Source organism: Magnetospirillum gryphiswaldense MSR-1 v2, from assembly GCF_000513295.1.
In the GTDB taxonomy this organism is placed as follows: domain Bacteria; phylum Pseudomonadota; class Alphaproteobacteria; order Rhodospirillales; family Magnetospirillaceae; genus Magnetospirillum; species Magnetospirillum gryphiswaldense.
The window spans coordinates 4,127,679-4,184,672 of sequence record NC_023065.1 but is presented as its reverse complement, the minus strand read 5'-3'; the positions used below and the strand labels follow the sequence as shown (position 1 = coordinate 4,184,672).

General features: G+C 63.4%; 52 protein-coding genes (2 of these 52 running past the window's edge). 31 read left to right on the top strand and 21 right to left on the bottom strand.

Annotated features, from left to right (window positions below; translation table 11 throughout):
• The 3 genes from MGMSRV2_RS20040 to fliI form a co-directional block, all read right to left on the bottom strand.
• Positions 1-268 carry the 5' portion of a substrate-binding periplasmic protein gene (locus MGMSRV2_RS20040; protein ID WP_158497794.1) on the bottom strand. The gene continues 437 nt to the left of window position 1, outside the view, so 268 of the gene's 705 nt are visible here — the first part of the coding sequence; its start codon is at positions 266-268; its stop codon lies off the left edge, out of view.
• Between the two features lie 130 nt (positions 269-398).
• A complete protein-coding gene (locus MGMSRV2_RS20035; RefSeq protein WP_024082210.1) occupies positions 399-842 on the bottom strand; it encodes a flagellar export protein FliJ in 444 nt (147 codons plus the stop codon).
• A 3-nt stretch (positions 843-845) separates the two neighbouring features.
• Positions 846-2,198 (bottom strand): flagellar protein export ATPase FliI, encoded by a 1,353-nt coding sequence (fliI, locus tag MGMSRV2_RS20030; protein ID WP_024082209.1) that lies wholly within the window; start codon positions 2,196-2,198, stop codon positions 846-848.
• 100 nt (positions 2,199-2,298) lie between these two features.
• On the opposite strand from fliI, the gene ctrA reads away from it, so the two are divergent.
• From ctrA to MGMSRV2_RS20010, 4 genes are all read left to right on the top strand, one after another.
• The gene (gene ctrA, locus MGMSRV2_RS20025) at positions 2,299-3,000 is read left to right on the top strand and encodes a response regulator transcription factor CtrA (RefSeq protein ID WP_024082208.1); all 702 of its coding nucleotides are present in this window, start codon (positions 2,299-2,301) and stop codon (positions 2,998-3,000) included.
• Positions 3,001-3,137: 137 nt separating this feature from the next.
• On the top strand, positions 3,138-4,505 hold the full coding sequence (locus MGMSRV2_RS20020; protein ID WP_024082207.1) for a glutamate--cysteine ligase: 1,368 nt from the start codon (positions 3,138-3,140) through the stop codon (positions 4,503-4,505).
• A 13-nt stretch (positions 4,506-4,518) separates the two neighbouring features.
• Positions 4,519-4,821, top strand: coding sequence for a chorismate mutase (locus tag MGMSRV2_RS20015; RefSeq protein WP_024082206.1), 303 nt, complete (start codon positions 4,519-4,521; stop codon positions 4,819-4,821).
• Positions 4,822-4,904: 83 nt separating this feature from the next.
• Complete coding sequence (locus MGMSRV2_RS20010; RefSeq protein ID WP_024082205.1) at positions 4,905-6,563, top strand: methyl-accepting chemotaxis protein; 1,659 nt, start codon at positions 4,905-4,907, stop codon at positions 6,561-6,563.
• Positions 6,564-6,566: 3 nt separating this feature from the next.
• Here MGMSRV2_RS20010 and MGMSRV2_RS20005 read toward each other — a convergent pair whose 3' ends face one another.
• A complete protein-coding gene (locus tag MGMSRV2_RS20005; RefSeq protein ID WP_024082204.1) occupies positions 6,567-7,661 on the bottom strand; it encodes an alkene reductase in 1,095 nt (364 codons plus the stop codon).
• 96 nt (positions 7,662-7,757) lie between these two features.
• Between MGMSRV2_RS20005 and MGMSRV2_RS20000 the strand changes: the two genes are divergently transcribed.
• The gene (locus tag MGMSRV2_RS20000) at positions 7,758-8,324 is read left to right on the top strand and encodes a hemerythrin domain-containing protein (RefSeq protein ID WP_024082203.1); all 567 of its coding nucleotides are present in this window, start codon (positions 7,758-7,760) and stop codon (positions 8,322-8,324) included.
• A 45-nt stretch (positions 8,325-8,369) separates the two neighbouring features.
• On the opposite strand, the gene MGMSRV2_RS19995 is transcribed toward MGMSRV2_RS20000, so the two are convergent.
• Complete coding sequence (locus MGMSRV2_RS19995; RefSeq protein WP_024082202.1) at positions 8,370-8,660, bottom strand: BolA family protein; 291 nt, start codon at positions 8,658-8,660, stop codon at positions 8,370-8,372.
• 83 nt (positions 8,661-8,743) lie between these two features.
• Positions 8,744-10,372: a methyl-accepting chemotaxis protein gene (locus MGMSRV2_RS19990; RefSeq protein WP_158497793.1), complete on the bottom strand. Its 1,629-nt coding sequence runs from the start codon at positions 10,370-10,372 to the stop codon at positions 8,744-8,746.
• Between the two features lie 304 nt (positions 10,373-10,676).
• On the opposite strand from MGMSRV2_RS19990, the gene MGMSRV2_RS19985 reads away from it, so the two are divergent.
• The 4 genes from MGMSRV2_RS19985 (at position 10,677) to MGMSRV2_RS19970 (ending at position 14,688) form a co-directional block, all read left to right on the top strand.
• A complete protein-coding gene (locus MGMSRV2_RS19985; protein WP_024082200.1) occupies positions 10,677-11,255 on the top strand; it encodes a J domain-containing protein in 579 nt (192 codons plus the stop codon).
• A 38-nt stretch (positions 11,256-11,293) separates the two neighbouring features.
• Entirely contained in the window at positions 11,294-12,295 is a 1,002-nt protein-coding gene (cobS, locus tag MGMSRV2_RS19980; protein WP_041634897.1) for a cobaltochelatase subunit CobS, read from the top strand.
• A 13-nt stretch (positions 12,296-12,308) separates the two neighbouring features.
• On the top strand, positions 12,309-14,219 hold the full coding sequence (cobT, locus tag MGMSRV2_RS19975) for a cobaltochelatase subunit CobT (RefSeq protein WP_024082198.1): 1,911 nt from the start codon (positions 12,309-12,311) through the stop codon (positions 14,217-14,219).
• 169 nt (positions 14,220-14,388) lie between these two features.
• On the top strand, positions 14,389-14,688 hold the full coding sequence (locus MGMSRV2_RS19970; protein ID WP_024082197.1) for a hypothetical protein: 300 nt from the start codon (positions 14,389-14,391) through the stop codon (positions 14,686-14,688).
• A 63-nt stretch (positions 14,689-14,751) separates the two neighbouring features.
• Here MGMSRV2_RS19970 and galU read toward each other — a convergent pair whose 3' ends face one another.
• Positions 14,752-15,627, bottom strand: a complete 876-nt coding sequence (gene galU / locus MGMSRV2_RS19965) for a UTP--glucose-1-phosphate uridylyltransferase GalU (protein WP_024082196.1) — start codon at positions 15,625-15,627, stop codon at positions 14,752-14,754.
• Positions 15,628-15,822: 195 nt separating this feature from the next.
• Between galU and MGMSRV2_RS19960 the strand changes: the two genes are divergently transcribed.
• Positions 15,823-16,784, top strand: a protein-coding gene (locus MGMSRV2_RS19960; protein ID WP_144084247.1) for an IS630 family transposase whose coding sequence is annotated in 2 segments (ribosomal slippage) — positions 15,823-16,171 and positions 16,171-16,784 — 963 coding nt in all. Because the reading frame shifts where the segments join, the coding sequence is not laid out codon by codon here.
• A 75-nt stretch (positions 16,785-16,859) separates the two neighbouring features.
• Here the strand turns inward: MGMSRV2_RS19960 and MGMSRV2_RS19955 are convergent.
• The 4 genes from MGMSRV2_RS19955 to ubiT form a co-directional block, all read right to left on the bottom strand.
• Positions 16,860-17,885 (bottom strand): hypothetical protein, encoded by a 1,026-nt coding sequence (locus MGMSRV2_RS19955; RefSeq protein WP_024082195.1) that lies wholly within the window; start codon positions 17,883-17,885, stop codon positions 16,860-16,862.
• Between the two features lie 106 nt (positions 17,886-17,991).
• Positions 17,992-18,918: a ubiquinone anaerobic biosynthesis protein UbiV gene (ubiV, locus tag MGMSRV2_RS19950; RefSeq protein ID WP_024082194.1), complete on the bottom strand. Its 927-nt coding sequence runs from the start codon at positions 18,916-18,918 to the stop codon at positions 17,992-17,994.
• Positions 18,909-19,898 carry a ubiquinone anaerobic biosynthesis protein UbiU gene (gene ubiU / locus MGMSRV2_RS19945; protein ID WP_024082193.1) on the bottom strand — a complete coding sequence of 330 codons (990 nt, stop codon included), beginning with the start codon at positions 19,896-19,898 and terminating at the stop codon, positions 18,909-18,911. Before ubiU ends, ubiV begins: the two co-directional genes overlap by 10 nt.
• Positions 19,895-20,539 carry a ubiquinone anaerobic biosynthesis accessory factor UbiT gene (gene ubiT / locus MGMSRV2_RS19940; RefSeq protein ID WP_041633834.1) on the bottom strand — a complete coding sequence of 215 codons (645 nt, stop codon included), beginning with the start codon at positions 20,537-20,539 and terminating at the stop codon, positions 19,895-19,897. Before ubiT ends, ubiU begins: the two co-directional genes overlap by 4 nt.
• Before the next feature lie 214 nt (positions 20,540-20,753).
• Here ubiT and MGMSRV2_RS19935 point away from each other — a divergent pair, with 214 nt between their 5' ends.
• Positions 20,754-21,731, top strand: a complete 978-nt coding sequence (locus MGMSRV2_RS19935) for a response regulator (protein WP_024082191.1) — start codon at positions 20,754-20,756, stop codon at positions 21,729-21,731.
• Here MGMSRV2_RS19935 and MGMSRV2_RS19930 read toward each other — a convergent pair.
• The gene (locus MGMSRV2_RS19930; protein ID WP_041633833.1) at positions 21,728-23,671 is read right to left on the bottom strand and encodes a protein-disulfide reductase DsbD family protein; all 1,944 of its coding nucleotides are present in this window, start codon (positions 23,669-23,671) and stop codon (positions 21,728-21,730) included. The two genes, MGMSRV2_RS19935 and MGMSRV2_RS19930, sit on opposite strands and share 4 nt — an antisense overlap.
• A gap of 126 nt (positions 23,672-23,797) precedes the next feature.
• Between MGMSRV2_RS19930 and MGMSRV2_RS19925 the strand changes: the two genes are divergently transcribed.
• Positions 23,798-24,370: a YqgE/AlgH family protein gene (locus MGMSRV2_RS19925; protein ID WP_041633831.1), complete on the top strand. Its 573-nt coding sequence runs from the start codon at positions 23,798-23,800 to the stop codon at positions 24,368-24,370.
• Between the two features lie 21 nt (positions 24,371-24,391).
• On the opposite strand, the gene MGMSRV2_RS19920 is transcribed toward MGMSRV2_RS19925, so the two are convergent.
• Together MGMSRV2_RS19920 and MGMSRV2_RS19915 are read right to left on the bottom strand one after the other, a co-directional pair.
• A complete protein-coding gene (locus MGMSRV2_RS19920) occupies positions 24,392-24,982 on the bottom strand; it encodes a YajG family lipoprotein (RefSeq protein WP_024082188.1) in 591 nt (196 codons plus the stop codon).
• 55 nt (positions 24,983-25,037) lie between these two features.
• Positions 25,038-26,105 (bottom strand): PA0069 family radical SAM protein, encoded by a 1,068-nt coding sequence (locus MGMSRV2_RS19915; RefSeq protein ID WP_024082187.1) that lies wholly within the window; start codon positions 26,103-26,105, stop codon positions 25,038-25,040.
• 111 nt (positions 26,106-26,216) lie between these two features.
• Here MGMSRV2_RS19915 and MGMSRV2_RS19910 point away from each other — a divergent pair, with 111 nt between their 5' ends.
• Positions 26,217-27,236, top strand: coding sequence for a glycosyl transferase family protein (locus MGMSRV2_RS19910; protein ID WP_024082186.1), 1,020 nt, complete (start codon positions 26,217-26,219; stop codon positions 27,234-27,236).
• Positions 27,233-28,624, top strand: a complete 1,392-nt coding sequence (locus tag MGMSRV2_RS19905) for a cobyrinic acid a,c-diamide synthase CobB (RefSeq protein WP_024082185.1) — start codon at positions 27,233-27,235, stop codon at positions 28,622-28,624. The genes MGMSRV2_RS19910 and MGMSRV2_RS19905 overlap by 4 nt, the downstream gene beginning before the upstream one ends.
• A gap of 13 nt (positions 28,625-28,637) precedes the next feature.
• Here MGMSRV2_RS19905 and MGMSRV2_RS19900 read toward each other — a convergent pair whose 3' ends face one another.
• Complete coding sequence (locus MGMSRV2_RS19900; RefSeq protein ID WP_242410791.1) at positions 28,638-29,573, bottom strand: DnaJ C-terminal domain-containing protein; 936 nt, start codon at positions 29,571-29,573, stop codon at positions 28,638-28,640.
• Between the two features lie 62 nt (positions 29,574-29,635).
• Entirely contained in the window at positions 29,636-30,112 is a 477-nt protein-coding gene (locus MGMSRV2_RS19895) for an RT0821/Lpp0805 family surface protein (RefSeq protein ID WP_024082183.1), read from the bottom strand.
• A gap of 124 nt (positions 30,113-30,236) precedes the next feature.
• Between MGMSRV2_RS19895 and pdxH the strand changes: the two genes are divergently transcribed.
• Together pdxH and MGMSRV2_RS19885 are read left to right on the top strand one after the other, a co-directional pair.
• Positions 30,237-30,824 carry a pyridoxamine 5'-phosphate oxidase gene (pdxH, locus tag MGMSRV2_RS19890; protein WP_024082182.1) on the top strand — a complete coding sequence of 196 codons (588 nt, stop codon included), beginning with the start codon at positions 30,237-30,239 and terminating at the stop codon, positions 30,822-30,824.
• On the top strand, positions 30,821-31,744 hold the full coding sequence (locus tag MGMSRV2_RS19885; protein WP_024082181.1) for a cation diffusion facilitator family transporter: 924 nt from the start codon (positions 30,821-30,823) through the stop codon (positions 31,742-31,744). The genes pdxH and MGMSRV2_RS19885 overlap by 4 nt, the downstream gene beginning before the upstream one ends.
• 33 nt (positions 31,745-31,777) lie before the next feature.
• On the opposite strand, the gene MGMSRV2_RS19880 is transcribed toward MGMSRV2_RS19885, so the two are convergent.
• Positions 31,778-32,260: a helix-turn-helix domain-containing protein gene (locus tag MGMSRV2_RS19880; RefSeq protein WP_024082180.1), complete on the bottom strand. Its 483-nt coding sequence runs from the start codon at positions 32,258-32,260 to the stop codon at positions 31,778-31,780.
• Positions 32,261-32,532: 272 nt separating this feature from the next.
• A complete protein-coding gene (gene ndk, locus MGMSRV2_RS19875; RefSeq protein ID WP_024082178.1) occupies positions 32,533-32,955 on the bottom strand; it encodes a nucleoside-diphosphate kinase in 423 nt (140 codons plus the stop codon).
• A gap of 150 nt (positions 32,956-33,105) precedes the next feature.
• On the opposite strand from ndk, the gene MGMSRV2_RS19870 reads away from it, so the two are divergent.
• The 6 genes from MGMSRV2_RS19870 (at position 33,106) to MGMSRV2_RS19845 (ending at position 41,848) form a co-directional block, all read left to right on the top strand.
• Positions 33,106-34,995: an ABC-F family ATP-binding cassette domain-containing protein gene (locus tag MGMSRV2_RS19870; protein ID WP_024082177.1), complete on the top strand. Its 1,890-nt coding sequence runs from the start codon at positions 33,106-33,108 to the stop codon at positions 34,993-34,995.
• 33 nt (positions 34,996-35,028) lie between these two features.
• Complete coding sequence (locus MGMSRV2_RS19865) at positions 35,029-36,759, top strand: sensor histidine kinase (protein ID WP_024082176.1); 1,731 nt, start codon at positions 35,029-35,031, stop codon at positions 36,757-36,759.
• Positions 36,760-36,901: 142 nt separating this feature from the next.
• A complete protein-coding gene (locus MGMSRV2_RS19860; RefSeq protein ID WP_024082175.1) occupies positions 36,902-38,170 on the top strand; it encodes an HD domain-containing phosphohydrolase in 1,269 nt (422 codons plus the stop codon).
• Between the two features lie 196 nt (positions 38,171-38,366).
• Complete coding sequence (locus tag MGMSRV2_RS19855; protein ID WP_024082174.1) at positions 38,367-38,576, top strand: hypothetical protein; 210 nt, start codon at positions 38,367-38,369, stop codon at positions 38,574-38,576.
• Between the two features lie 312 nt (positions 38,577-38,888).
• Positions 38,889-40,310: a C1 family peptidase gene (locus MGMSRV2_RS19850; RefSeq protein WP_024082173.1), complete on the top strand. Its 1,422-nt coding sequence runs from the start codon at positions 38,889-38,891 to the stop codon at positions 40,308-40,310.
• Between the two features lie 53 nt (positions 40,311-40,363).
• Entirely contained in the window at positions 40,364-41,848 is a 1,485-nt protein-coding gene (locus tag MGMSRV2_RS19845) for a helicase HerA-like domain-containing protein (RefSeq protein ID WP_024082172.1), read from the top strand.
• Between the two features lie 3 nt (positions 41,849-41,851).
• Here the strand turns inward: MGMSRV2_RS19845 and MGMSRV2_RS19840 are convergent, their stop codons facing one another.
• Positions 41,852-42,181: a hypothetical protein gene (locus MGMSRV2_RS19840; protein ID WP_024082171.1), complete on the bottom strand. Its 330-nt coding sequence runs from the start codon at positions 42,179-42,181 to the stop codon at positions 41,852-41,854.
• A 204-nt stretch (positions 42,182-42,385) separates the two neighbouring features.
• Between MGMSRV2_RS19840 and MGMSRV2_RS19835 the strand changes: the two genes are divergently transcribed.
• Positions 42,386-44,089: a hypothetical protein gene (locus MGMSRV2_RS19835; protein WP_024082170.1), complete on the top strand. Its 1,704-nt coding sequence runs from the start codon at positions 42,386-42,388 to the stop codon at positions 44,087-44,089.
• A 35-nt stretch (positions 44,090-44,124) separates the two neighbouring features.
• Here MGMSRV2_RS19835 and MGMSRV2_RS19830 read toward each other — a convergent pair whose 3' ends face one another.
• Entirely contained in the window at positions 44,125-46,158 is a 2,034-nt protein-coding gene (locus MGMSRV2_RS19830; protein ID WP_024082169.1) for an elongation factor G, read from the bottom strand.
• A 207-nt stretch (positions 46,159-46,365) separates the two neighbouring features.
• Here MGMSRV2_RS19830 and ettA point away from each other — a divergent pair, with 207 nt between their 5' ends.
• Positions 46,366-48,048, top strand: a complete 1,683-nt coding sequence (gene ettA / locus MGMSRV2_RS19825) for an energy-dependent translational throttle protein EttA (protein ID WP_024082168.1) — start codon at positions 46,366-46,368, stop codon at positions 48,046-48,048.
• A gap of 101 nt (positions 48,049-48,149) precedes the next feature.
• Here ettA and MGMSRV2_RS19820 read toward each other — a convergent pair whose 3' ends face one another.
• Positions 48,150-49,943, bottom strand: a complete 1,794-nt coding sequence (locus MGMSRV2_RS19820) for a PHA/PHB synthase family protein (RefSeq protein WP_024082167.1) — start codon at positions 49,941-49,943, stop codon at positions 48,150-48,152.
• Positions 49,944-50,207: 264 nt separating this feature from the next.
• Between MGMSRV2_RS19820 and MGMSRV2_RS19815 the strand changes: the two genes are divergently transcribed.
• From MGMSRV2_RS19815 to recJ, 7 genes are all read left to right on the top strand, one after another.
• A complete protein-coding gene (locus MGMSRV2_RS19815; protein WP_041633829.1) occupies positions 50,208-51,227 on the top strand; it encodes an OmpA family protein in 1,020 nt (339 codons plus the stop codon).
• A 1-nt stretch (position 51,228) separates the two neighbouring features.
• The gene (locus MGMSRV2_RS19810) at positions 51,229-51,543 is read left to right on the top strand and encodes a DUF2293 domain-containing protein (RefSeq protein WP_024082165.1); all 315 of its coding nucleotides are present in this window, start codon (positions 51,229-51,231) and stop codon (positions 51,541-51,543) included.
• Positions 51,544-51,639: 96 nt separating this feature from the next.
• Positions 51,640-53,328, top strand: a complete 1,689-nt coding sequence (locus MGMSRV2_RS19805; RefSeq protein ID WP_024082164.1) for a methyl-accepting chemotaxis protein — start codon at positions 51,640-51,642, stop codon at positions 53,326-53,328.
• A gap of 134 nt (positions 53,329-53,462) precedes the next feature.
• Entirely contained in the window at positions 53,463-54,692 is a 1,230-nt protein-coding gene (locus MGMSRV2_RS19800; protein WP_041633828.1) for an LL-diaminopimelate aminotransferase, read from the top strand.
• 1 nt (position 54,693) lies between these two features.
• Entirely contained in the window at positions 54,694-55,986 is a 1,293-nt protein-coding gene (locus MGMSRV2_RS19795) for a homoserine dehydrogenase (protein WP_024082162.1), read from the top strand.
• 5 nt (positions 55,987-55,991) lie between these two features.
• Positions 55,992-56,984, top strand: coding sequence for a class II fructose-bisphosphatase (glpX, locus tag MGMSRV2_RS19790; protein WP_052589046.1), 993 nt, complete (start codon positions 55,992-55,994; stop codon positions 56,982-56,984).
• A 4-nt stretch (positions 56,985-56,988) separates the two neighbouring features.
• Positions 56,989-56,994, top strand: partial view of a single-stranded-DNA-specific exonuclease RecJ gene (recJ, locus tag MGMSRV2_RS19785; protein WP_024082160.1) — the 5' end (the start) only. 1,770 nt of this gene lie beyond the right edge of the window; 6 of the gene's 1,776 nt are visible here — the first part of the coding sequence; the start codon lies at positions 56,989-56,991; its stop codon lies beyond the right edge, outside the window.

Here is a 56,994-nt window from a genome sequence, read left to right as displayed (position 1 = left end):
GACTGACGGCATAATTGCGATAGGTGACGTGGCTGTTGCTGTAACACGCGACCACCCCGGTTTCGGGCCGCATGGTCATGGCGGCGTCGATTTCCTTGGCCTGCATTTCCTTGGGCAGTCGCGCCAGCACGGTCAGTCTGGGGATCATGGTGTGACCGGCCAGGGCCAGGGCCCGCTTGACCACCTCGTATTCGATGCCGCTCCAGTTCTCGGGGATGACATAGGGTGGGACCGAACGGGGCACCGCCACCGTCACCTCGCGCGCCACAGCGCTTCCAAACCCCATCCCCGTTATGACCGTCATCACGACGACAGCCAACCAAGCCGCATGTTTCATTCGTCCGCCCCCCATTCCCCGTATGGGAAGCAGCTTAACCCGGATGGCCTGTGCGGAAAAACTAGTCGTTTGCCGCTTCGGTCTTTCGTCTATGTTGGGTCATGCCGACCTCGTCCAGGAAGTTCTGTTCCTTGCGGTCGGCTTCTTCCTGTTCGCGCTTTTCGCGATTGGCCTGGGTGACCTCATAGGTTTTCTGGGTGCGGAAGGCCTCGGCCAATTCGTCGCGGGCCAATTCGATCTGCTGGCGGATGGTGCCCAGACGGGCGAACAGTTTTTGCCGCTCGTCCATCCAGGCGCGGTGATAGGCGCCATACATGAAGCCGATGCCGACGGCGTCGCTCGCCGCCAGTTCCTGTTCCTTGCGCAGTTGCACTTCCGATTGCAGGATGTCGTGCAGGGTTCTTTCTTCTTCAGTCTGCAAGGCGGTCAGCACCCGGCGCTTTTCATCCACCTCGAACTTGGCCAGCCGGATCAGGGTTTTCAGCCCCTTGGCTTGCTTGGCCATGGTCTAGCGCTTGCCCATGCCGTCGCCGTCGAACGGCATGCCCAGCACCTGGGCCAGTTGGGCATAGCAATCGCGCAACGAGGTGGCGTCTTTCTTGCCCTGGGTCAGCAGCTTTTCGATCATCGGGTAGTAATGAATGGCCTCGTCCACCGCCGGATCGGTACCCTTGCGATAGGCGCCCAGGCGGATCAGCTCGGCCATGTCCTCGTAGGTCGCCAAGAGCTTGCGGGCGCGGCTGACCAGGGCGTTTTCCTGCTCGTTGTTGCAGCCGGGCATGGTACGCGACACGCTGCGCAGGATGTTGACCGCCGGATAGCGGCCACGGTCGGCGATGGCCCGATCCAAGACGATGTGGCCGTCAAGGATGCCGCGCACGGCGTCCGAGATGGGTTCGTTGTGGTCGTCGCCGTCCACCAGCACAGTGAACAGACCGGTGATCGAGCCCTTGCCGGTGCCGGGGCCGGCGCGTTCCAGCAGGCGCGGCAATTCGGCGAAGACGGTGGGGGTATAGCCTTTCGACGCCGGCGGCTCGCCCGCCGACAGCGAGATTTCGCGCTGGGCCATGGCGAAACGGGTGACCGAATCCATCATGCACAGCACATCCTTACCCTGGTCGCGGAAATATTCCGCCACCGACAGGGTCAGATAGGCGGCCTGACGGCGCATCAGCGGACTTTCGTCCGAGGTGGAGACCACCACCACCGAGCGCTTCATCCCCTCTTCGCCCAGATCGTCCTCGATGAACTCGCGCGCTTCGCGCCCGCGTTCGCCGATCAGACCGATGATGGAGACATCGCACGAGGTGTTCTTGGCCATCATCGACAAGATGGACGACTTGCCGACGCCGGAGCCGGCGAAGATGCCCATGCGCTGGCCCCGGCACATGGTCAGGAAGGAGTTGACGGCGCGCACCCCCAGATCGACCTTGCCGGCGACACGTTGGCGCGAATGGGCGGAAGGCGGAGTGGCGCGGATGGGATAGGGATTGTCGCCCAAGGGCAGCGGCCCCAGCCCGTCGACCGGCTGGGCGAAGGCGTTGATGACCCGGCCCAGCCAGGCATCCGAGGGGTGGACCACCGGTTCGGATTCATGCACTTCGGTGCGGCAGCCCAGGCCGATGCCGTCGATGGCGGTGAACGGCATCAGCAGCGCCCGGCCATTCCTGAACCCCACCGCCTCGCACGGGACCCGGCGACCATCGCGGGCGACCACGTGGCAGCGATCGCCGACGGAAATCTGCCTTTGTACGCCGCCGGCCTCGATCAGCATGCCCTGGACGCCAGCCACCCGGCCATAAACCTGGATGCCGGCCAGACGTTCGATGTCGGTGGTGACGTTGCGGACGTGAAATTTCAAGGCGATATCCAGACTGGGAACGTGCTTGGCGACTTGCAGTCGCCAGCTTACCCCCGTATGGTTACTTAATCCTCAAGAAGTGGGTACGGGGACAACAGGTATGCGTGTGCTGGTGGTCGAGGACGACCGGATGATGGCTCAGGTCATCGAGACCATGCTGAAGGCCGAGGGGATGGTGGTGGACACCACGGCCTTGGGCGAAGATGGGCTCGAGATCGGCAAGCTCTATGATTACGATATCATATTGCTGGACCTGATGCTGCCGGACATGGACGGTTATGAAGTGCTGCGGCGGCTGCGTGCCTCGCGCATCGAGACCCCTGTGCTGATCCTGTCGGGACTGACCGAGCCGGATAAGAAGATCAAGGGCCTGGGCTTCGGCGCCGACGATTACCTGACCAAGCCGTTCGACAAGGGCGAGTTGGTGGCCCGTATCCAGGCCATCGTCCGGCGTTCCAAGGGCCATGCCCAATCGGTGATCAAGACCGGCAAGCTGTCGGTCAACCTGGACCAGCGCACCGTCGATGTGGGCGGCGAGCCCCTGCACCTGACCGCCAAGGAATACGGCATCCTGGAATTGCTGAGCTTGCGCAAGGGCCAGACCCTGACCAAGGAACAATTCCTCAATCACCTGTATGGCGGCATCGACGAGCCGGAATTGAAGATCATCGACGTCTTCATCTGCAAGCTCAGGAAGAAACTGTCCACCGCCACCGGTGGTGACAATTACATCGAAACGGTGTGGGGGCGCGGCTATGTGCTGCGCGATCCCGATGGGCTGGGTCAGGCGCACGCCGTCTGATTTTTTCAAGGCGAACCCGTGCGCATTGGCGTTCCCGCCCCATATCATGGGGAAATGCGGGCTTGACGCTGCAAACGTGAAAGCGTTTGCTGGGCGCCGGTTCGTCCCCGAACATCCCCAGACGCCAAAGGCTCTTCATGTCAGCACCCGCCAAACCCAGCCTCGAGCCCATCACCTCGCGGGCGCAACTGGCCGACTGGCTGGCATCGGGCAGCAAGCCCAAGGAAAACTGGCGCATCGGCACCGAGCACGAAAAATTCGCCTTCACCACCGATGATCTGCGCCCCCTGCCCTATGACGGCCCGCGCGGTATCAAGGCGCTGCTCGACGGGCTGGTACGCTTCGGCTGGCACCCGGTGGCCGAAAACGGCAACGTTATCGCCCTGTTGGATGACACCGGCGCCTCGGTAACGCTGGAGCCCGGCGGCCAGGTGGAATTATCGGGCGCGCCGCTGGAGGACCTCCACCAGACCAATTGCGAAACCTATACCCATCTGAAACAGGTGAAAGAGGTGGCCCAGGATCTGGGCATCGGTTTCCTCGGCATGGGCTTTCAGCCCAAATGGTCGCGTGCCGACACCCCGTGGATGCCCAAGGGCCGCTACAAGATCATGCGCGAGTACATGCCCAAGCGCGGCTCGAAGGGCCTGGACATGATGCTGCGCACCTGCACCGTGCAGGTGAACCTGGATTTCGCCTCCGAAGCCGACATGGTCAAGAAGTTCCGGGTGTCGCTGGCCTTGCAGCCTTTGGCCACGGCGCTGTTCGCCTCCAGCCCGTTCATCGACGGCAAGCCGTCGGGGTTGCTGTCATCGCGCTCCGACGTGTGGACCGACACCGATCCCGACCGTTGCGGCATGCTGCCCTTCGTCTTTGAAGACGGCTTCGGCTTCGAGCGCTATGTGGATTACATGCTCGACGTGCCCATGTACTTCGTCTATCGCGACGGCCAGTACATCGACGCCTCGGGCCAGTCGTTCCGCGCCTTCCTCGATGGCCGGCTGCCGGCCTTGCCCGGACAGGTGCCGAACATCGGCGATTGGGCCGATCACATGACTACCGCCTTCCCCGAGGTGCGGCTGAAGAAATTCCTGGAAATGCGCGGTGCCGATGGCGGTCCGTGGCGACGATTGTCGGCGTTGCCGGCTTTCTGGGTCGGGCTGCTGTATGATGACGCCGTGCTTGATGCCGCCTGGGATGTGGTCAAGGACTGGTCCATGGCCGAGCGCGAGCAATTGCGCGCCGACGCCCCGCGCCTGGGGCTGCGGGCGCAGGTGGGCGGACGATCCTTGCGCGACATCGCCGTCGAGGTTCTGGGGCTGGCGGCCCAGGGCTTGCGCAACCGCCAACGCTTCAACGATTCGGGCCGCGACGAAAGCATCTATCTGGACACGCTTCAGGCCATCGCCGCCTCGGGCCGGACCCCGGCGGAAGACATGCTGGAAGCCTATGCGGGCCGCTGGGGCGGCAGCGTCGATCCGATCTTTTCCGAATACGCCTATTAAAGGGAGTGGGAGCATGGTGGTGAAGTGCCTGAATCTGGGCGAAGTGCGGGACAATATCGACCGCCTGGATCGCCAGATCGTGCCGCTGCTGGCGGAACGGGCCGGCTATGTGCGTCAAGCCGCCGGCTTCAAGCAAACCAAGGCGGCGGTGGTCGATCAGGCCCGCATCGAAGCCATCGTCCTCAAGGTTCGCCACATGGCCATGGAAGAAAGCTGCGACCCCGACGTCATCGAGCGTATCTACCGCTCGATGATCGACGCTTTCATCATCTTTGAAAGCAAGGAGTGGATGCACATCCACGACGCCAAAGAGTAACTTAAGAGTCCGTTAACCTTCACTTTTGCGTTGCAGCATTCGCGCCTAAGGTTACCCCCTGATCAGGAATGGTAGGGGGCGTCATGCGGATCAATTCCTTGTCCATCGGCCAGCGCATGCTGTGCGGCTTTTCCGTCGTCCTGTTGATTTTGGCGGTTGTCGCCGGCTTTGCCTTTGACGGCATGAGCCGGGTTGACGTGCAATTGGATCGCTTGCGTCATACCCAGCAGGTGACCTTGGCGGCCAAGCAGGTGGAACGCGAGTTCCTGGTGCTGCGCCGGGCCTTGCGCGAATATTCGTTGACCGCCAACGCCGATAACCGGGCCAGCGTCGATGCCGCCGATCAGGCTTTGAACGCGGCCATCGCCGCCCTGGTGCGCATGGACGAGCAAGATGCCCGGCTGGCGGAACTGAACACGGTCTTCCACGAATACCATGCCGGAATGGCGGCGCTGGTGGCTGAAATCGAAGCCACCGGCGGCATTTCCGCCGCCACCACCCAATCCATGTTGGCCCAGGGTGCCCGTACCACCGAGTTGGTGGGACGGATCGCCGCCGATTATCTGGGACAAAACGCCGACGCCGCCGAGGCCGCCGAAGCCATTTCCCATCATGGCCGTGATCGGGTTCTGGTCGGCGCGGTGCTGGCCCTGATCGCCGGATTGGTGCTGTCGGCGCTGCTGACCCGCTCTATCGCCGGGCCGCTCAAGCAGATGACCAACGCCATGAACGCTTTGGCCCAAGGCAATCTGTTCGTCGATATCCCCGCGTGGCGCCGCTCGGATGAGGTCGGTGCCATGGCCCGGGCCATGGACGTGTTCAAGACCAATTCCCTGGGCTTGGAGAAAATGCGCCAAGAGCAGGAAGAGGCCAAGCGGCGCGCCGATGCCGAGCGCACCCAAGCCATCCACGACATGGCCCGGGTGTTCGAGGAACGGGTGGCCGGGGTGGTCACCCAGGTGTTCGTCTCGGCCAATACCCTGCGCCATGCCGCCGACAGCATGAATACCGGGGCCAGCCATGCCGGCCATCATGCCGCCAGCGTGGCGCAATCGTCGGAACAGGCGTCGGCGGGCGTGCAAAACGTCGCCACCGCCACCGAGGAACTGGCCGCGTCCATCCGCGAGATCGCCCGTCAGGTGACCCTGTCCGCCGACACCAGCCGGGTGGCGGTGGGCGAGGTCGACAAGGCCATGGCCAGCGCCGACCAATTGGCCGAAGTGGCCAAGCATATCGGTCAGGTGGTGACCCTGATCAACGAGATCGCCGGACAAACCAATCTGTTGGCCCTTAACGCCACCATCGAAGCGGCAAGAGCGGGCGAAGCCGGCAAGGGTTTCGCCGTGGTCGCCAATGAAGTGAAATCCCTGGCCAACCAGACCACCCGGGCCACCGCCGACATCGCCGCCCAGATCGACCAGATCCGCGCCGCTGCCCACGACGTGGTCGGCGCGATCGGCGGCGTCGGTCAGACCATTCGCGCCCTGGACGGCATTTCCCAGGGCATCGCGGCGGCGGTGGAGGAACAGGAAGCGGCGACGGCGGAAATCGCCACGTCGCTGGAACGGGTGGCCGGCAGCGCCCAGGCGGTCAGCGACAGCATCGTCGAGGTCAGCCAGGCCAGCGATACCAATGCCCAGGCGGCGGAAACCGTTCTGGTCGCCGCCAACGACCTGAACGGCCACTCGCAAATCCTGGGCGAGGCGGTCGAGGGCTTTCTGTCCACCGTCCGCGCCGCTTGAAGATCATTCCGCCAGCGCCGGATAATCCACATAGCCCTTGGCCCCGCCGCCATACAAGGTGGCGCGGTCAAGGGCATTGAGCGGGGCGCCCCGGCGCAGGCGCTCGACCAGATCGGGATTGGCGATGAAATCGCGCCCGAACGACACCAGATCGGCCCGTTTGCCGTCGATGGCCGCCTGGGCGCTGGTCAGGTCAAGGCAGTTATTGGCCATGTAGACGCCACTGAAACGGCGGCGTAGCGCCTGAAAATCCACCACCGGATCAGTATCGCGGGTGGCGCCGGTGATGCCCTCGATCATGTGGATATAGACCGGGCCGATGGCGTCAAGCTTGTCCACCGCCAGTTCGAACAAGGCTTGCGGGGCAGTGTCGGCACAATCGTTGATGGGGCCGGCGGGCGACAGCCGCACGCCGACGCGGTCACGTCCGATCTCGGCGCAGACGGCGGCGGCCACCTCGGCCAACAGGCGGGTACGGTTGTCGATGGAACCGCCATAGGCATCGTCGCGCTTGTTGGCGCCATCCTTCATGAACTGATCGATCAGATAGCCGTTGGCGGCGTGAATTTCGACGCCGTCGAAGCCGGCCAGGGCCGCATTGGCGGCGCCCCGGCGGAAATCGTCGACGATGCCGGGGATTTCCGCCAGATCAAGGGCGCGCGGCGCCGAGACCGGCACGAAACCTTCCCCCAGATAGGTCTTGGTATTGGCGGTGACCGCCGATGGCGCCAGGGGGGCGGCTTGGCCGGGCAACAGCGACACATGCGACACCCGGCCCACATGCCACAATTGCAGGAAGATACGACCGCCGGCAGCGTGCACCGCATCGGTGACCCGGCGCCAGCCGGTCACCTGTTCGGAGCTGTGGATACCCGGCGTCGCCAGATAGCCTTGGCCCATGGGGCTGACCTGCGAGCCTTCGGCCACGATCAGTCCGGCACCGGCGCGCTGAGCGTAGTAATCGGCGGTGATCGCCGCCGCCACGTTGCCGGCATCGGCCCGGTTACGGGTCAGGGGCGCCATGACGATGCGGTTGGCCAGGGTGATGGGGCCCAAATGCAGGGGCTGAAACAGGGGATGGAGAGCGGATGCGGTCAAGGGGGACTCCTGTCGTGATACAGTTTGTCATGTTGACTGGCGATAAAGTGTATTATAATCTTGTCTAATCACATCGTATAGCGCGGATTACCTGCCATGGGCGCCCTGCAAATCATCAAGTCTGAGCACCGGAATTTGTACCGTGTCCTTCATGTTCTGCGCACGGTGGGCTATGCCATGCGCGATGGTCAGCGTTTTGACACCGCGTTGCTGGGCGCCATCATCGATTATATCGACGCCTTCCCCGAGCGCTTCCACCATCCCAAGGAAAATGAATACCTGTTCAAGGCGCTGCGCCGGGTTTCCGCGGTGGCCGAAGCCACTTTGGCCGAGTTGGAAAAAGAACACCATGACGGGCCGGAGGAAATCGCCCGTCTGCGCGCCGCCCTGGCCGAGGTGGATAAGGGTGCCGAGGGGGCTGGTGCCCGTTTCGCCGACATGCTGGTGAGTTACGCGGAAATGAGCATGGGCCACATGCACAAGGAAGAAAGCATCATCCTGCCTTTAGCGGCCAAGGAACTGAGCGCCGAGGATTGGGCGGCCATGGACAATGCCTTCGCCGACAACCGCGACCCGTTGTTTTCGGAAGACGCGCGCGAGGAAATGCGTGGGCTTTACAGCCGCATCGTCGCCCTGGCCCCGGCCCCTTGGGGGGTTGGATGAGCCCGAGCGGCGCCTGAGCGGCCCGCCACGGGCCATTGGCAAGAGCTAAGCCTCGTCCGGGGTCTTGGTCACCAATTGCAAGGCGTGGACCGGACCGGCCAGTTCCTCGGCCAGCAGCGTATTGACCATGCGGTGACGCTCCACCCGTGACTTGCCGGCGAAGGCCGCCGACACCACCGCCACCTTGAAATGGGTTTCGCCAGCCTGACCGGCATGGCCCGGCTCGGTCATGCGATGGGCGTGGCCAGCATGGCGATGGGAATCATCAATGATCTCCAGGCTTTGCGGGGCCAGGGCCTGGGTCAATTTGCTTTCGATGGCGGTGCGGACCGACATGACGGTTCCTTTGCGAAGCGGGAAAGACAGGACTTGGGCCGCAAAGGCAGCAGCGTCAAGTCCTGTCCCGTCATAAATCACACTCAGGCCGCGCGCACCGAATGCAGGAAGCTCTGCACTTCGCTCCGCAATTTCTCGCTTTGGCTGCCCAGCAATTCGGCCGCCGACAGCAGGCCTTCCGCCGCTTGCGCGGTTTCGCCGGCGGCTTCGCGCACGGTGCCGATATTGCGCGATACGCTGTTGGTCCCCTCGGCCGCCAATTGTACGTTGCGGCTGATTTCCTGGGTGGCGGCGTTTTGTTCCTCGACGGCGGCGGCGATGGCCGAGGCGATCTGGTTGATATTGCTGATGGTGCCGCCCATGCCTTCGATGGACGCCACCGTCGCCCGTGTTTCCGACTGGATGCCGTTGATCTGCGAGCCGATTTCCTCGGTCGCCTTGGCGGTCTGATTGGCCAGCGCCTTGACCTCGTTGGCGACGACGGCGAAACCTTTGCCCGCATCGCCGGCGCGGGCCGCCTCGATGGTGGCGTTGAGCGCCAACAGGTTGGTCTGGCTGGCGATGTCGTTGATCAGCTTGACCACCTCGCCGATACGCGCCGCTGCCTGGGCCAAGCCTTGCACCATCTCGTTGGCGCGACCGGCTTCGGTCACCGCCGCCTCGCTGATGTCGGCGGAGCGAGTGACCTGCTGGCCGATCTCGCTGATCGCCGCCGACAATTCCTCGCTGGCGGCGGCCACCGTCTGCACGTTGGCCGAGGCCTCTTCCGCCGCACTGACCACATGGGTGGCGCTTTCGCTGCCGGTGGACGCGGTTTCGCGCATGGTTTGGGCAATGGTGCGCAAATGGCTGGCGGCATTGACCACGGCACCGACAATGTTGCCCACATTGGCCTCGAAGTCGTCGGCGACACGGGCCATGGCGGCGGCCCGCTCGGATTCGGCCCGCTTGGCCGCCGCTTCCTGTTCGGCCTCCAACCGGATCTTGTCGCGGGCATTGTCGCGGAAGACCAATAGGGCCTTGGCCATGGCGCCGATATCGTCGCCGCGGTCATCGCCGATCACCGGGCTGTCGGCGTCACCGGCGGCCAAGCTGTTCATGCGCGCGGTCATTTGGCGCAACGGCGAGACCACCGACCGGATGGCCATCCAGGCCATGACCAGGGTGACCAAGATCACGACAAGGGCCACCAACCCCAATTCGACCGCCAAACCCCGGATCATGGCATCGATATCGTCCACATAGACACCGGTCCCAACCATGAAGTTCCAGCCGGGAACCATTTGGGCATAAGAGATCTTGGGAACCGGCGCATCTGTTCCGGTGCGGGGCCAGACGTAATGGACATAACCACCGCCGGCTTTGGCCTGGTTGATCAGTTCGCGCACGATATAGACGCCGTTCACGTCCTTCAGTTCGATAAGACTTTTGCCGATCAGATCGGCTTTCGGATGGACATAGGTGGTCGCCTTGTCGTCGAAGGCGAAAATATACTCGCTGCCGTCATAGCGCATGCCATCCAGGGCCCTGAACGCCTGCTTGCGGGCATCCTCTTCACTCAGACGGCCGGCATCCACTTCCTTGCGGTAGCGCCCCATGATGCCGATGGCGGTTTCGACGATGCTCTTGACCTTGGCCTGATGTTCTTCCATCACCGAGGTGGACAGCAATTTCAGGCTGTAGCCGGTCAGCATGGCGAGGGCGACAATCAAAAGAAGTACAGGTGCCCACACGCGTGCGCTGATAGAGGTAGTTTTTGCGTTCATGGCAACCCCTTCTCATCGCCAATTAAGGCGAAAGGTCTGTTGTATTTTGTGGTGTGTAAGCATTGAAATTAGCAATTATTAACCATAAAGGCATATGCCGGAAAAGCTATATTTTTCAGAATCTTGCCCTTCACCATTAACCGTTTTGGCGCATTGTAATTAACACGCAATAGGCTGTTAAATATGGCTTTGGCAGACCTGATTTTATCCTCGCCTTGCCTCGTTCGCCGTCGCCCATCATATTGTCGAGATGAAAGCGAATTCGTCGAAACGGTCCTGGTCCACTTGGCATCCCGACCCGGCATCGAAGCCGGCAGTACGGGACTGCGACCATCCCGGCTGTAACGGGGCGGGGGAGTTCCGCGCGCCGCGCTCCCGCGATCAGTTGAACGAATATTACTGGTTCTGCCTCGATCACGTGCGCGCCTACAACGCCTCATGGGATTTCTACAAGGGCATGAGCCAAGACCAGATCGAGGATGAAATCCGCCGCTCCACCACCTGGCAGCGTCAGACGTGGCCGTTGGGGGCCAAGACCGGCAACAAGCACTTCACCTTTTCCATGCACGATCCCTTGGGCGTGTTCGAGGAAGAGGCGGAAGAGATGAAAAAAGCCCGTACCCGCCCGCCCTCACCGGAAGAAGCAGCCCTGCGCGTGCTGGGGTTGACGGAAATGCCATCGGTCGCCACCCTGAAAGCGTGCTACAAGAAGCTGGTCAAACAGCATCACCCCGATGCCAATGGCGGCGACAAGGACGCCGAGGAAACCTTTAAAGTGATCTCTCAGGCTTACAAGACCTTGCTTGACAGCCTGACAGCAGAAGATTGACCGCCGGACCGCCGGCCAAGAGGGAAAATCACATCATCATGACCGCGACCACTGCCAGCCCGCTTGCTTCGGATCATCCGCTCGCCATGCCCGATATCACGCTGAACGTCCGCGACGTCTTCGGCATCGACGTGGATCTGAGCGTCCCCGCCTTCAGCGTCGGCTCGGAACATGTTCCGGACATCGATCCCGCCTATCGCTTCGACCGCGACACCACGCTGGCCATCCTGGCCGGCTTCGCCTTCAACCGTCGCGTCATGGTCCAGGGCTATCACGGCACCGGCAAATCCACCCATATCGAGCAGGTGGCGGCGCGCCTCAATTGGCCGTGCATCCGTGTCAATCTCGACAGCCATGTCAGCCGCATCGACCTGATCGGCAAGGATGCCATCGTGCTGAAGGACGGCAAGCAGATCACCGAGTTCCGCGAGGGCATCCTGCCATGGGCGTTGCAGCACCCTTGCGCCCTGGTGTTCGATGAATACGACGCCGGTCGCCCCGACGTCATGTTCGTGATCCAGCGCGTGCTGGAAGTGGAGGGCAAGCTGACCCTTCTGGACCAGAACCGGGTGATCCGTCCGCACAAGGCCTTCCGGCTGTTTTCCACCGCCAACACCGTGGGCCTGGGCGACACCACCGGCCTTTATCACGGCACCCAGCAGATCAACCAGGGCCAGATGGACCGCTGGAACATCGTCGCCACCCTCAATTACCTTGAGCACGATGCCGAATGCGCCATCATCGCCGCCAAGCTGCCGAGCTATGACAACGACGATGGCCGAACCACCATCGGCCGGATGGTGTCGTTGGCCGATTTGTCGCGTCAGGGCTTCATGAACGGTGATATCTCGACGGTCATGAGCCCGCGCACGGTGATCACCTGGGCTGAAAACGTCACCATTTTCGGTGACATCGCCTTTGCCTTCCGTCTCACCTTCCTCAACAAGTGCGACGAGGTCGAGCGCCCGATCATTGCTGAATACTACCAGCGCTGCTTCGGAACCGAACTGCCCGAAACCCCGGCGCGGGTCGCCCTGTAAAGGAGTCTGGCCGGTGCCAGAGCGCAATTCGGCAAATCCGTCGTCGTCGGCACCGACGCGCGACGAAAGCCCCACCGACACCATGAAGCGGGCCACCGCCATGGCCCTGCGCGCCATTGCCGGGCGCGCCGATCTGGATGTGGGCTTCGTTGCCGGTGCCGCCACGGTGCGCGGGCTGGAAATCAAGCTGCCCAGCCCGCAAAAGAACCTGACGGCGGGCGATCTGGTGCGTCTGCGCGGCACCGCCGACGCGGTGGCTCTGCGCTTTCGCTATCACAACGATTCCGTACATGCCCGGCGCATGCCGCCCGACCCGCAGGCCCGCAAGGTCTATGAGGCGGTGGAGCAGGCCCGCATCGAGGCCCTGGGCGCCCGGCGCATGGCCGGGGTGGCGGAAAACATCGCTGGCGTGCTGGAACAGCGCTGCCGGGCCGAGGGCATCGACCGCATCACCAAGCGCGACGACATGCCGCTGTCGGAAGCCATGCGCTTCATCGCTCGCGAGCACTTCACCGGACTTGAACCGCCGGCGGCGGCCGAGCGCGCCGTCAACCTGTGGCGGCCCTATATCGAGGAAAAGATCGGGCACAGCCTCGATGGCCTGCGCGACCTGATCGCCAACGAAGATGCTTTTGCCGGCGGCCTCAAGGATCTGCTGGTCCAGTTGGACATCTTCGACGAATCCGAACTGGAATCGGAAGAAAAGCAGTCGGACGAGGAAGGCCAAGAGGCACGCGAAGGCCAGTCGGAAGGGCAGAAGGACAAGGACGGCGACAGCCAGAGCCAGGGTCAGCAGGGCGAGGGGGAACCCAAGGCGGCGCCCAGTGCCGCCGAGGGCTCGGGCGAGCAGGACGGTTTGGAAAGCGCCTCGGAAGAGGTGCTGATGACCGGCGCCGGCACCGAGGAAGCCGGCGGGCCGTCGCGCCAGCGCCAGACCTTCACCCCCCAGGCCGGCGCCAATGGCGAAAAGCCCTATCACCCCTATACCACCAAGTACGATCAGGTGATCACGGCGGAAGAATTGTGCGAGCCCGAGGAAATGACCCGGTTGCGCAATCAGCTCGACCAGCAGATGAGCCATCTGCAAGGCGTCGTCTCCAAACTGGCCAACCGCTTGCAACGCAAGCTGATGGCGCAGCAGACGCGGTCATGGAACTTCGACCTGGAAGAAGGCATCCTCGATACCGGGCGGCTGGCCCGCATCGTCGCCAACCCCACCCATTCGCTGTCGTTCAAGCACGAGAAGGAAACCGATTTCCGCGACACCGTGGTGACGCTGCTGATCGACAATTCCGGTTCCATGCGCGGGCGGCCCATCACGGTGGCGGCGCTGTCCGCCGAGATTCTGGCCCGCACGCTGGAACGCTGCGCCGTCAAGGTCGAGGTTCTGGGCTTCACCACCAAGGCGTGGAAGGGCGGCCAAGCGCGCGAGCAATGGCAGGCCGATGGTAAGCCGCAACAACCGGGCCGCCTCAACGATCTGCGCCACATCGTCTATAAGGCCGCCGACGCGCCGTGGCGCCGCGCCCGCAAAAATCTGGGGCTGATGCTGCGCGAGGGCATCTTGAAGGAAAACATCGACGGCGAAGCCCTGCTGTGGGCCCATGACCGCCTGATCGCCCGCAGCGAACAGCGGCGCATCCTGATGGTGATTTCCGACGGCGCCCCGGTGGACGATTCGACCCTGTCGGTCAATTCCGGCAACTATCTGGAAAAGCATCTGCGCGACGTCATCGACTATGTCGAGACCAAATCGCCGGTGGAATTGATCGCCATCGGCATCGGTCACGATGTCACCCGCTATTATCGCCGTGCTGTCACCATCATGGACGCCGAGGAATTGGGCGGTGCCGTCATGCGCCAATTGACCGCACTTTTCGATGAAGAAGGTGTGACGGGCGCAATCAGGCCTGGACTCAGATAGGCACAGAATGTACATGTTTTGCTAAATAATCAGTATGACCAAAAACTATGCCGCCCCGCCTGCTTTGCAGCGGGGCGTTTTGTTTTTCCGCACCGTGTTTTCTATTCGCCCAGTTATCGTGCTATAATCGACGAATGGGTCATTGATCGCGCCGACGAAGGAGGGTGACATGCCCGTCTCGGCTTCTGCCTCGCTCACCGCCTCGTCGGTCACCTATCCGGTGATGGTCAACGGCTATATGTGTTACAGCGCCGCCGAGGTAGCGGCGGCGCGGCGCGGGCAGTCGCCCGAATCGGTCAAGCCCGGCGCCCCCAACAGCCAAACCGACGACACCTCGGCCATCCAGGTGCAAGCCAAGTCTCTGGCCGAGGCACAGGCCCGCATCGCCCAACTGGCCCAGTCGGCGGATGCCCTGGCGCAAAGCCTGGAAAAGGGCGGGCGCGGCACCATCGTCGATATCTATGCGTGAAAAAAGACCCGCCGGAAGGTCGTTCCGGCGGGCCCAGTGGCAGAGCGGTCAGAGGGCAAGAGATCAGGCGACCCGGCGCCCGGTCATGGCCTGGATGTGGGCCATGGTGGCGGCGGCGGTATCGGGATGGGCCAGGGCCCGGTCGATGATGGCCTGGACATAGCCGGCCTTGGTGCCGCAATCATAGCGAGTCCCGACGAAGCGGAAGCCGGACAGGCCGACCTGGGCAATAGAGGCGGCGATGGCGTCGGTCAGCTGGATTTCACCACCCTGGCCCTTTTGCTTGCGGTCGAGATAATCGAACACCGCCGGCTCCAGGATGTAGCGACCGATCACCGACAGGGTCGAGGGGGCATCTTCGACTTTCGGCTTTTCCACCATGCCGCGTGCCCGGGCGACCTGACCGTTTTCCTCGATCACGTCCAAGATGCCGTAGCGGTTCACGTGCTCAAGCGGCACGTTTTCCACCGCCACCAGATGACCGCGGGTCATTTCCCATTGCTTGACCATTTGGGCCAGGGCGCCGGGCTTGCCGAAGATCAGGTCGTCAGGCAGCAGCACGGCGAAGGGATCGTTGCCGATCACCGGCTTGGCGCACCACACCGCATGGCCCAGACCCAGGGGCGCCGGCTGGCGCACAGCGGTGATGGTCACCCCCTTGGGGCAGGTGGAGCGGGCGATTTCCAGCAATTCCAGCTTGCCGCGCTCTTCCAACTGGCGCTCCAGTTCGGGCGAGCGGTCGAAGTGGTCGACCAGCAATTCCTTGCCCTTGGCGGTGACCAGGACGATATCGGTGATGCCGGCCTCGGCGGCTTCTTCCACCGCGTACTGGATCAGGGGCTTGTCCACCACCGGCAGCAGCTCCTTGGGCAGCACCTTGGTGGCGGGCAGAACACGGGTGCCCATACCGGCGACGGGAAGAACGGCCTTGCGGATCATGGTCAACTCACTTGGTAGAGTTATGCGATGACGGGAACAATGCCCGGACATCGTGTCGCGACCATGACGCGATTGTGGCGAAGTGGGGGCATCCGCCTAGAGCGGTTTCACGCCGAGCGGAATCGGTAGAGGATTCCCCCTGAGGTCATTTTGTGATTCAACATCTTCGGTAACAACGCTCCCGAGGATGATGCGATGACGTGGCGCTCAGGGCAGTCCTATTCTCAGGACTTGCGCGATAGAGTTTTGGCGGCTGTGGACAGCGGCATGAGCGCCTACGAGGTGGCGCCGCTGTTCCGGGTGAGCGTTTCGTACATCTACAAGGCCCAAGGCCGCCGCCGGGCCACCGGCGAGACGACGGTGAAGCCACGGCCTGGGCGGCCAGGACAGAAGCTGGCGGCTCACCTTGAGGCGTTGCAGGCGCAGATCAAGGTCGAGCCCGATGCCACGCTGGCTGAGTTGCGCGCCTGGGTTCTGGCCGAATTGGGCGTGTCGATCAGCGTCGGCGGCCTGTGGAACACGCTTGAGCGGCTCGACCTCAGTCTGAAAAAAAGAGTGCGCATGCTGCCGAGCAGGAACGTCCCGACGTAGCCGAAGGACGCATCGCCTGGCGAGCCGAGCAGCCGGCGCTGGACCCAACCCGCTTGGTCTTCCTTGATGAAACCGGGGCATCGACCAACATGACCCGGCGCTACGGACGGGCGCCGCGCGGTCAGCGGCTGCTGGCTGCGGTGCCGCACGGTCATTGGAAAATGACCACCTTCGTCGGGGCGCTCCGGCATGACGGAATCTCCGCCCCCTTCGTCATCGACAAGGCGATGAATGGCGCGATCTTCCTGGCCTATGTCGAGCAGGTCCTGGCTCCGACCTTGCGGCCCGGCGACATCGTCGTAATGGACAATCTGCCCGCCCACAAGGTGGCAGGGGTCAAGCAACTCATCGAAGCCCGAGGGGCCACCCTGCGGTATCTGCCGCCCTACTCCCCAGACCTCAATCCCATCGAGCTCGCCTTCGCCAAGCTCAAGAGCCTGCTGCGAAAGGCGCAAGCCCGCACCATCAACACCTTATGGGACGTGATCGGAAAACTCATCGACCTGTTTCCGCCCGAGGAATGCGCCAATTTCTTCGCCCACGACGGATATGGACGCTCGATGTGAAAATGCTCTAGACCGGCGCGCCAGTGAAAAATCGATGCGGCGCATCGGTGAAAAATCGATGCAGCGCATCGGTGCCTACCAGCGCATGGTCCCGCCGATGGGCTTTTTCTTGCCACCGGTCTCAAAGCCGCGCTTGGTGACCAGCACCCATTCATTCACCTGCATGAACCGGGGCGCCAGGAACTGGTAAAGGTCGCGGATGCGGTTGGTGTTTTCGTCCGAGCGCACGGCGTAAAGCGACTTCCAGATGGGGACGAAATCTTCCCACGGCAATTGCCGGCGGTGCACTTCGTCGCGGACCGAGCGGATGTAGTCGATCTGATTGTCGATGTTCTTCAACATGGACAGGATTTCGCCGGTCTGGGCATCCACCTGCTCGAAATAGTCGCGGAACACCTTCAAGGCCCGCTGCGACAGACGCGCCACCTGATCGGTGGTATCGATCATCGAGCGATCGGCGGAATAGATGCGCCGTAATGTCTGCACCTTTTCATCGATCTTGCAGATTTCAGCAAAGAAATCCCGCTCGCACTCGATATAGGCCAATTCCTTGGCCAGGGTTTCGATGTATTGCACCACCTCTTCGCGGCGCTCGCGCCCCAACCCCAGTTCCTCCGCCGCCTCGGCGAAGGCCAGGTTGATGTTCTTTTTCACCTGCGGATCATCGGCCACCTGCATCAGTTCTTCCGACGAGGTGAAGATGTGTTCGTTGCCGGTCAGCCAAGTAACCAACTGCATGGTCAGGCGCTGGCGGGCGATACGGCGATGGCGTTCGGTTGGATCCCACGACGCCTCGCGCGTGGTCACTTCCTTGGGCAGGGACTCGCCCGGACGCAAGCCGCGGACGAACTGCAAGCCTTCCGCCACCTTGTCCAGCATCTTGGCATCAGCGGAATCGGGCTTCAGCATGAATTCGCGCTTGATGCCGTCGAAGCCCAAGATGGCTTCGTTGGCGGCCAGTTTCAGCACCGCCACCGCCTCGCCGGTATCGGTCAGACGAAAATACAGATCATCGAACGAGCCAAAAAACTTGTGCTCGAAGCGGATGACACCGTCATCGCTGTCATTCGTCTTGGCGTTGCTGCTGACTGCCTCGGCCATTTCCCCTGTCCCCATAACCAACCACGCCGGCACAAGCCCCCTTGCGCCGACAATCACCCCGAGATTGGATTATGCCCAGGGTTGAGGACGCGAACAAGAGGCGCCGTCAGACTTCCGCCTGGACATAAGCATGGCCTTCGCGGCCATGGAAATAACCATTGGCGAATTCGGCCCGCGGACACAGCTCGGTCAGACGCTGGCCGGCCTCCTCGGCATCGATCAGACCATCGGCGGCGGCGCGGAACAGACCTGCCACCGCCACCATGTCCACATCGTGCGGCCACAGGCGAAAGCGATTGACGCCCAGGCGCCGCAGCGCGCTCAGCTCGGCCAGCAGTCCCAGGTAATGATAAGACATGGTCTGGGTGCCGTTGACCGCCAGGAACGGATCATCGTCCAGGGTATCCACATCCATGCCGTCGGCATCCTCGGCGCAGACATATTGGCAGCCGTCCTTGGCCAGATTGCGCGAGCGGGCATGATAGCAGCGCGCCGAAATGGCCAGGGGCAGACGACCGAAGCTTTGCACCTCGATTTCGGGTCCATCACCCGCGGCCAGGGTGGCGATGACGCTTTCGGGCAGTTCCGCCGGCAGGCAGGCGCGGGTGGCGCCCATGCGGTGCAGATAGGCCAGGGTGCCTTCGTTGTAGATGTTGAGCAGAGGCCCGGCGACGAACGGCTTCCCGCCCATCATCGCCACCACCGACACGTCATTGGCTTCCACCAACAAACCGTCGGTCATGGTCAGTTCGCGCGCCTGCTCGGCCTCGCGCGCGGTCATGATCAGGGCCAGCGACGACAGGATCACCTCCTTGCCCGCCGCCTGCAACCGCTCGATCACCTCGGGCAGATAGGGGGTGAAGAACGGCGTGCGCTTGGAGCACACCACCTCGCCCACGCAAACGCTGTCGACGCAGGATTCATCGGCCATGCGGAAATAGAAATCCCGCAGCTTCTCCGGCTTCCAGTTGAACAGAACCGGCCCCAGGGTGAGGCGAACCGGGGACAGGGAATCGCGCTTGTTCATCGCCATGCCTTTTCATAGGCGCCGGTGGTCTGGCGCCCGCCTTCGGTGATGCTGTCCAAATCCATCTCGGGCAGAGGACGCCCTTCCATCACCGCATCCAATCCGGCGCGGAAAGCCTGGACCACCGCCGCCACATAGGCGCGACCGCGCTGGCGGCCCTCAATCTTGAAGGCGGTGACCCCGGCCTTGACCAGATCGGGCAGCATGGAAAGCGTATTGAGCGAGGTCGGCTCTTCGAACAGATAGCTGGTCTTGCCATTGGCGTTGAAGCGGCCCTTGCACAGCGTCGGATAGCCCGCCGGTTCGTTGAGGCCGAACTGGTTGATGGTGAAACCGGCCAGTTGCGAGGTGACGCCGCGCCCGCTTTCCACATAGCGTACATGGCTGGCGGGCGAGCAGACGCCGTTCATGTTGGGCGATTGGCCGGTGGCATAGGACGACAGGGCACAACGGCCCTCGGCCATGACGCACAACCCGCCGAAGACGAATACTTCGGTTTCCACCGGCGCCACGGCAGCGTTGATGGCGGCGATTTCCGGCACCGTCAGCACACGCGGCAGCACCACCCGGCGGACGCCGAAATTGCCGGCGTAAAAGCCGATGGATTGCGGGTTGGACGCCGCCGCCTGCACCGACAGATGCAGGCGCAGTTCCGGGTGGGTGCGGGCGGCATAATCGATCAGGCCGATATCGGCCAAAATCACCGCATCGGCGCCGAGCCGGGCCGAATCGTCCACCGCCCGGTGCCACAATTCCGGGTGACCGGCACGAGGGAAGGTGTTGATGGCCACCAGCACCTTGGCGCCCCTGGCATGGGCATAGGCGATGCCCTCTTCCAGTTCCTTGCGGCTGAAATTGAGGCCGGGGAAGTTCCGCGCGTTGGTTTCGTCGCGAAAGCCCACATAGACGCAATCGGCTCCGGCATCGACGGCGCTTTTCAGGGCGGCGGGGGTGCCGGCGGGGCAAACCAGCTCGGGGCGGATCATCGGCCAATCCCCCGGCGGGCAGCCTTGCGCAGGGCCTTGACCTCGTCTTCCAACTCGGCCAGACGGGCGTCGCGGGCGGTGGCATTCTGCATGGCCGGGGCGATCAGCGCCTGACGCACGGTCTCGACGCTGCCGCGCAACGACGACAGCATCTCCAACATGCCGGTGGCGGCACGCTGGGCCGGATTGGCCAACGGCCCCAGGGCCGAGGCCAGATCGGCGACCAGATCGATGCCGGCGCCGTCGATGGCGTTCCTGAGCGCCACCACCACTTCGGTGTCGCCTTCCACCACCAATTGGCGGGAGAAGAACAGGGCGTCGCCGTCCACCTTGCCCTCGGCCAGGGCGATCAGGGTCTCCAGCGGACCGCGAATGGTGGCGTGGACCTCGTCGGCATCGACGAAACGACGCACGGTCAGGCGCGGCTGTTCGGGGTTGGGCTCCAGCAGCAGGGCAAAGGGCAGATCCACCGGATCGATGCACACTATCCTGTCGCCATAGGCCTCAAGGCGTTCCAGAATATCGGGGTGACGACTGCGCACCAGCCGCAGCATGGCGTCGAACAAGGGTTGCAGCACCGCCGGGCGCACCGGGCGCAAGGCCAGTCCCAGCAGCAGAACCGGAGAAAACGGCGGCGTCATGGGTTTTGTCCCCGGCCGGAATTGCCCTTCCATCATATGATACCGTCCTTTGAAGGAGGGGTCAGATATTCGGCAGAGGTCATAGACCCGCGCGTTGACCACCGTCAAGCGGCCTGCGGATGGGACAGACGCCGCTTGGAACGAAACTTGTTTGTCGCTAGAAAGAGGCATCTTACTTATAAGCCGCCAATCGGGCCGCAAGGATGCGCAAACCATGATCGTCGACATCGACCTCAGCACCATCACCGTGCTGATCATCGATGACAGCCGTTATGCCAGATCGTTCATCAAATCGGCGCTGCACTCCTTTGGCGCCCGGCAGGTGGTCGAGGCGGGCGACGGCCCCGAAGGGGTCGAAATCCTGCGCGACCGCAAGATCGATCTGGTCTTGGTGGATTACGACATGCAGCCCATGGACGGCATCGCCTTCACCAAGCTGATCCGCGCCGAGGAAGTGCCGTCGTGCACCGACATTCCCATCATCATGGTCTCGGGTGCCGCCGACATGGATACGGTGGTGCTGGCCCGCAATGCCGGCATCACCGAGTTTCTGGCCAAGCCGGTTTCGGCGGAATCCCTGTTTCGCCGCGTGCGCAGCGTACTGTTGAACCCACGCCCCTTCGTCCAGGCCGACGAATTCGTCGGCCCCTGCCGCCGCACCATGGACCGCCCGCCGCCCGATGGCGTCAACCGCCGCCACTCGGCCCCCTTGCCCAAACCCAGGCCGTTGATCGAAATCCCGCCGGGCATCGCCCAACCCATGGTGCGTCAGGCCATGGACCAGAGCACCCAGGCGGCCAGGACCGGCGGCGAGCGGTCGTCACGGCGGCGCTTCAAGGCGGGGGAGCCGATCTTTGCCGAAGGCGATGTGGGCGACGAGGCCTATGTCATCGAAAGCGGTCGGGTTTCCATCTTCAAAGTCATCGGCGCCCAAAAAGTGGTGTTGGGCGAGTTGATCGACAACGGCGTCTTCGGCGAAATGGCCCTGATCGACGACGAACCGCGCATGGCCTCGGCCGAGGCTTTGACCGACACCGTCTGTCTGGTGCTGCCCAAGGCGGCGCTGAAATCCCAGCTCAACCGCACCCCCGATCTGGTCATCCTGGTGCTGGAAACCCTGCTGCACGACATCCGCAAGATGGGGCGCGAACTGGCCGAGGCCCGCGCCCGCGTCCGCGCCCGTCGGGGTTAATTTACGCCCGCCTGCTTGATCGCCGCCAACACCTCGTCGGCGCTCAACAATTCAGGCAAGGCGATACCCCCCGGCGCCTTGGGGCCGTAGACGGCATTGAACGGAATGCCATAACGCCCGAACGACGCCAGATAACGGGCGATGCCGTCATCGGGGTTGGTCCAATCGGCACGTAAAGCCAGTACCGAGCCATCGGCCAACCGCGCCGCCACCGGGTCGCGGTCGAGCACGGCGGCCTTGTTGACCTTGCAGGTGATGCACCAATCGGCGGTGACATCGACGAACACCACCTTGCCCGCCGCCACCGCCTGATCGACCAAAGCCTGATCGAACTTGCCCCAGACCACGGCATTGGACGTCTTCGGCGCCTCCGGCAGCAAAAGTCCGGTCTGAGTGGCCAGGATGCCGGCCAGCCACAGGGCGGTGGCGGCCAGGGCCACGCCCATGGCCTGGCGCACCCGCACCATCCACCGCCCCGGCTTGGGCAGGGCTTGCGCCGCCTGCGGATAAACCGCCACCAGCAGATAAGGCAGGGCCATGCCCAGGCCGAGGGCGGCGAAGATGGCCACGATCTCCGCCGGGCCGCGGGCCAGGGCGAAGCCGATGGCGGTGCCAAGAAAGGGGGCCGAACACGGCGTCGCCAGCAAGGTGGCGAAAGCACCCGACAGAAAATGGCCCAACAGCGTGTGATGGGCACCGCCCGCCCCCACATTCATCAGCACCGACGGCAGCCGGATTTCGAACAATCCCCACAAATTGAGGGCGAAACCCAGCAACAGGACGATCATCACCGCCAGAAACCACGGCTGCTGGAACTGGATGCCCCAGCCCACCGCCGCCCCTGCCGCCTTGACGGCGATGGCGACAGCGGCCAAAGCCAGGAACGAGACGACGATGCCCAGGGCCGAGGCGATGAAGGCGGCGCGGATATGGCCGAGATGGCCGCCGCCATGACTGAGCGCCCCCAGCACCTTGATGGACAATACCGGCAGCACGCAGGGCATCAGATTGAGGATCAGCCCGCCGAGGACGGCGATGCCCAACATGGACCACAACGCCACCGGCTCGGGCGCGGCGCTTACCGCCTGGACCTGACCGAGGACGGGAGTGAGGGTGGTTTCCAATGACCGGGCACCATCGACCAGGGTGATGGTCAACGGCCCGTCAATCAGGGCGCCGGTCAGGGTGCCGGGGACCACCCGCGCTTCCAGCGTCGCCTGGCGGCCATCAGCGGAGAGCTGGACTTGCGGCGCCTCGAAGCCGGCGCGCTCGGGCGGCTCGATGAACATGTCGGGATGGTCGAAGGCGCTTTCGGCCTTGACCGTCAGCCGCAGCACCGAGGCATCGCCCGTCCCCACCGCCTCGACGGCGGTCAGGCTCAGACCGTGGCGGTCGCCGGCGCCCGGCACCTGGGCGGCGTAACGGCTGATCAGATGGGCGAAGGCGGAGGGCTGCGCTGTCCCGGCGGGCAGGTCCAAAGCCAGCGCCGCCTGCATGGGCACGCAAATCTGGGCGCAGGCCAGATAGTCCAGATTAAGCCGCAACCCCACCTTTTGCCCCGGTCGGGTCACCGGCATATCCAGGGGCAGCACCACTTCGCCGGCATAGCCGTGGTTCTGCAACCCGGCGAGGACGAAACGCTTGGGCGCCGGCCACAAAATAGTCGCGTCGCCCACATTGGCCGACCCGGCCCAATCGAGCTTGGGCGGATAGCCGGCGTCGCCGGGCGTGCGCCAATAAATCTTCCATCCCGGCGCCAGTTGAAAGTGCAGGCCCAGGCGCAACGTGGCCGCCGCACCGATGGAATCGCTTGCGGCCAGCAGGCGGACCTTGCCGGCTTCGTTGCCTGACCAGTCCGACGCAGCACTCTCCGCCGCCCGCACCTCGTGGCCAAGCAAAGCCACCATCCCCAGCACAGCCACCCACAACCGACGCATCATCCATTCCTTTGGCAAACAGCACGGGCAGCACAGCAAACCCCCACCCCTTCTGTCAACTTAACTGCCGGTCATGCGCAGTGGTTTTGCAGGGTTGCACCGAAACGCGTTCCGGCCTATCTGTGGAGCATGACCATGCAAAAGACCCTGGGCTATCTGGCCGGACAATTCCTGATCGCCATGCCGCAGCAGAAGGATCCCCGCTTCGCGCGCACGGTGGTCTATCTGTGCGCCCATTCGGCCGAAGGCGCCATGGGTCTGGTGATCAACCGCCTGTTCGACGGCCTGACCTTTTCTGAACTGCTCGAGCAATTGGGCATCGAGACCGGCCCCGATTGCGCCTCTATCCGCGTCCATCTGGGCGGGCCGGTGGAAGGCGGGCGCGGTTTCGTCCTGCATTCCGACGATTACCGGCACGATTCGACCATGCTGGTGCAAGACGGTATCGCGCTGACCGCCACCGTCGATGTGCTGCGCGCCATCGCCCAGGGTGCCGGCCCCGACCAAAGCATCCTGGCACTGGGCTATGCCGGCTGGAGCGCCGGCCAGTTGGACGCTGAGATCAAGGAAAATTCCTGGCTCAACGTCCCCGCCGATCCGCAATTGCTGTTCGGCACCGATCTGGACGGCAAGTGGGAAGCGGCCATCCACAAGCTGGGGATCGACCTCAGCCTGTTGTCGGTGGAAGCCGGGCACGCCTGACGCACCCGGCACCGCGCGCCTTTACCGCAACGCGTCGCGGATGCTGCTGTTGAGCAACTGGTCCATCAGGCGACGAAACACTGCCTTCGCCCGCTCCAGCTTACCAGGGGGCAGGACTGCCACCTCGCCTTCGTTGACCACCCGCTCCTGCACGGAATTTCGGGCCAGAACCGTGCCCGCTTGATCGCGCACTTCCGCCTCGGCATCGATATAGATCGAGGTGGTTACCATGGAATCGCTTTTCCAATTCTTGATCGTCACCAGCAAGGTCCGATCCGTCGCCATGCGGGCGGTCGCCGGCACCGCCTTGACGCCGCCCTGCTTCAGGCTGTCGATGATGGACTGGGTCAAATCGCTGGAAAGCGGTGCGCCGGAAACCGTATGCACGCCGAACGGATTACCGAAGCCGCCACGCACCATCCCCACCCATTGGGGGGTATTGTCGCCGGCCAGCACGTAGGGGCGCTGATCCACCGCCTCGACAGCCACGCTCTTAGATCCCGACACCCCCAAGGGCGGCACCACGTCGCGATAATCCACCGTATTGCCGACGGCACAGGCGGCCAACGACAGGGTTAAGCCGAAAGCGACGCACAAGGATTTGAACGACATCACATTACACTCGCAATGGTTTGTAATAAAAACGCTTATCTCACATTGCGCGTGATCATAACAGCGCCAACTGGTCGCCCGCCTTGGGCGGCGGGCGGAATTGCGTGCAGTCCAGCCGCCACCCCCGTTCATGCGTCAAACCCAGCTTGCGGCAGGCCAGGTTGAAGCGCTGTGACAGCATGGCGCCATGGGGGCCACTGGCGGTCATGCGATTGCCGAAGCGGGCATCGTTCAACCGGCCATCGCGGTTTTGCCGCAACAGCGACAGCACATGGCCAGCGCGGTCGGGGTAATGTTGGCTCAGCCATTGGCTGAACAGGTCGCCGACCTCGTAGGGCAGGCGCAGCAGGATATGGATGGCCGACCCCGCCCCAGCCCTGGTCGCCTCAGTCAGGATGGCCTCGATCTCGTGGTCATTCAGGCCGGGGATCACCGGGGCGACCATGGCGGTCACCGGCACCCCGGCCCTGGTCAGTTTGCGCATGGCCGCCAGCCGCGCGGCGGGAACGGCCGCGCGCGGCTCCAGCAGCCGGCACAGATCGCGGTCCAAACTGGTCAGCGACACCCCCACATGCAGCAACCCCTTGGCCGCCATGGGGGCCAGGATGTCGAGATCGCGCACGATCAGATGACCCTTGGTGACGATGGTCAGCGGGTGGTTGAAATCGCGCAACACCTCCAGGCATTGCCGCATCACCCGCCATTTGTTCTCGATCGGCTGGTAGGGATCGGTGTTGGTGCCAAAGGCGATGGGCGCCGGCACATAGGATTTCTTGCGCAATTCCCGTTCCAGCAGCTTGGCGGCGTCGGGCTTGGCGAACAGCCGGGTTTCGAAATCCAGCCCCGGCGACAAGCCCAGATAGGAATGCCCTGGACGGGCGAAACAATAGACGCAGCCATGCTCGCACCCACGATAGGGGTTGATGGAACGATCAAAGGGAATATCGGGCGACTGGTTGCGGGTGAGGATGGAACGGCTGGCATCCACCTGCACCGTGGTGGCCAAAGGCGGCAGCGGATCGTCGGCCAGATCCCAGCCATCATCCTCGGCCTGACGCCGATGGGTTTCGAAGCGGCCATCGGGATTGCCCGAAACGCCGCGATGGGGGATGCTGTGCGACATAGGCACAGCATAGTCACTGTTCTGCTTTTGTTCTAGATAAAATCGACCTGTTTCCCCATTCCTATATTAGCGTATCATGCTGATAAGATTTCCAGCCAGGAGGCCCGTCCCGTGAGCCATTCAGCCCCGTCGCCGCAAGAACACCCCTTTGCCCAATACGTGCGCATCCTGGGCAAGGGGCCGAACCTGTCGCGACCGCTGACTTTGGACGAGGCCCGCGCCGCCATGGGCATGATCATGCAAGGCCAGGTGGAACAGGCGCAATTGGGGGCGTTTTTGTGCCTGCTCAGGGTCAAGACCGAATTGCCGGAAGAGGCCGCCGGCCTGGCGCTGGGCATCAAGGACCACCTGAACCTGCCGGCCAACCTGCCCGCCATCGACGTCGATTGGGCGTCCTATGCCGGCAAGTCGCGGCAATTGCCCTATTACATCCTGGCGGCGCTGTGTCTGGCCCAGCACGGCATCAGCGTCTTCATGCACGGGGCCGAGGGCCATACCGCCGGGCGGGTCTATACGTCGGAAGTGCTGGCGGCGCTGGGGGTGCCGGTGGCGGAAAGTTTCGCCCAGGCGGCGGAGCACCTGAACCGGCATAAATTCGCCTATATGACGTTGGAGCATCTGTCGCCGCCCTTGCATCAGGTCATGGGCCTGCGCCAGTTGCTGGGCCTGCGTTCGCCCATCCACACGGTGGCGCGCATGGTCAATCCGCTGAACGCCGCCTTCTCCATCAACGGCGTCACCCACCCGCCCTATATGCCGGTGCACCAGCAGGGCTCGCGCCTGATGGGCGAGCGGGCCATGGCGGTGTTCAAGGGCGATGGCGGCGAGGTCGAGCGCCGCCCGGAAAAGCCCTGCGAGGTGATGTTCCTGCAAGACGGCGAAGCCGGGGCCGAGGATTGGCCGGCCCTGGTCTCGGGCGTGCGGGAAAAAGAGGAAAGCCTGGATCTGGCCCGCCTGACCGCGCTGTGGAGCGGCGAAGTGGTCGATGAAATGGCCGCCGCCGCCATCGCCGGCACCATGGCCATCGTGCTGCGTTATTCCGGTCGAGCCCAATCGGTGGCAGAGGCCGAGGGCGCCGCCCAGGTGATGTGGCGCGACCGCATCAAGACGGCGCTGCCGGGCCGGGCATGAGCTATCGCCCCGCCCCCCGGCTGCTGATCTCGGCGGCACATAAATCGTCGGGCAAGACCACGGTGAGCGTCGGCCTGACCGCCGCCCTGACGGCACGGGGATTGCGGGTGCAACCGTTCAAGAAGGGCCCCGATTATATCGACCCGCTGTGGCTGGGCGCCGCCAGCGGGCGGCAATGCCGCAACCTGGATTTCCACACCCAGCCGCCCAAGGAAATCCGCGCCCTGTTCGACAGCGCCAGCCTGGACGCCGATCTCAGCCTGATCGAGGGCAACAAGGGCCTGTTCGACGGAGTCGACCTCGAGGGCGCCAATTCCACCGCCAGTCTGGCCCATTGGCTGGATGCGCCGGTGGTGCTGGTGGTCGATACCTCGGGCATGACCCGCGGCATCGCCCCGCTTCTGCTGGGCTATCGCAATTTCGACACTGGCTTGCGCATCGCCGGGGTGATCCTCAACAAGGTCGGCGGTCCTCGGCACGAAAAGAAACTGCGCGAGGTGGTCGCCCATTATACCGGCATTCCGGTGTTGGGCGCGGTGCAGCGATCCGGGGCCATGCGCATCATGGAACGCCATCTGGGATTGGTCCCCGCCAACGAGGCGGAACAGGCCGCCCAGGCCGTCGCCGCCTTGCGCGATTGCGTCGCCGATCAGGTGGATCTGGACGCGGTCATCGCCCTGGCCCGCGACACCATCCCCATCGAAACCTCGCCCCATCACCCCCCTGCCCTGCCCACCGCCGATGTGACCATCGGCGTGGTCCGCGACGCCGCCTTCGGTTTTTACTACGCCGACGATCTGCTGGCCCTGCAACGGGCCGGGGCGCGGCTGGTGTTCATCGACGCGCTCAAGGATGCCAAGCTGCCGGAAAACCTGGACGGCTTGTTCATCGGCGGCGGCTTTCCCGAAACCCAGGCCCAGGCGCTTGAGGCCAATGTGGGCTTGCGTGCCGATCTGGCGGCCAAGGCCGGCGGCGGCCTGCCGGTCTATGCCGAATGCGGCGGACTGATGTATCTGTCGCGCGCCATCGTCTGGAACGGCGAACGCCGGCAGATGGTCGGCATCATCCCCGGCGACGCGGTGATGCATGCACGACCGCAGGGGCGCGGCTATGTGCGCCTGCGCGAAACCGCCCATTTCCCCTGGCCGCGGCTGGAACCCGGCCCCGGCATCACGCCCGCGCACGAATTCCACCATTCCCGCCTGGAGAATCTGGAGGGCGATCCGCGCTTCGCCTACGAGGTGGTGCGCGGCGCCGGTATCGGCCAACACCGCGACGGACTGGTCATCGGCAACGTGTTGGCCAATTACGCCCATATGCGCAGCGTCGGCGCCAGCCCGTGGGCGCCGCGCTTCGTCCAGTTCTGCCGCACCGTCAAAAGCGGCTAGGGGGATACGGAATCTAAACCATCCCCGCCTTGGCACGGGGGTCATAGCCGTTGCGTGCCCCCCATTTCTCCACCAGCTTGGCGAATTCGGCATCGTTTTCCGGCAGCACCACCTTCAGCGTCACCAACTGATCGCCGCCATCGATGCCTTTGCCCTTCAAACGCATGACCGTACCGGTATTGGCATTGGCCGGGATGGTCAGCATCACCTTGCCGTGCACGGTGGGCACCGGCACCTTGCCGCCCAAAACCGCTTCCTGCACCGAAATGGGCAGGTCCAGCAGCACATCCTTGTCGCGACGGACGAAATAGGGGTGGCTTTCCACCTTCAGGTCGATGAAGGCGTCGCCGTCGGCATCGCCCATGAAACTGGGATAGCCCTGACCCTTGAGACGCAACGACTGGCCATCGACGGCGCCCACCGGGATCTTCACGTCCAGCGACTTGCCCGACACCAGGGTAACCCGCTTGGTCGCCCCCAAGGCGGCGTCCATGAAAGTGATGGTCAGAGCGTGGTGGGCATCCTCGCCCTTGGTGGCGTGGCCGGCCTGGGCGCCGGAACGGTGCGATTGCTGACGTCCCTTTTCCTTGCGCCGCATCATCTCGGACAGGATGTCGTCCACATCCTCGCCAAAGGAAAAGCCGGACGAGGTGCGGGCATTGCGGAAACCCGCACCAGCCCCCGCCCCGGCACCGGCTGATCTCCAGGTGCGGCGCTTGGCCGCACCCGTGGCGTCGATCTCGCCATTATCGTATTGCCGGCGCTTTTCCGCGTCCGACAGAAAATCATAGGCCGCCGAGATATCCTTGAAGCGTTCCTCGGCCCGGGCGTCACCGGGATTGACGTCGGGGTGCAGCTCGCGCGCGAGCTTGCGATAGGCTTTTTTGATGTCATCGTCGGACGCGGACTTGGCCACACCCAACACCAGATAGGGGTCCTTCACCGGCATCATCCTTGGGCAATGCAAAAGGGCGGCAGATGCCGCCCCCCTGTTCTGCCAGAAAACGCAGATTACTTCACCACCTTCCATGATCCATCAGGCTGGCGGCAGGCGGTGCCATAGGCCTGTTCGCTCTGACCGCCGATGCTGACCGTGCTTTGGTACTCGCGGCAATAATTTCCCGACTGGTCACGACCGTCGCGCGTCGGCGTATACGTGCCGGAATTGCCGCTCTCGGGATTGTTCCAGGTAATGGTCTGCCCCACCGGCGCCACATGGGCGCGGGTTTCCGCCTGCGCCGCGTATTGCTGATCGGCGCGATCCAGGCTTTTGCCCACCTCGGAACCGACGAAAGCGCCGAGCAAGGTGCCGATGGCGGTCATAGCCAGATTGCCGGTTCCTTTGCCGAATTGCGCCCCGGCCACGGCGCCGCCGACACCGCCCAGGACGGTACCGCCGGTCTGCTTGGGACCGTAATCGCTGGAGCAAGCCGCCAACAGAACGACGACGACGGCGGCGGGAATGGTCTTTTTCAACAAGGTGATCATGGTTGTCATGCCTTACAAGAACGGGGCATTACCAAATTGACACGGAATTGGGGCTGTTTTTGGGCGGACGGGCGGGCTAAAAAGGAGGGCATCGGCTTCAGCCTTCCCTCCTCCCAGGAGCGTCATGTCCGCCATGGAAAACGATCCGTTCTCGTTGTTCGGCAAATGGATGAAAGAGGCCGAGAAAAACGAGCCCAACGACCCCAACGCTATGGCGTTGACCTCCGTTGACGGCGAAGGCCGCCCCAGCAGCCGTATGGTGCTGCTGAAGGGCTGGGATGCCGATGGCTTCGTCTTCTACACCAATCTGGAAAGCCGCAAAGGCTGCGAAATCCGGGCCAATCCCAATGTCGCTCTGCTGTTTCACTGGAAAAGCCTGAAGCGCCAGATCCGCATCGAAGGCGCAGCCCAGCCGGTGACGACGGAAGAGGCCGATGCCTATTTCGCCAGCCGCCCGCGCATCAGCCAGATCGGCGCCTGGGCGTCACTGCAATCGCGCCCGCTGGAAGGCCGCTTCGAGTTGGAACGGCGCGTCGCCGAGTTCACCGCCAAATTCGGCCTGGGCGAAATCACCCGTCCGCCCCATTGGTCCGGCTTCCGCGTGGTGCCCCGCGCCATGGAATTCTGGCATGACCGCCCCTTCCGCCTGCATGACCGCTTTTCCTATGGCCGCGACGGCGATGGCTGGTCCGCCCGGCACCTGTTCCCATGAACACGGCCCCCGCCCCCCGCGCCGACAACGAGCGGCTGATGCGGCTGGCCACCTATGCGTCGGTGGCTACCGCAACCATCCTGATCATCGCCAAGCTGGCCGCCTGGGCCATGACCGGGTCGGTGGCCATCCTGTCCACCTTGATCGATTCGGCGCTCGATGCCGCCGCGTCCCTGGTCAATCTGTGGGCGGTCCGTCATGCCCTGACCCCCGCCGACCACGACCACCGTTTCGGCCACGGCAAGGCCGAGCCCCTGGCCGGACTGGGGCAGGCCGCCTTCATCCTGGGCTCGGGCGCTTTGCTGCTGGTGGAGGCGGTCAAACGCTTCTTTCAGCCCGAGGAAGTCACCCAGGGTTTCATCGGCATCGGCGTCATGGTGTTTTCCATCGTCATGACCCTTGGGTTGGTGATGTTCCAGAAATTCGTCCTGACCCGCGCCCGCTCGGTGGCCATCGCCGCCGATTCGCTGCATTACAGCGGCGACGTGCTGATCAACGGCAGCGTCATCATTTCGCTGGGATCGGGCATGGTATTGGGCTGGACCTTCCTCGATCCACTGTTCGCCATCGCCATCGCGCTGTTTTTGCTGTGGAACGCCTGGAGCATCGCCATCGGTTCCATGGACATGCTGATGGACCGCGAATTGTCCGAGGACGAACGCGCCCGCATCATCGACATCGCCAAATCCCACGACGAGGTGTTGGGCCTGCACGATCTGCGCACCCGGCTGTCGGGACAGATCGGCTTCATCCAGATGCATTTGGAACTGGACCCGCAATTGCCGCTGGTCCGCGCCCACGCCATCGCCGATGGGGTGGAAAAGGCCATCGAGGCGGCCTTTCCCAATTTCGAGGTGATCATCCATCAAGACCCCGCCGGCATCCGGGAAAGCCATCCCGGCGCCGACGATCGGGTCTGAAGACCGCCGACCCCAGCCGGCGGGACACGGCCTTCAGCCTTCGCTATCCTCGGGCGCGGCCAGGGTATGGGCCAGTTCCTGCACCTGCCGCCGGACATTGGGATCCTTGATGCGGGTATAGGCGCGGACCAGTTCCAGGGTTTCCCGCTGGGCCAGGATCGCTTCTTCCGATTCCGGCGGATCCTCGGTGGCACGCACCATATGGCGGGGGCTGGCCGCCATGGTTTCGTCGTTCATGTCGTCGAAAAAATAACTGACCGGCACGTCCAGCACCCGCGACAGGTCATAAAGCCGCGATGCGCCGACACGATTGGCGCCGCGTTCGTATTTCTGCACCTGCTGGAAGGTCAGGCCCAAGGCCTCCCCCAGTTTTTCCTGGCTCATCCCCAACAGCGTGCGGCGCAACCGAACCCGGTTGCCCACATGCACGTCGATGGGATTTGGCTTTCCCGACGGCGTACGCCCGCGACTGGCGCGGCGCGATACTCCGGCTCGCTTACGAACTAACTCAACCATAGTGTGGTCCCCAAACATGGCGGAAAGAACCGTCCCCAATCCCTTCCCCGATGATCGTCCCGCCCCCGGCCTGTGCACACCCCCTTGGACGGGCAGACCGACGACAACCTGCTTAATAAATGCATCATATCGTCTAGGGCAAGCCACGTGTAGCGGTAATGCACAACCGAAACTTAGGAACCTCAACTATCCCAAGGGATTAGACCCTGAAACGCAAAACGCCCCCGGATTGCTCCGGGGGCGCTTCAAACGCTGTGCGTAAATCGCGGTGTTTAGCCGACGATTTCACTCTGAGCGAAGAAATAGGCGATCTCGGTCGCGGCGTTTTCAGCCGAGTCGGAACCATGCACCGAATTGGCTTCCACCGATTCGGCGAAATCGGCGCGGATGGTGCCGGCGGCGGCGTTGGCCGGGTTGGTGGCGCCCATGATCTCGCGGTTCTTGAGAACGGCGTTTTCGCCTTCCAGAACCTGCACGACCACCGGGCCGGAAATCATGAAGGACACCAGTTCACCGAAGAACGAACGCTCGCGGTGGACGCCATAGAAGGCCTCGGCCTGTTCCTTGGTCAGGCGGACGCGCTTTTGGGCGACGATGCGCAGGCCGTTTTCCTCGAAGCGGGCATTGATCTTGCCGGTCAGGTTGCGGCGGGTGGCATCCGGCTTGATGATGGACAGGGTGCGTTCGGTAGCCATGTTGGTCATATCCTTGAAGTGGCGGTCGGGCGCGCGCCAGCCATCAGGCCGGCACTGTAGGAAGCCCAGAGCGGGCGGGTTATAACCCTATTGATCGCCAAGGGCAACAACCTCGTGGCGAAGGGGCCGTAGCCGTGATAGGAAGCGGGCATGCTGCATATCAACGATCTCGTCTTTCGCATCGGCGGTCGCGCCTTGTTCGATCAGGCCACCGTGCATATTCCCGCCGGCGCCCGCGTCGGCCTGGTCGGCCGCAACGGCGCCGGCAAATCGACGCTGTTCAAGCTGATCCTGGGTGAATACGCCGCCGATGGCGGCGATATCTCCATCCGCCCGCGCGCCCGCGTCGGCCGGGTGGCACAGGAAGCCCCCGAGGGCGAGACCACTTTGCTGGATTGCGTGCTGGGCGCCGATACCGAACGCAGCCAATTGCTGGAAGAGGCGGAAACCAGCCACGACCCCCACCGTCTGGCCGAGGTGCATGAACGCCTGAACGCCATCGACGCCCATTCCGCCCCGGCCCGAGCGGCGGCCATCCTGGCCGGCCTCGGTTTCGGCGCGGAAGCCCAGGCCCGCCCGGTGTCGTCCTATTCCGGCGGCTGGCGCATGCGCGTGGCCCTGGCCGCCGTGCTGTTCATCCGCCCCGACCTGATGCTGCTGGACGAACCCACCAACCACCTGGACCTGGAAGCCACGCTGTGGCTGCAAGCCTATCTGGCCACCTATCCCGGCACCTTGGTGGTGATCAGTCATGACCGCGAATTGCTGAACGAGGTCTGTAACCGCATCGTTCATCTGGACCGCACCAAGCTGGTGCCTTATGGCGGCAATTACGACGATTTCGAGCGCACCCGGCGCGAAAAGATGGATCTGGCGGCCAAGGCCCAGGTCAAGCAATTGGAACAGCGGCGCAAGATCCAGGGTTTCATCGACCGCTTCCGCGCCAAGGCGTCGAAGGCGCGCCAGGCGCAAAGCCGGGTCAAGATGCTGGAACGCATGGGGCCGGTGGTGTCGGTGATCGAGGATCGCGGCATGAGCTTCGATTTCCCCGATCCCGAACCCATGAGCCCGCCGATCATCGCCATCGACAACGGCATCGCCGGCTATGGCGACAAGACCGTACTGTCGGGTCTCAACATCCGCGTCGACATGGATGACCGCATCGCTCTGCTGGGCGCCAACGGCAACGGCAAGTCGACCCTGTCAAAGGTGCTGTCGGGCCGCCTGAAGCTGCTGGCCGGAGACATGCATCGTCCGGCCAAGCTGCGCATCGGCTATTTCGCCCAGCATCAGACCGACGAACTGAACATGGCGGCCACCCCTTACGACCACATGGCCCAATTGATGAAGGACGCTCCCGAAGCCAAGGTGCGCGCCCAGTTGGGCCGCTTCGGCTTCGAACAGGACCGCGCCGACGTCAAGGTCGCCAACCTGTCGGGCGGCGAGAAGGCCCGGCTGTTGTTCGCGCTGATGAGCCGTGACGCCCCCCATCTGATGATCTTGGACGAACCCACCAACCACCTGGACATCGACGCGCGCGAGGCCCTGGTCGCCGCCCTCAACGCCTATGACGGCGCCGTGGTGCTGGTCAGCCACGACCCCCATCTGGTGGAACTGGTGGCCGACAGCCTGTGGCTGGTGGCCGATGGCAAGGTCGCGCCCTTCGACGGCGATCTGGCCGATTACCGCAAATTCCTGCTCGATCAGGCCCGCGACGCCCGCCGTGGCGACAATGTCGGCGGCGAGCGCGCCGCCTCTGGCAACCGCAAGGACGAACGGCGCGCCGCTGCCGAAGCCCGCGCCCAGACCGCGCCGTTACGCAAGAAAGTCCAGGACGCGGAAAAACGCTTGGAAAAGCTGGGCGGGGACAAAACCAAGATCGAAGCCAAGCTGGCCGATCCCAAATTGTATAGCGGTCCGGGCGAGGCGGTGGCCAAGCTGCAAAAGGATCTGGCCGAACTGGACCGCGCCATCGCCAATACCGAAAGTGAATGGCTGGAGCTGCATGAACAACTGGAAGCGGCGACGGCAAACGCCTAGACTGCCGCGGCGTTTGAACATCAGCGGGACAGTATGACCGAGAACGCCCAGGACCAGGGCACCATCGCCCCGCCGCCGAAGACCGTCGCACCGCGCCAGACCTTGCGCGCGTTGATCGTCAGCGTCGCCGTGCTGGTCATCATCGCCTGCGGCCTGTTCCTGGCTTATCTGCGCGGCGAAGCCCTGCGCAATGCCGAGGAGCGGGCCACTTCGGTGGCGCGGCTGCTGGAAGAACACATCACCCGCACCTTCCGCACCGCCGATTTCATCGTCGAGCAGGTGGCGGTGCTGGGACGCAGCCAGCCCATCGATCAATTGGCGGCGTCGGAAGCGGCCTGGATGCGCCTGACCGAATTGAAGCGCGGCATGCCCGAGCCGGGCACCTTGTGGATCATCGACAAGGACGGCAACACCAGTCTGGGCACCCTGACCTTCCCGGTGCGTTCGGTGTCGGTGAAGGACCGTTATTATTTCAGCGCCCATCTCGAAAAACGCCGTGATCTGGTCATCGGCCCGTTGCTCACCGCCAAGCAGCGCGACGCTCAGGCCTTTCACCTGAGCCGCCGCATCGACGATGCCGACGGCAATCTGGTCGGCGTCGCCGCCGCCGGCTTCGACGCCATCACCTTCACCGATTTCTATCGCAATCTGGGCCTGGGCCCGCATTCAGTGCTGACCGTGGCCGGGACGGACGGGCGCATCATCCTGCGCCAGCCCGACCCCGAACAATGGTCGCAAACCGCCCTGCCCGCCGGCCCCTTGCTGAATGCGGTGCAATCCGGGCGGGTGCGCGGGGTGCTGCGCATGGTCTCGCCGCTGGACGGTGTCGAGCGGGTGCTGGCCTATCGGGTCTTGAACGATTTCGGCGTCATCGTCTCCACCGGCATCGCTCTTGACGACGTGCTGTCCGATTGGTGGGACACGGCGCTTTTGACCATCGCCGCAGTGACCATGTTGATGGGATTGCTGGGCTGGCTGACCGCCATGACCTTCGATAGCCTGAAACGGGAAGAGGAACTGATCCAGGGGCTGGAGGAAACCGTCCGCGCCCGCACCCGCGAAGCCGAGCAGCGGGCCGAGGAAGCCCGGCGCGCCAATGACAGCAAGACCCGCTTCCTGGCCGCCGCCAGCCACGATCTGCGCCAGCCCTTGCAGGCGGCGGGCATGTTCGTCGAGGCACTGTCGGCCCGCCTGGGCGACAGCCCACACCAGAACATCGTCGACAAGATGCGCCAAAGCGTCGACGCCACCCAAGCCTTGCTGGCGACGCTTTTGGACGTGTCGACCCTGGAAGCCGGACATATCGAACCGTCACCGACCAGCTTCCCCCTGGCGCCCATGCTCATCGCCCTGACCGAGCAATTGGAGCCCGAGGCGACCAAGCGCGGCTTGCGGCTGCGGGTCGTCCCCACCGATACGGTGGTGATTTCCGATCCGGTCCTGCTGGAACGCATCTTGCGCAACCTGCTTTACAATGCGCTGCGCTATACCAATCAGGGCAGTATCCTGCTGGGCTGCCGCCGTCGCGGCACCCATATCGCCATCTGCGTGATCGATACCGGTATCGGCATCCCCGAAGACAAATTCATCGCCATCTTCGAGGACTTTTCCCGTCTTGGCGTCAAGGGCCATGGCGCTGATCGCGGCCTGGGCCTGGGGCTGGCGGTGGTACGCCGCATGACCGAATTGCTCGATCACGGCATCGAGGTCAAGTCGCGGGTGGACAAGGGATCGTGCTTCTCCGTCATCGTCCCGCGGGTGTGACGACCGCGACCGTTTACCATCCATTCAAATCCGCCACCAACCGTATTCAAGCGCCAAGCGTATGATTACGCACACACGGGATTGATGTTTCCCGCCTCATCGCCACCTCAATAGGTAAGCCGTGTCCTCCTTGGATATTCCCATGAACAGGCAAAGCGTCCCGCCCCAGGATTTTGACGGCCTGTCCATCGATTTGGGGCGGGTCGCCCATACGGTGACCAAGGCCTTGGATTATGTGGGCGTCGATGACAAAAGCCATGGCCGCCGCGTCGGTCTGATGTGCCATCGCATCGCCCATTTCCTCGGATGGGACCGCCAGACCCGGCATTTCATGATGATTGCCGGCATGATCCACGATTGCGGGGTGTCGTCCACCGCCACCCACCAGAAACTGATCGATGAGTTGGAATGGGAAGGCGCCGACGACCATTGCCGGCGCGGCGCCGCCTTCGCCCAGGGATTCGCCCCCTTCGCCCCCTATGCCACCGTCATCCGCCACCACCATGCCCGCTGGGCCATGCTGCCGCAAAGCCTCGATGAACGGACACGGGAATGCGCCAACCTGGTGTTTCTGGCTGACCGTTTCGACGTGGTGCGCGCCACCTACTTGCAAAATCACCGCAACCATCAGGTTCTGCGGGCCCGCGACACCCTGCTGGCCACCCTGGCTCCGCATGTGGGCACCTTGTTTTCACCGCATCTGTTTGAAGCCCTGGCCCAGGCCATGCGCCGCGACAGCTTTTGGATCGAGTTGGAAGACGAGTTTCTCGACGCCGCCATCTTCGAGACGTTGGGACATTGGGATCATTGCCTGCGGCTGGGCTTCGACGACATCATCGCCCTGGGGGAAATGATCTCGCACATCGTCGACGCCAAAAGCCCGTTCACCCATTATCACAGCCTGCGGGTGGCCGATCTGGTCCACACCCTGACCGAGCGCCTGGGCTTCGACCCCAAGCGGCGCCAGATGTTGCGCATGGCCGCCTTGCTGCACGATGTCGGCAAATTGCGCACCCCCGATGAAATATTGGAAAAACCCGGCGCCCTCAGCGACGACGAACACGACGTCATGCTGCGCCATCCGCTGGACACCAAGATCGTGCTGTCGGCGCTGTTTCCCGACACCCCCATCGCCCGCTGGGCCGCCCATCACCACGAAAAGCTGAATGGCACCGGCTATCCGTTTGGCTGGCATGGCGAACATATCGACAGCGAAACCCGTCTGCTGACCCTGTGCGACATTTTTCAGGCACTGTGTCAGATGCGCCCCTATCGCGGTCGGCTGTCGGTCGACCAGGTCATCGCCATTATGGACAAGATGTGCCTGTCCGGCGAGTTGGACCCGGAATTTTTCCAGCTGGTTCGCGTCCATCAGGATGAACTTTATCTTGTCGCCATCCGCGAGGGGTGATGACAAGAAATATACAAAGCAAAACCACATATCAACAAGGTCAACAGCAATACACAATGTGTACGTCCATTAACAATTGCACTTTAAATTGATGCCAATACCCCTGGACACGATCACTTTTTAATCGCACTCTTGTGAACAGCAGCCCCTCTATGTATAGGGCGCTGATGGGTTACAATCATTCATGGGGGTTTCTATGCTTAAGGACATGCTGGACAAGGCTTTCGAGAACAAGCCGGTGGCCGAAGTGGCCAAGGCTTCGCCCGCCGCTTTGCAGGGTATCTCGGATGCCGGCGCCGAAGCCTTGAAGAAGCACCTGGGCATCTCGTCCATCGAGGATCTGGCGACCAACAAGTACGTTCTGTGGGCTCAGGCGATCACCACGCTTGCGACCATGAATAAGTAATCGCGTCTGGCCGTTGGCGGGGTCACCCCCGGACAACGAACCCCACTTCCCACCAGGAAGTGGGGTTTTTGTTGCCTGTTTATTTGGCTAGGCCCAAGGGGCCGCGCGGCTTATGCCGCGGGAGGCAAGGGTTGCCGAGCAACCCGCCCGCCGCTTGAGGCCGTCGCTGACCGGTTCCGATCAGCGGGATATGATATAAAGTCGCCGACCACCCCTTGCAGGAAAGCAGTCCCGGCCATGGTGTTTCGTCTTCCCGACTGGTTTTCGTCCGCCAAAAAATCAGGCCCGGCCAGGGGCGGCGGTTATAAGTTCATGAAGCCCAAGCCCGGCGCCTCGCTTTATGTACCCTCGCGCGGTATCCAACGGGTCACCTTGCCGGCCAAGGTTGATTTGCGGCAGTTCATGACGCCGGTGGAAGACCAAGGCGACACCAACAGCTGCACCGCCAATGCCGCTGCCGGGGCCTATGAATATTGGATCAAGCGGGCCAGCGGCCACAATTACGACGCCAGTCGGTTGTTCATCTATTACAACGCCCGCTGGCGCTGTGACGAACAGGATGTGGACGAAGGCAGCGTCATCCAACACGCCATGGAGGGCCTGACCCGTTTCGGCGTCTGCACCGAAAGCAAATGGCCGTTCCGCAAACCGCTGGTGACGCGCAAGCCCGACGGCACCGCCTATCAGGAAGCCGCCAAATACAGCATCCGCGACACGGTCCAGGTGCCGGTCGAGTTGGAGGCCTGGAAAACCAGCCTGGCCGAAGGCTATCCCATTGTTTTCGGCTGTGCCTTGTTCGATTCCTTCGACGAATGCAGCGACAGGGGCGGCGTCGTCCCCATTCCCAAGGCCAGGGAAATCAGCCGGGGCGACCACAGCAACCACGCCATGTGCTGTGTCGGCTACTCCGACGTGGAACAGGTGTTCATCGTCCGCAATTCATGGGGGACGGAGTGGGGCGACCGGGGCTATTGCTACATGCCCTATTCCTATTTGATGAGCACGGAGTTCAACGACAGCGATTGCTGGACTTTCGTCCCCAAGGGCGACCCGTTGAGTTCTCGCGACACTTGGTCCGACGACCACGCCCCGGTGACCAATGGCGGCGCCGGTGTGGATTTCGTCATCCAGCAAGTCACCACCGAATTGCTGTCTCTCGTTGCCACCAACCTGTTCAAATTGGTCACCGTCGACGCCAAGGACGAGTTGCCTGACCAGTATAGTCAATATTCCGAGGTGGTCGTTGATGGCCGCTTTGACGAATTGGAAAACGTCGACATCGACGACGTCATCCTTGTTGATGACGAGTCCGATGACGACGAGGATGAAGACGACGAATCCGATGATGACGAGGATGAAGACGACGAATCCGACGATGACGAGGATGAAGACGACGAATCCGACGACGACGAGGATGAAGACGAAGAATCCGACGACGACGAGGATGAAGACGACGAATCCGACGACGACGAGGATGAAGACGACGAATCCGACGATGACGAGGATGAGGACGACGAATCCGACGATGATGAGGATGAGGACGACGAATCCGACGATGATGAGGATGAGGACGACGAATCCGACGATGATGAGGATGAGGACGACGAATCCGACGATGATGAGGATGAGGACGACGAATCCGACGATGATGAGGATGAGGACGACGAATCCGACGATGATGAGGATGAGGACGACGAATCCGACGATGACGAGGATGAGGATGAGGATGAGTAGTTTTTTGCTACCATCCACCTGTCGCTGATCACGCTTAATCTTGAGGGAATGTCATGGCGGAGAAAATTTTTATCGGTGGCGGCGAAAGCCCGCTGTGGCTCGACCTGTCCGTTGCCAACCGTCATGGCCTGATCGCCGGCGCCACCGGTACCGGCAAGACGGTATCGCTACGGGTGCTGGCCGAGGGATTTTCCGCCGCCGGGGTGCCGGTATTCATGGCCGACGTCAAGGGCGACCTGGGTGGTTTGGCCAAGCCGGGGGAAACGTCGCCACGCATCGCCGAACGGGCGGCAAAGCTCAAGCTTGACTGGCAGGGAGCCGGGCTGCCGGTGGTGTTCTGGGATCTGTTCGGTCGCCAGGGCCATCCGGTGCGGGCAACGGTTTCCGATATCGGCCCGATCCTGCTGGCGCGCATGCTGGGCCTGACCGATGTGCAGGAAGGCGTACTCAACGTCGCCTTCCGTTATGCCGACGATGAAGGCCTTTTGCTGCTTGATCTCAAGGATTTGCGCGCCCTGATCAGCTATGTGGGGGAAAACGCCAACCAATTGAACAGCCGTTACGGGGCGGTGGCCTCATCTTCGGTCGGCGCCATCCAGCGTGCCTTATTGGCGCTGGAAAACCAGGGCGCCGACAGCTTTTTCGGCGAACCGGCCCTGGATTTCGCCGATCTGATGATGGTCGCGCCCGATGGCCGTGGCGCAGTCAACGTGCTGGCCGCCGACGAACTGATGAAAAGCCCGGCCCTTTACGCCACCTTCTTGCTGTGGATGCTGTCGGAACTGTTTGAGAGCCTGCCGGAAGTGGGCGACGTGGCCAAGCCCAAGCTGGTGTTCTTTTTCGACGAAGCCCACCTGCTGTTCAACGACGCCCCCACCGCCCTGGTCACCCAGGTCGAGCAGGTGGTGCGCCTGATCCGTTCCAAGGGCGTGGGCGTCTATTTCGTCACCCAATCCCCCCTGGATATCCCGGAAACCGTCTTGGGTCAGCTTGGTCACCGCATCCAACACGCCTTGCGCGCCTTCACACCGCGCGACCAGAAGGCGGTGCGGGCGGCGGCGGAAACCTTCCGCCCCAATCCGCGCCTGGACACCGCCCAGGCCATTCAGGAATTGGGCAAGGGGGAAGCCTTGGTATCGCTGCTGGACGGCGACGGCATTCCCGGAATGGTGCAACGGGCATTGATCGCCCCGCCGGCCACTTCGCTCAGCGTCCTGGCGGACGACCAGCGCCGACAGGTCATGGAAGAAAGTCCGGTCAAGGGTGAATACGAAGCCGCCATCGACCGCGACTCGGCCTATGAACGCCTGACCGCCCGCGCCAGCCCAGTCCAGGACAGCGCCCCGACGCCGCAACACCGAGGCGCCTGGGGACGGGTGGAGGGCGCCCCGCCCCCCAGCCCGCGCCGCCGTCCCGCCACCGACACCATCGCCGAAGCGGCGGTGAAATCGGTGGCTCGCGGCTTGGCCAGCAGTCTGGGCTCGGCCCTGGGCCGCCAGATCGTGCGCGGCGTGTTGGGGGCCATCCTCAAACGCTGAAGGTCAGTGCCCCGGTCGCGCCGGCGGATGCGCCGGCGCCGGTGGACGGACGGCGGGACGGGCATGGGCCGGTTCGTCATCGTCGTCGTCATGGTCCTTCGCCCGCAGGACGAAGCCACGCAACGCCCAACTGGCGGCGTAACCGATGCCGATGCCGAACCACAGGCCCGAGAACAGGAAGATCAGGGCGCGGCGCAACGCTTCATCACCGTCGCCAAAGGCCCCCAGCGACCACAGCATGGGGGTCGAGAACATGATGGCCACCGCCACCACTACCCCCAAGCGAGTCCAGCCCCCCGGGCGCAGCCACGTAAATCGAATATTCCCGGACATGATGGCCCCCTTCACTCGACTCTGTGCCTAATTTTGCGACTTTCCAGGCACAAGAACAATCTACCTTTAGGTGAATGGCGTCCTGACCCAAGAAAAATAACGAATAATCCCCCAACTTTCCCGTGACAACGAACTTACCGCACAGGTATTCCTTAAGCATGGATACCGGTCGTCAGAATGGGATCGGGAAAAGGAGAGCGGGCGATGGCGTCTGAACGCGCCAACTTTGAAATCCAGGTCATGAAAGATGGCCGTTGGATTCAACAGTCACTGGTCGCCGAAGAGGCGGCTGCGGTTACCGCCGCCAAAAAGCTGCTGACCGACAAGAAATGTGAGGGCGCGCGCGTCCTGCGCAATTGGGCGCGCGGCGACGGCACCTTCGATGAAAAAGAGATTTTCAGCCAGACCCAGGCCGTGCGTGACGACGGCCCCGTGCATATCGTCAAGATCGACGAGGCGCCGCCAAAATGCGAAGCGCCCACCGATTATTACGGCGCGCAAAGCCGCGCGGTGACCAACCGCCTGTTCCGCAATTACATGGAAAAGGCTTACGTCACCCCCACCGAGCTGATGCACAATTACAAGGAACTGAAGCGCCTCCAGGACAAGGACACGCTGCTGCCGTCGGCGGTGGACCGGGTCGCCATGTTGCAGACCAAGGATGGCGAGGGCGATTCCAAAACCCGGCGCGAGGAAATCTTCAAGTCACTGGACGAGATGTCGGCCAAGGCGCGCCGCGCCGACGGCATGAAGCTGCCCAAGCTCAACGGCGCCTTCAAGGACATGTACGACCATGTCGCCGGCCTGGCCGCCGAACCGACCGAGGCCGACTTCCTCGCCATGGTGGTGCTGTCGCGCGATCTGGTCGATGTCCGCTCCTGGGCCGGCAAACTGGAACGGCTGTGCGCCCTGGCGGCGGCGGAGGGTGACACCCATTCGCTGGCCTTGTTGGACGGCGTCATCGCCGACGTGCTGGGCTCGAACGTGGTTCAGGAAATCCTGGGCTTCCAGCCCAGTCTGGCGGCGGCCATCTGCGCCATGCTGGACCTGGCCGAAGGCACCTTCGTTTCCGACAAAAGCGAGTTGGGTGAATCTGCGGCCTTGCTCAACGACCTGTTCAAGCAACAGAAGCTGCCGGAAAGCCGCAACATCCTGATCGACCGGGCGCACCGTCAGTTGCGCTCGCCCAATCCGCTTTATCGCAACGATCCGGGCAAGGAACGCGACGCCTTCATCCAGGTCGTCGGTCGCATGCTCGGCCCCGACGGGCCTTTGTTCGGCGCCGACACCGCCGAGGCCCTGACCACCCGCTATACCCGCATGCTGGACGAAGGCGGGGCCAAGGGCGTGACCATCGCCATCGCCAATTGCTTCAACGTCATGCCCGACATGGCCTATGGCATCATGTATCTGTGCGACTTGGCCGCCAGTCCCATCGGACCGGAACACAGCGCCGACATCATGGGGCATTTCCAGCGGGTCTTGAGTTGCGTCTCCATCCTGCGCCTGTGCCAGCGTGGGTTGACGCCGCGCGACAAGATGGGCCGCGCCACCGCCGCCCACCGGTCCATGCAGCGCTCACCCTTCCCCGCGGCCATGAAAGACAAGGTGTGCGCCCACATCGACGCCATCTTGGAACGCTACCTGATCGAAGAACAGATCATCGAGAAGCTGGATCACCATGACAGCCATCTGCGCGACCGCGCCGTCCGTCTGGTGCAGTTCTGCGCCGCCGGCGTGCTGCCGGAAGGCAAGGCCATGACCCGGGCGCGGGAACGCATTCTGACCTTGTTGCGCCAGCCCAATTTCGACGCCCATTTCGTTGACGGCATCGCCGACCCGGCCAAGGCACAAAAGGCCCTGCGCGATTTCCACGTACTGCTGGTGCGCGCCGGGTTCGGAAAATAAAGGCCGGGGATAGCGCCCCGGCCTTTTCCCTTATCTCACCCCTTTTTCGCCAGGGATTCCTTGCGCGCATCCACCACCTGGGTGGCGGCCCGCCCCGACAGTTCCTGCAAATGGTCGAAACGCCAGCCGAACGTGCCGACCCCCATGGTCAGGGACCGCAGTTCAACGATCAGGTCCCCCATTTCCGCCTGCGGCAGATAGGCTGACACCTGATCCCAGCCAGCCCAGCCTTCCTTGGCGTCGAAGCCCAGGATCTGGCCGCGCCGTCCGGTGATGATACGCTGGGCTTTCGAGGTGAAATCGGTGGGAACCGAGATTTCCACCGCCAGGATGGGTTCCAGCAGCACCGGGTCGCATTGCGGCATGCCTTCGGCCATGGCGATGCGCGCCGCCGTCTTGAAGGCCATGTCGGAACTGTCCACCGCGTGATAGCTGCCGTCGGTCAAGGTGACGGCGATGTCCACCACCGGGAAGCCAAGGGCGCCCTGCTTGAGGAAATCGACCACACCGTCTTCCACCGCCGGAATATACTGACGCGGTACCGCGCCGCCGACGATCTTGTCCTCGAAGACGAAACCGGCGCCGCGCGGCTGCGGGCGAATGTCCACGTGGACGTCGCCGAACTGGCCATGCCCACCCGATTGCTTCTTGTGGCGGCCATGGACGCTGACCGGCTTCTTGATGGTTTCCTTATAGGGCACCGTCGGCTTGTGGGTGACGACACCCAGGCCGAACCGGCTTTTCAGCCGTTCCAACGCCACCAGCAGGTGGATTTCGCCTTGGCCCCACAGCACGGTTTCGCCGAATTCGGCGTTCTGTTCCAGCCGATAGGACGGGTCTTCCTCGGCCAGTTTGGTCAGCGCCCCCGAAAGCTTGACGTCGTCGCCCTTTTTCTCGGCTTCCAGCGCCAGGGCGAACAGGGGCTCCAGCGGCTTGGGCCAAAGGGTGCCGCCCTGGTCGTCACCGCCCAGCACATCACCGGTCTGGGCATTGTCCAGACGACCGAAACCGACCACGTCGCCCAGGCCCGCCTTGGTCATCTTGGCGGCGGTGCCCACAGCGGGCAGATACAGCCCCGACACCTTGCCGCCGGCCAAGGCCTGGGCATCGGCGAACTCGCCGCGCAACACGCGAGCCCAGGACAGCTTGCCGGTATGGGCGGCATGGACGGTCTTGAACACCTGGGCGGTGGCGGCTCCGCCATTGGTGAAACCCAAACGGGCGGCGGTGGCGGTGGGGGCCGGCACGTCATGGCGCAACGCCTTCCACAGCCGGGTGATGCCACCATCGTTTTCGGCCGAGCCGAAGAACACCGGCACGATCAAATCATCGGCCAGATCGCGGGCCAGGTCGTCGTAAAGCTCTTGCTGCGGTGGGGTGATGTCTTCGAGCAATTCTTCCATCAGGTGGTCGTCGAAATCGGCCAGATGCTCCAGCATTTCCTGGCGGGCCAATTGTTCCTCCTCCTTGATGGCATCGGGAATCTTGATCAGGTCGGATTTCTGGCCGGGGCGGTACTTATAGGCCCGCTCGCTGACCAGATCGATGAAGCCGGTGACCTGCTCGCCCTCGCGGATGGGAACCTCGCGCAGCACCAGCGGGCGGTCGGACACGCCTTGCAGCGCCTCCAGCGTCTCACGCAGCCGGGTGCCGTTGCTGTCGATCTTGTTGATGAACAGGAGATGCGGCACACCGTGTTCATCCAGAAACTTCAACAGTGGCGCCACCATTACCGCGCGGGCGGGATCGGGTTCGCACACCACGATGGCGGCGTCCACCGCCATCAGCACATTATACGTGTCTTGCTGAAACTCCACCGAGCCGGGGCAGTCGATGAAGGTCCAGCGTTCGCCCAGATACTCGACCCCGGCCAGATTGGGCTCGACGCTCATCAGCCGGGCGCGGGCTTCCACGCTTGCATCACCGACGGTGTTGCCATCCTTGATGCGACCTTGACGGGGGATGGCTTCCGCGCGGAACAACAGCGCCTCCAGCAGGCTGGTCTTGCCGCTGGAAAACGGCCCCACCAGGGCGGCGGCACGCGGAAGCGAAACTGTCTTGCCAGTCATTGTCAGGCCCTCCCAAGCAATTTCTCTCTCTTATCGGCGAACATGGTCCTCCTTGCGCAAAAGGCTGGCAAGGGGCTTTGGCGGCAGCCCAGCCTTTCGCCCGGCGCGGGTCGGTCTCGTGCTTCGCGCGGGTCGTTCTTGACGGGCTGCCCCCAAGGCGTCTAAACCCCATGCAACCCAATTCGATTCGCGCGTGCCGGAGGTTCCATGGCCAGCTATCAATACGTCTTTGTGATGAAGAACCTGACCAAGGCCTATCCGGGCGGCAAGGAAATCATGAAGGGCTTGACCCTTTCCTTCCTGCCCGGGGCCAAGATCGGCGTGTTGGGCGTCAACGGCGCCGGCAAATCGACCTTGCTCAAGATCATGGCCGGCATCGACAAGGAATATGGCGGTGAGGCCTGGGCGGCCGAAGGCGTGAAGATCGGCTATCTGGCGCAGGAACCGCACCTGGACCCGGCCAAGAACGTGCTGGACAACGTCATGGAAGGCGTCGGCGAGACCAAGGCGCTGCTGGATCGCTTCAACGAGGTTTCGGCCAAGTTCGGCGAGGAAATGTCCGACGACGAGATGAACGACCTGATCGCCGAACAGGCCGAATTGCAGGAAAAGATCGACCATCTCGACGCCTGGGATCTGGAACGCAAGGTCGAAATCGCCATGGACGCCCTGCGCTGCCCGCCGCCGGATTGGTCGGTGGACAAGCTGTCGGGCGGTGAAAAGCGCCGCGTCGCCCTGTGCCGCCTGCTGCTGTCCCACCCCGACATGCTGCTCTTGGACGAACCGACCAACCACCTGGACGCCGAATCGGTGTCGTGGCTGGAACGTTTCCTGCGCGATTACAACGGCACCGTGGTGATGATCACCCACGATCGCTACTTCCTCGACAACGTCACCGGCTGGATCCTGGAACTGGAACGCGGCCACGGCATCCCCTACGAAGGCAATTACACCAACTGGCTGGAACAGAAGGAAAAGCGCCTGCAACAGGAAGAGCGCGAGGAAACCGCCCGCCAGCGTGCCATCCGCGACGAGTTGGAATGGGTGCGCGCCAGCCCCAAGGCGCGCCAGACCAAGTCCAAGGCCCGTATCAACGCCTTCGAGGATCTGGTCGCCAAGTCGCAGGAAAAGGCCACCGGCCCCGCCGTCATCTCCGTCCCGCCCGGTCCGCGCCTGGGCGGCAAGGTGATCGAGGCCGACAACGTCTCGAAAGCCTTCGGCGACAACCTGCTTTATGAAAACCTGTCGTTCCGCCTGCCGCCGGGCGGCATCGTCGGCATCATCGGCCCCAATGGCGCCGGCAAGACCACCCTGTTCCGCATGATCACCGGCCAGGAACAGCCGACCACCGGCACCTTCACCGTGGGTGAAACCGTGGTCCTGGGCTATGTCGACCAAAGCCGCGACAGCCTGGACCCGGACAAGACCGTGTTCCAGGAAATCAGCGACGGCCAGGAGGAAATCGACCTGGGGCGGCGTAAGATCAATTCCCGCGCCTATGCCGGCCTGTTCAACTTCAAGGGCGCCGACCAGCAGAAGAAGGTGGGCGTGCTGTCCGGCGGTGAACGCAACCGCGTCCATCTGGCCAAGATGCTGAGCCGCCCCGCCAACGTCATCTTGCTGGACGAACCGACCAACGACCTGGACGTGGAAACCCTGTCGGCGCTGGAAGACGCCCTGGCCGAGTTCCCCGGCTGCGCCGTGGTCATCAGCCACGATCGCTTCTTCTTGGATCGTATCGCCACCCATATCCTGGCTTTCGAGGGCGACAGCCAGGTGGTGTGGTTCGAGGGCAATTACCAGGATTACGAAGCCGACCGCAAACGCCGCCTGGGCGTCGACGCCGACCAGCCGCACCGCATCAAGTACAAGCCGATCATGCGGACCTAAACCAACCGGCAAAAGCAAAGGCCCCGGATTTCTCCGGGGCCTTTTTTATTTACCGGTGAAAAAGTCCGTCGTCTCACTCGGCGGACTTTCCCCCCTAAGGATTATACCGCCCGTTCCTTGACATAGGCGCCGGGACCGTCCTCGACGATGGCAAGCTTGCCGTCGCCGGGGGTTCGCGCCGGCACCGGCTTGGTGCCCTTGGTCGCCCAGGCGTGCCAATCCGGCCACCACGATCCTTCCATCTGGGTGGCGCCGTTCAGCCAGGTGTCGGGATTCTTGACCTTCTTGTTGTTGGTCCAATAGCAGTACTTGTTGGCCGCCGGCGGATTGACCACCCCGGCGATATGGCCCGAGGCCGCCAGCACGAACTTGACCGGACCACCGGAATTCTGGGTCAGGGCATAGGTGGACTTCCACGGCGCGATGTGATCCTCACGCGCCGACAGCATGTAGATGGGGGTCTTGATCTTGCCCAGATCGATGTCGACACCATCCAGTTGAATGCCGCCCGGCTGGGTCAGCAGGTTCTGCTGGTACATCTTGCGCAGATAGAAGCTGTGCATGGCCGCCGGCATACGGGTGGAATCGGAATTCCAGTACAGCAGGTCGAACGGGAACGGATCCTTGCCCAGCAGATAATTGTTGACCACGAACGACCAGATCAGGTCGTTGGCGCGCAGCATGTTGAAGGTCATGGCCATGTCGCGGCCATCCAGATAGCCATGCTCGCTCATCTTGGCTTCCAGGCTGACCAGTTGCTCTTCATCGATGAAGATGCCCAGTTCGCCCGGCTCCGAGAAATCGGTCATGGTGGTGAACAAGGTGGCGCTGGCAATGCCCGGCAAACCCTTGGCCGCCATATAGGCCAAGGTGCACACGGTCAGCGTGCCGCCCAGGCAATAGCCCACCGCGTTCACCTCTTTGTGGCCGGTGGCCTGCTCGATGGCCTTGATGGCGGCAAGCGGGCCTTCGTGCATGTAATCGCCGAAATCCTTGGCCGCCAGATGCTCATCCGGGTTGACCCAGGAGATGACGAACACCGTATGGCCCTGATCCACCGCCCATTTGATGAAGCTGTTCTTGGGTCGCAGGTCGAGGATGTAATACTTGTTGATCCACGGCGGCACGATCAAAAGCGGACGGTCGACCACGGTTTCGGTGGTCGGGTTGAACTGCAACAACTGCATCAGGTCGTTCTGATAGACCACCTTGCCGGGGGTGACGGCGATGTTCTCGCCCACCTTGAAGGCATCGTAATCGGTCATCTTGATGGACAGCTTGCCCTTGCCGCGCTCCAGGTCGGACAGCAGGTTGTTCAGGCCCTTGACCAGATTCTCACCGCCCGATTCGATGGTGGTGCGCAAGACCTCGGGGTTGGTGAGGACGAAATTGCTGGGCGCCATGGCGTCGACGAACTGGCGGGTATAGAAATCCACCTTCTGCGCCGTGTGCTCGTCCAGCCCCTCGACCCCGTGCACCAGCCCGTGCATATAGCGGGCCGACAGCAGATAGGATTGCTTGATGAAGTCGAAGACCTCGTTCTCCTCCCACATCTCGTCCTTGAAGCGACGGTCGGCGGGTTCGGGTTTGGCCACCGGCTCGGAATGTTCGCCCATCAGGCGCCGGGCGGTGTTCTGCCACAGGGACAGATAATCGTTCCACAGCGTCAGGTTGGCTTCCACCAGCTTGGCCGGGTCGCTCATCATCTTCGCCGTCATTTCCATGAAGGCGTTACCGATGTTAAGCGGGTCGAAGTTCTGCGGACCGGGCTCCGCCGCCTGACGGGCGACGAAATCGGCGACGATGCGCTGCGAGCGCTCGGCGATGTTGGCCATAGCCTGCGACAGTTCGGCGGGGTCGATCACCTTGACGTCAGCGCCCTTTTCCTCGGCCATATGAATTCCTCGTTACAGCGACTGAAAACAGCGTCCGCGCAACCGTGCGGCCACCCTTGGCGGGGGGATTTTGCCGTCATGGGCAGCAAGGCATGGATCACGCCTCATCACCCCCCATAGCCCTATATACTTTCCTTCGCTGCCCTGTTAAACGTGAACTTGCCGTAAAGAGTGGTAGCAAGCCATTTTTCCATGTCTTCAGGGGTGGGTGGTCAGACCATGACTGGTAATTTCGTGCGGAAAGACGCAGGTTTTCCGAACACTATGCGTGTGTGGGGCCGCAGCCTTCTGCTGCTCACCGCGCTGTCCGCATGCTCGACGGTTCCCGATGCCGTCAATCCGGTCGAATGGTACAAGGGCACCCGCGACTTCGTCACCGGCAAGGATGAGCCGGCGCCGGTGGCCAAGCCCAGCACCGCTGCCAAGGCGGACAACAAGCCGGTCCCCACCGCCGAGAACCGCAAGACCACCCCCAAGGGTCTGGTGGCCGACCGTGGCAATGCCCAATACGCCGAGCCGATCCGGCGCGAGGTCGCCCCCACCCGTCCGCTGGCACGACGCACCCAGACCGCAGAGCAAACCCAGGTCGCCGCCGCCAACACCCCGGCCTCGGCCATCCAGGCGGCACCCTTGACCGCTGCCGGACAAAATGCTGCTGGCCGCGCCAATAGCAGCCCCGATGCCCCGCCCGCAGCCATGAACATGACGCCGCCGCCGCCCGCCGACGTCCCGGAAACCGTGGCCATTCCGGGCCGGCCCAAGCGGTTGCAGCAGCAATACGAAATGCGTCTGGCCGAATCGGCCCAGCAAGTGGTGCGCCCCGGCATGGTCGAGATGCCCCATGCCAGCCACGTCGCTTATGGCGACGATGCCCCCATCCATCTGGTTCCGCCGGGTTCGGCCAAAAAGGCCACCAAAGCCAGCGTCGGCGGCGGCAAGGGCTTTGCCGCGCCGCTGCCCACCCATGAGCCGGCGGCATCATTCCAGGTGGCCTCGGTGCAGTTCGAATCCGGTGCTGCCCTGTCGCGCGCCGACAAGGCCGCCATCGGCGAGGTGGTCCGCCTGTACAAGCAGACCAAGGGCGTGGTCCGCGTCGTCGGTTTCGCCCCGTCTCCGCGCCAGGGTGGCTATCAGTTGATCGGCGGCCTGGATGCGTCGCAGGACCGTGCCGACGCGGTGGCCCGCGAACTGAACCGCCGCGGCATTCCCGCGTCCAAGATCATGGTTGCCGCCATGGCCGAATATGGCCAGGACGGCGCCCAAGTCTATCTTGACGTGATGTGATTTGAACCAACGCCGCGCCGCCATCGCCGAGGCCTTGGCGGTGCTGGCGCCGGCCATTCCCGCCTTTGACCGTGAAGCCGTGCTTGACCTGGCCGAGGATTCTCCCGGCCTGCGCAGCGGCTCGCCCCAGGCCGCCGCCTGGCTGGCCCTGACCAGCCACGTGCGCCATCGCTACAGCGAATACGACCAATTGCTGGCCGACGGCTATGACCGTGACGCCGCCCGCCATTTCTGCGCCGAAGCGATGGTGGTGACCTTGCGTGAGTGGGGGGCCGCTCCGACTTTGGTCGGACGCATCCTAGACCTAAGAGACTGATATACATAACAAATCAAAAGAAAACAGCGCAGACGCACGCTGATTGCAGGCGTATAATCCCCAAACTGAGGCGGTATCGTTTTGGGGGCGACAGCGATGACTTTCATCAACAATTTGCGTATCGGCGCCAAACTGGCGGTAGTTTTCGGCGCCATCCTGGTACTGCTGCTGGTATCCATGGGCTTCAGCCTGAAGGGCATCAACGAACTGGACAAGGCCGGCCACGACCTGTCCGACAATTGGCTGCCCAGCGTCGCCGCCATCGACGACCTGAAAGCCGATCTGCTGTCGTTGCGGCGGGTGGAATATCAACACATCCTGACCACCGACGATGCCGAAATGCGCAAGGTCGATACCGAAGTGGTCGAACTTGGGACGCAAATCGCCCATGCCCGCGCTGTTTACGAAAAGCTGATCTCGTCCGACGAGGAACGGCAAACCTTCAAGCGTCTGAGCGGACACATCGACGCCTATCTGAGCGTCAGCTCCAAGATGCTGGATCTGTCGCGGAAAAATGAAAACGAAGCGGCACAAAATGTCATGACCCAGGAAAGCCGCCCCAAATTCCGTGAAGCTCTCCACGAAGTGGAAAACCTGCTGGGCATCAACAAGCAGGGGGCCGAAGCCTCGAAGAAATCTCTTGAAGCCACCGGCGACAGCGTGCGCCTGGCCTTGATTGTGGTCGGCATCGTCATCGTCGCGCTGCTGGCCGTATCCGCCATGGTGTTGCGTTCGGCCATCGGCACCCCCATCGTCGCCATGACCGACGCCATGACCAAACTGGCCGCCGGCGACAAATCCGTCCTCATCCCGGCCCAAGGCCGGGGCGACGAAGTGGGCGACATGGCCGCCGCCGTCCAGATCTTCAAGGACAACATGATCCGGGCCGAACAGATGGCCGCCGAGCAAGAGGCGAGCCGGGCCGAGCAATTGCGCCGGGCCGAAACGGTAACCGGGCTGACCGGTCGATTCGATGCCCAGGTCGCCGCCGTGCTCAACATCGTTTCCGGCGCCGCCACCGAGATGGAGGCCACCGCCCAGTCCATGTCGGGCAACGCCCAGCAAACCAACCGCCAAGCCACCGTGGTCGCCGCCGCCACCGAGCAGGCCTCGGCCAGCGTGCAGACGGTGGCCACCGCCGCCGAGGAATTGTCCGCCTCCATCGCCGAGATCGGTCGTCAGGTGGAGCGCTCCAGCACCGCATCGCAAGCCGCCGCCGAAGACGCGGCGCAGACCAACAGCACGGTCAAGGCGCTGGCCGAGACCTCGGCCCGCATCGGCGAGGTAGTCGGGCTGATCACCAATATCGCCAGTCAGACCAATCTGCTGGCCTTGAACGCCACCATCGAGGCGGCCCGCGCCGGCGATGCCGGCAAGGGTTTCGCCGTGGTCGCCAACGAGGTGAAGTCGCTGGCCAACCAAACCGCCAAGGCGACCGAGGAAATCACCACCCAGATCACCTCGGTGCAATCGGCCACGGTACAGACGGTGCGCGCCATCGAAGGCATCGTCGGACGCATCACCGAGATCAACCAGATCGCCGGCGCCATCGCCGCAGCGGTCGAGGAACAATCCGCCGCCACCGCCGAGATCGCCCGCAATATCCAGCAGGCCGCCAGCGGCACCCAGGAGGTGTCGTCCAATATCGGCTCGGTCAGTCAGGCGGCGTCGGAAACCGGCATATCGGCGGAAGAGGTGCTGGCCGCCGCCCAATCGCTGAGCCGGGAATCGGTCGAGCTGAAATCCATCGTCGACCGTTTCCTCACCGACGTCAAAGCCGCCTGAGCGGGCCCATGCGCGGGCGGCAGCCCCACCGTCCGCGCATGCCCGATTTTGCCAAAAAGCTGTCGCATCTTGGCCCTGCCCGCGCTAGATATGGTCTCTTCCGTTCCGTCCCCAATGGGAAAGCGACTGGCGTCATGAGCACCGAGCAGGAATTCCATCGCATCAAGCGGCTGCCCCCCTATGTCTTCGCCGAAGTCAACGCCATGAAGGCGCGCGCCCGCGCCGCCGGCGACGACATCATCGATTTCGGCATGGGCAACCCCGATCAGCCGACGCCCCCCCACATCGTTGAAAAGCTGGTGGAAGCCGCCCGCAACCCGCGCGCCCACCGCTATTCCATGAGCCGCGGCATCCCCGGCCTGCGAAAAGCGCTGTGCGCCTATTACCAGCGCCGCTTCGACGTCGAGCTGGACCAGGAAAGCGAATGCATCGTCACCTTGGGCTCGAAGGAAGGCTTGGCCAATCTGGCCAACGCCATCACCAGCCCCGGCGACGTGGTTTTGGTGCCCAATCCCAGCTATCCCATCCACCCTTACGGCTTCATCATCGCCGGCGGCTCGTGCCGCTATGTGCCGGTGACCCCCGATGCCGAGTTCCTGCGCGCCCTTGACCGCGCCGTCCGTCACTCGGTGCCCAAGCCCATCGCCCTGGTGCTGAACTATCCCAGCAACCCCACCGCCCTGCTGGCCGATCTGGACTTTTATGGACAGGTGGTGGATTTCTGCCGTCATCACGGCATCTGGATCCTGTCGGATCTGGCCTATTCCGAGATTTATTTCGACGTGGCGCCGCCGCCGTCGATCCTGCAGGTGCCGGGGGCCAAGGATATCGCGGTGGAATTCACCTCCATGTCCAAGACCTACAACATGCCGGGCTGGCGCATCGGTTTCGCCGCCGGCAACAAAAAGCTGATCGGCGCCCTGGGCCGCATCAAATCCTACCTGGATTACGGTGCCTTCACCCCCATCCAGGTGGCCGCCACCGCCGCCCTGAACGGGCCGCAGGATTGCGTCGAGGACATCCGCCAGCTCTACAAAGGCCGCCGCGACGTCCTGATCGAAGGCTTGCACGCCGCCGGCTGGAACGTTCCCAGCCCGCCGGCCACCATGTTCGCCTGGGCCCCCATTCCGCCGGCCTTCGCCCATCTGGGATCCTTGGAATTTTCCAAGCTCTTGATGCGTGAAGCCCAGGTGGCGGTGGCGCCCGGCATCGGCTTCGGCGAATACGGCGACAATTTCGTCCGTATCGGGCTGGTGGAAAACATCCAGCGCACCCGTCAGGCGGTGCGCAACATCAAGTCCTTCCTGGGCAATTACGATAAGGTCCTGGAAGAATCGGAAAAGCAACGCGCGGTGGTTGGCTGATATGAAACCCTTGAAAATCGCTGTTGCCGGTCTGGGCACCGTGGGCGCCGGACTGGTCAAACTGTTGTCCGACAATGCGGGCATCATCGCCGCCCGTGCCGGTCGCCCCATCGTGGTCACCGCAATTTCCGCCCGCGACCGCAATCGTGATCGCGGCATCGTCATCGGGGCGGATGTTGCGTGGTACGATGACGCGGCCCAGATGGCCGCCAAGGCCGACGCCGACGTCATCGTCGAAGTCATCGGCGGGTCCGAGGGCATCGCCCGCCAAGTGGTGGAAACCGCCATCACCCGCGGCCTGCACGTGGTCACCGCCAACAAGGCGTTGCTGGCCCATCACGGCGTCGCCCTGGCCGGTGCCGCCGAGGCCAAGGGTGTGGCCCTCGGCTTCGAGGCCGCCGTTGCCGGCGGCATCCCCATCATCAAGGCGCTGAAGGAAGGTCTGGCCGGCAACAGCCTGTCGCGGGTCACCGGCATCTTGAACGGCACCTGCAATTATATCCTGACCACCATGCGCGAAACCGGGCGTGACTTCGCCGACGTGCTGGCCGAGGCCCAGGCCCTGGGCTATGCCGAGGCCGATCCCAGCTTCGATATCGACGGCGTCGATGCCGCCCACAAGCTGTCGATCCTGACCAGTCTGGCCTTCGCCACCCCGGTGGACTTCGCCTCCATGTACGTGGAAGGTATCCGCCACGTCTCGGCGGTGGATATCGATTTCGCCGACAAGCTGGGCTATCGCATCAAGCTGTTGGGCATCGCCCAAGCCACCGATCACGGCATCGAGCAGCGCGTCCATCCGTGCATGGTGCCGGTCACCACCCCCATCGCCACCGTCGACGGCGTCTTCAACGCCGTGGTCGCCGAGGGCGATTTCGTCGGCCGTTCCATCTATGAAGGCCGCGGTGCCGGCGCTGGCCCCACCGCCTCGGCCGTCGCCGCCGACATCATCGACATCGCGCGCGGCAATCGCTCGCCGGTCTTCGGCGTGCCGGTGGGCGCGCTGGCGGCCAAGGGCATCGCCGCCATGGAACGCCGTCAGGGCGCCTATTACATGCGCCTGATGGTGCTGGACCGCCCCGGCGTGTTGGCCGACGTCGCCCAGGCCTTGCGGGCCGAGGGCGTGTCGGTGGAGCAGATGATCCAGCCGGGCCGGGCACCGGGCGAAACCGTGCCCATGGTCATGACCCTGCATGATACGGTGGAAGCCGACATGAACCGCGCCGTCGCCCGCATCGCCGCGCTTGACGCGGTGGTCGAGCCGCCGCGCCTGATCCGCATCGAACATATGTGAGCGCCATGCCCAACCGCGTCTTCGTTCCGCCGCCGCATGCCTTGGACCGCAACTTGGCCCTGGAAGTGGTCCGCGTCACCGAGGCCAGCGCCTTGGCCGCCTCGCGCTGGATCGGTCGCGGCGATGAAAAAGCCGCCGATGAAGCCGCCACCGAGGCCATGCGCCAAGCGCTCAACAGCCTGTCCATGGATGGCCGCCTGGTCAACGGCAGCGGCGCCATCACGCTATCCAACGGCGACAAGGTCGGCACCGGCACCGGCCCCAAGGTGGATATCGTCCTCACGCCGATCGAAGGCGCGACCATCTGCGCCAAGGGCAGCCACAACGCCATCTCGGTGGTCGCCGCCACCCAAGAAGGGTCTTTTCTGCACGTTCCCGCCGATGCCTATATGGAAAAGCTGGCGGTGGGACCGGGCCTGCCCCAGGGCGTCATCGACCTGAGCGTGACCCCCGAGGACAATCTGCTCAACGTCGCCGCCGCCAAGGGCGTGGCGGTCGCCGACCTCACCGTCTGCATGCTGGACCGCCCGCGCCACGCCGATCTGCTGGGCCGCATCTACGAGGCCGGCGCCCGCGTGGTGCTGATCGACGACGGCGACGTCTCGGGCGCCATCGCCGTCGGCTTGCCCCAGACCGGCATCGACCTGTACATGGGATCGGGCGGCGCCGCCGAGGGCGTGCTGGCTGCCGCCGGACTGAAATGCCTGGGCGGGCAGATGCAATGCCGCCTGCTGCTGCGCAGCGACGACGACCGGGCCAAGGCGCGGGCTGCCGGCATTACCGACCCGCGCGCCCAATGGACCATCGACGACATGGTCAAGGGCGAGGTGATGTTCGCCGCCACCGGCATCACCGACGGCAACATCCTGGCCGGCATTCGCCTGCGCTCGGGCGGGGCGACCAGCCATTCCCTGGTCATGCGCTCGGCCACCGGCACGCTGCGGACCATCACGTCCCAGCACGATTTCACCCGCCACGCCCAATTGCATCAGGATTAAGGCCATGCAT

What these genes read in the sequence shown, in the direction of transcription:
- MGMSRV2_RS19805 (WP_024082164.1), top strand. Translation starts at nt 51,640, where the DNA reads ATGACTTTCATCAACAATTTGCGTATCGGCGCCAAACTGGCGGTAGTT.
- MGMSRV2_RS19850 (WP_024082173.1), top strand. Translation starts at nt 38,889, where the DNA reads ATGAAGCCCAAGCCCGGCGCCTCGCTTTATGTACCCTCGCGCGGTATC.
- galU (WP_024082196.1), bottom strand. Translation starts at nt 15,627, where the DNA reads ATGATCCGCAAGGCCGTTCTTCCCGTCGCCGGTATGGGCACCCGTGTT.
- MGMSRV2_RS19865 (WP_024082176.1), top strand. Translation starts at nt 35,029, where the DNA reads ATGACCGAGAACGCCCAGGACCAGGGCACCATCGCCCCGCCGCCGAAG.
- ndk (WP_024082178.1), bottom strand. Translation starts at nt 32,955, where the DNA reads ATGGCTACCGAACGCACCCTGTCCATCATCAAGCCGGATGCCACCCGC.
- MGMSRV2_RS19970 (WP_024082197.1), top strand. Translation starts at nt 14,389, where the DNA reads ATGCCCGTCTCGGCTTCTGCCTCGCTCACCGCCTCGTCGGTCACCTAT.
- MGMSRV2_RS19925 (WP_041633831.1), top strand. Translation starts at nt 23,798, where the DNA reads ATGACCATGCAAAAGACCCTGGGCTATCTGGCCGGACAATTCCTGATC.
- MGMSRV2_RS19995 (WP_024082202.1), bottom strand. Translation starts at nt 8,660, where the DNA reads ATGTCGGTCCGCACCGCCATCGAAAGCAAATTGACCCAGGCCCTGGCC.
- MGMSRV2_RS19870 (WP_024082177.1), top strand. Translation starts at nt 33,106, where the DNA reads ATGCTGCATATCAACGATCTCGTCTTTCGCATCGGCGGTCGCGCCTTG.
- MGMSRV2_RS19905 (WP_024082185.1), top strand. Translation starts at nt 27,233, where the DNA reads ATGAGCTATCGCCCCGCCCCCCGGCTGCTGATCTCGGCGGCACATAAA.
- MGMSRV2_RS19845 (WP_024082172.1), top strand. Translation starts at nt 40,364, where the DNA reads ATGGCGGAGAAAATTTTTATCGGTGGCGGCGAAAGCCCGCTGTGGCTC.
- MGMSRV2_RS19840 (WP_024082171.1), bottom strand. Translation starts at nt 42,181, where the DNA reads ATGTCCGGGAATATTCGATTTACGTGGCTGCGCCCGGGGGGCTGGACT.
- MGMSRV2_RS20010 (WP_024082205.1), top strand. Translation starts at nt 4,905, where the DNA reads ATGCGGATCAATTCCTTGTCCATCGGCCAGCGCATGCTGTGCGGCTTT.
- ubiT (WP_041633834.1), bottom strand. Translation starts at nt 20,539, where the DNA reads ATGACGCCGCCGTTTTCTCCGGTTCTGCTGCTGGGACTGGCCTTGCGC.
- MGMSRV2_RS19985 (WP_024082200.1), top strand. Translation starts at nt 10,677, where the DNA reads ATGAAAGCGAATTCGTCGAAACGGTCCTGGTCCACTTGGCATCCCGAC.
- glpX (WP_052589046.1), top strand. Translation starts at nt 55,992, where the DNA reads ATGCCCAACCGCGTCTTCGTTCCGCCGCCGCATGCCTTGGACCGCAAC.
- MGMSRV2_RS19830 (WP_024082169.1), bottom strand. Translation starts at nt 46,158, where the DNA reads ATGACTGGCAAGACAGTTTCGCTTCCGCGTGCCGCCGCCCTGGTGGGG.
- ctrA (WP_024082208.1), top strand. Translation starts at nt 2,299, where the DNA reads ATGCGTGTGCTGGTGGTCGAGGACGACCGGATGATGGCTCAGGTCATC.
- MGMSRV2_RS19795 (WP_024082162.1), top strand. Translation starts at nt 54,694, where the DNA reads ATGAAACCCTTGAAAATCGCTGTTGCCGGTCTGGGCACCGTGGGCGCC.
- MGMSRV2_RS19930 (WP_041633833.1), bottom strand. Translation starts at nt 23,671, where the DNA reads ATGATGCGTCGGTTGTGGGTGGCTGTGCTGGGGATGGTGGCTTTGCTT.
- MGMSRV2_RS19800 (WP_041633828.1), top strand. Translation starts at nt 53,463, where the DNA reads ATGAGCACCGAGCAGGAATTCCATCGCATCAAGCGGCTGCCCCCCTAT.
- MGMSRV2_RS19835 (WP_024082170.1), top strand. Translation starts at nt 42,386, where the DNA reads ATGGCGTCTGAACGCGCCAACTTTGAAATCCAGGTCATGAAAGATGGC.
- cobS (WP_041634897.1), top strand. Translation starts at nt 11,294, where the DNA reads ATGACCGCGACCACTGCCAGCCCGCTTGCTTCGGATCATCCGCTCGCC.
- MGMSRV2_RS19855 (WP_024082174.1), top strand. Translation starts at nt 38,367, where the DNA reads ATGCTTAAGGACATGCTGGACAAGGCTTTCGAGAACAAGCCGGTGGCC.
- ettA (WP_024082168.1), top strand. Translation starts at nt 46,366, where the DNA reads ATGGCCAGCTATCAATACGTCTTTGTGATGAAGAACCTGACCAAGGCC.
- MGMSRV2_RS19880 (WP_024082180.1), bottom strand. Translation starts at nt 32,260, where the DNA reads ATGGTTGAGTTAGTTCGTAAGCGAGCCGGAGTATCGCGCCGCGCCAGT.
- MGMSRV2_RS19895 (WP_024082183.1), bottom strand. Translation starts at nt 30,112, where the DNA reads ATGATCACCTTGTTGAAAAAGACCATTCCCGCCGCCGTCGTCGTCGTT.
- MGMSRV2_RS19820 (WP_024082167.1), bottom strand. Translation starts at nt 49,943, where the DNA reads ATGGCCGAGGAAAAGGGCGCTGACGTCAAGGTGATCGACCCCGCCGAA.
- MGMSRV2_RS20020 (WP_024082207.1), top strand. Translation starts at nt 3,138, where the DNA reads ATGTCAGCACCCGCCAAACCCAGCCTCGAGCCCATCACCTCGCGGGCG.
- MGMSRV2_RS19885 (WP_024082181.1), top strand. Translation starts at nt 30,821, where the DNA reads ATGAACACGGCCCCCGCCCCCCGCGCCGACAACGAGCGGCTGATGCGG.
- MGMSRV2_RS20015 (WP_024082206.1), top strand. Translation starts at nt 4,519, where the DNA reads ATGGTGGTGAAGTGCCTGAATCTGGGCGAAGTGCGGGACAATATCGAC.
- MGMSRV2_RS20035 (WP_024082210.1), bottom strand. Translation starts at nt 842, where the DNA reads ATGGCCAAGCAAGCCAAGGGGCTGAAAACCCTGATCCGGCTGGCCAAG.
- ubiV (WP_024082194.1), bottom strand. Translation starts at nt 18,918, where the DNA reads ATGGCGATGAACAAGCGCGATTCCCTGTCCCCGGTTCGCCTCACCCTG.
- MGMSRV2_RS19920 (WP_024082188.1), bottom strand. Translation starts at nt 24,982, where the DNA reads ATGTCGTTCAAATCCTTGTGCGTCGCTTTCGGCTTAACCCTGTCGTTG.
- MGMSRV2_RS19935 (WP_024082191.1), top strand. Translation starts at nt 20,754, where the DNA reads ATGATCGTCGACATCGACCTCAGCACCATCACCGTGCTGATCATCGAT.
- pdxH (WP_024082182.1), top strand. Translation starts at nt 30,237, where the DNA reads ATGTCCGCCATGGAAAACGATCCGTTCTCGTTGTTCGGCAAATGGATG.
- MGMSRV2_RS19900 (WP_242410791.1), bottom strand. Translation starts at nt 29,573, where the DNA reads ATGCCGGTGAAGGACCCCTATCTGGTGTTGGGTGTGGCCAAGTCCGCG.
- MGMSRV2_RS19860 (WP_024082175.1), top strand. Translation starts at nt 36,902, where the DNA reads ATGAACAGGCAAAGCGTCCCGCCCCAGGATTTTGACGGCCTGTCCATC.
- MGMSRV2_RS19955 (WP_024082195.1), bottom strand. Translation starts at nt 17,885, where the DNA reads ATGGCCGAGGCAGTCAGCAGCAACGCCAAGACGAATGACAGCGATGAC.
- MGMSRV2_RS20000 (WP_024082203.1), top strand. Translation starts at nt 7,758, where the DNA reads ATGGGCGCCCTGCAAATCATCAAGTCTGAGCACCGGAATTTGTACCGT.
- MGMSRV2_RS19915 (WP_024082187.1), bottom strand. Translation starts at nt 26,105, where the DNA reads ATGTCGCACAGCATCCCCCATCGCGGCGTTTCGGGCAATCCCGATGGC.
- ubiU (WP_024082193.1), bottom strand. Translation starts at nt 19,898, where the DNA reads ATGATCCGCCCCGAGCTGGTTTGCCCCGCCGGCACCCCCGCCGCCCTG.
- MGMSRV2_RS19815 (WP_041633829.1), top strand. Translation starts at nt 50,208, where the DNA reads ATGCGTGTGTGGGGCCGCAGCCTTCTGCTGCTCACCGCGCTGTCCGCA.